Source organism: Rothia sp. HMSC058E10 (genome assembly GCF_001809415.1).
Lineage (GTDB): Bacteria > Actinomycetota > Actinomycetes > Actinomycetales > Micrococcaceae > Rothia > Rothia dentocariosa.
In genome coordinates, this window is sequence record NZ_KV797630.1 from 25,327 (window position 1) to 79,459 (window position 54,133).

At 54.5% G+C, this 54,133-nt stretch carries 40 protein-coding genes, 1 pseudogene and 1 riboswitch; of the genes and pseudogenes, 17 read left to right on the plus strand and 24 right to left on the minus strand.

The features are described from left to right. Positions 1 to 255: 255 nt before the first annotated feature. Positions 256 to 876 carry an FMN-dependent NADH-azoreductase gene (locus tag HMPREF2609_RS05845; RefSeq protein WP_070535641.1) on the minus strand — a complete coding sequence of 207 codons (621 nt, stop codon included), beginning with the start codon at positions 874 to 876 and terminating at the stop codon, positions 256 to 258. Between the two features lie 748 nt (positions 877 to 1,624). Here HMPREF2609_RS05845 and HMPREF2609_RS05855 point away from each other — a divergent pair. Beyond that, on the plus strand, positions 1,625 to 2,062 hold the full coding sequence (locus tag HMPREF2609_RS05855; protein WP_246825593.1) for a nuclear transport factor 2 family protein: 438 nt from the start codon (positions 1,625 to 1,627) through the stop codon (positions 2,060 to 2,062). 28 nt (positions 2,063 to 2,090) lie between these two features. Here the strand turns inward: HMPREF2609_RS05855 and HMPREF2609_RS05860 are convergent, their stop codons facing one another. Beyond that, positions 2,091 to 2,618 carry a MarR family winged helix-turn-helix transcriptional regulator gene (locus HMPREF2609_RS05860; RefSeq protein WP_070535647.1) on the minus strand — a complete coding sequence of 176 codons (528 nt, stop codon included), beginning with the start codon at positions 2,616 to 2,618 and terminating at the stop codon, positions 2,091 to 2,093. Positions 2,619 to 2,721: 103 nt separating this feature from the next. Between HMPREF2609_RS05860 and HMPREF2609_RS05865 the strand changes: the two genes are divergently transcribed. Beyond that, on the plus strand, positions 2,722 to 3,603 hold the full coding sequence (locus HMPREF2609_RS05865) for an EamA family transporter (protein ID WP_070535650.1): 882 nt from the start codon (positions 2,722 to 2,724) through the stop codon (positions 3,601 to 3,603). A 173-nt stretch (positions 3,604 to 3,776) separates the two neighbouring features. On the opposite strand, the gene HMPREF2609_RS05870 is transcribed toward HMPREF2609_RS05865, so the two are convergent. From HMPREF2609_RS05870 to HMPREF2609_RS05880, 3 genes are all read right to left on the minus strand, one after another. Continuing rightward, a complete protein-coding gene (locus tag HMPREF2609_RS05870) occupies positions 3,777 to 4,181 on the minus strand; it encodes a hypothetical protein (RefSeq protein ID WP_070535653.1) in 405 nt (134 codons plus the stop codon). Between the two features lie 76 nt (positions 4,182 to 4,257). After that, on the minus strand, positions 4,258 to 4,860 hold the full coding sequence (locus HMPREF2609_RS05875) for a hypothetical protein (protein ID WP_246825594.1): 603 nt from the start codon (positions 4,858 to 4,860) through the stop codon (positions 4,258 to 4,260). Positions 4,861 to 4,981: 121 nt separating this feature from the next. Continuing rightward, positions 4,982 to 6,622: a Na+/H+ antiporter gene (locus HMPREF2609_RS05880; RefSeq protein ID WP_070535659.1), complete on the minus strand. Its 1,641-nt coding sequence runs from the start codon at positions 6,620 to 6,622 to the stop codon at positions 4,982 to 4,984. A 370-nt stretch (positions 6,623 to 6,992) separates the two neighbouring features. On the opposite strand from HMPREF2609_RS05880, the gene pdxS reads away from it, so the two are divergent. Next, positions 6,993 to 7,904: a pyridoxal 5'-phosphate synthase lyase subunit PdxS gene (gene pdxS / locus HMPREF2609_RS05885; RefSeq protein WP_070535662.1), complete on the plus strand. Its 912-nt coding sequence runs from the start codon at positions 6,993 to 6,995 to the stop codon at positions 7,902 to 7,904. 222 nt (positions 7,905 to 8,126) lie between these two features. Further along, positions 8,127 to 8,753: a pyridoxal 5'-phosphate synthase glutaminase subunit PdxT gene (gene pdxT, locus HMPREF2609_RS05890; RefSeq protein WP_070535851.1), complete on the plus strand. Its 627-nt coding sequence runs from the start codon at positions 8,127 to 8,129 to the stop codon at positions 8,751 to 8,753. A gap of 454 nt (positions 8,754 to 9,207) precedes the next feature. Here the strand turns inward: pdxT and HMPREF2609_RS05895 are convergent, their stop codons facing one another. The 3 genes from HMPREF2609_RS05895 to HMPREF2609_RS05905 form a co-directional block, all read right to left on the minus strand. Beyond that, positions 9,208 to 10,824: an ATP-binding cassette domain-containing protein gene (locus HMPREF2609_RS05895; protein ID WP_246825595.1), complete on the minus strand. Its 1,617-nt coding sequence runs from the start codon at positions 10,822 to 10,824 to the stop codon at positions 9,208 to 9,210. A 228-nt stretch (positions 10,825 to 11,052) separates the two neighbouring features. Then, on the minus strand, positions 11,053 to 12,366 hold the full coding sequence (locus tag HMPREF2609_RS05900) for a M18 family aminopeptidase (protein WP_048752433.1): 1,314 nt from the start codon (positions 12,364 to 12,366) through the stop codon (positions 11,053 to 11,055). 9 nt (positions 12,367 to 12,375) lie between these two features. After that, entirely contained in the window at positions 12,376 to 14,769 is a 2,394-nt protein-coding gene (locus HMPREF2609_RS05905; RefSeq protein ID WP_246825596.1) for a CPBP family glutamic-type intramembrane protease, read from the minus strand. 217 nt (positions 14,770 to 14,986) lie between these two features. On the opposite strand from HMPREF2609_RS05905, the gene HMPREF2609_RS10935 reads away from it, so the two are divergent. Then, positions 14,987 to 18,100 carry a hypothetical protein gene (locus tag HMPREF2609_RS10935; RefSeq protein WP_070535671.1) on the plus strand — a complete coding sequence of 1,038 codons (3,114 nt, stop codon included), beginning with the start codon at positions 14,987 to 14,989 and terminating at the stop codon, positions 18,098 to 18,100. Positions 18,101 to 18,190: 90 nt separating this feature from the next. Here HMPREF2609_RS10935 and HMPREF2609_RS05915 read toward each other — a convergent pair whose 3' ends face one another. Together HMPREF2609_RS05915 and HMPREF2609_RS05920 are read right to left on the minus strand one after the other, a co-directional pair. Continuing rightward, positions 18,191 to 19,501, minus strand: coding sequence for a glycosyltransferase 87 family protein (locus HMPREF2609_RS05915; protein ID WP_048752439.1), 1,311 nt, complete (start codon positions 19,499 to 19,501; stop codon positions 18,191 to 18,193). Between the two features lie 258 nt (positions 19,502 to 19,759). Continuing rightward, a complete protein-coding gene (locus tag HMPREF2609_RS05920) occupies positions 19,760 to 20,392 on the minus strand; it encodes a hypothetical protein (RefSeq protein ID WP_070535674.1) in 633 nt (210 codons plus the stop codon). Positions 20,393 to 20,525: 133 nt separating this feature from the next. Here HMPREF2609_RS05920 and HMPREF2609_RS05925 point away from each other — a divergent pair, with 133 nt between their 5' ends. Then, positions 20,526 to 23,480, plus strand: coding sequence for a multicopper oxidase domain-containing protein (locus HMPREF2609_RS05925; RefSeq protein WP_371326040.1), 2,955 nt, complete (start codon positions 20,526 to 20,528; stop codon positions 23,478 to 23,480). Positions 23,481 to 23,544: 64 nt separating this feature from the next. Here the strand turns inward: HMPREF2609_RS05925 and HMPREF2609_RS05930 are convergent, their stop codons facing one another. Next, positions 23,545 to 24,357, minus strand: a complete 813-nt coding sequence (locus HMPREF2609_RS05930; protein ID WP_070535676.1) for a hypothetical protein — start codon at positions 24,355 to 24,357, stop codon at positions 23,545 to 23,547. Continuing rightward, a complete protein-coding gene (locus HMPREF2609_RS11140) occupies positions 24,347 to 25,414 on the minus strand; it encodes a hypothetical protein (RefSeq protein ID WP_246825597.1) in 1,068 nt (355 codons plus the stop codon). The genes HMPREF2609_RS05930 and HMPREF2609_RS11140 overlap by 11 nt, the downstream gene beginning before the upstream one ends. A 25-nt stretch (positions 25,415 to 25,439) precedes the next feature. Here HMPREF2609_RS11140 and HMPREF2609_RS05940 point away from each other — a divergent pair, with 25 nt between their 5' ends. The 3 genes from HMPREF2609_RS05940 to HMPREF2609_RS10785 all read left to right on the plus strand — a co-directional run bounded on the left by HMPREF2609_RS05940 (position 25,440) and on the right by HMPREF2609_RS10785 (position 27,502). Then, positions 25,440 to 26,198 carry a hypothetical protein gene (locus HMPREF2609_RS05940; protein ID WP_210391456.1) on the plus strand — a complete coding sequence of 253 codons (759 nt, stop codon included), beginning with the start codon at positions 25,440 to 25,442 and terminating at the stop codon, positions 26,196 to 26,198. Next, positions 26,195 to 26,842, plus strand: coding sequence for a hypothetical protein (locus tag HMPREF2609_RS05945; RefSeq protein WP_070535682.1), 648 nt, complete (start codon positions 26,195 to 26,197; stop codon positions 26,840 to 26,842). Before HMPREF2609_RS05940 ends, HMPREF2609_RS05945 begins: the two co-directional genes overlap by 4 nt. Positions 26,843 to 27,229: 387 nt before the next feature. After that, positions 27,230 to 27,502, plus strand: a complete 273-nt coding sequence (locus HMPREF2609_RS10785) for a hypothetical protein (RefSeq protein WP_141745265.1) — start codon at positions 27,230 to 27,232, stop codon at positions 27,500 to 27,502. A gap of 154 nt (positions 27,503 to 27,656) precedes the next feature. On the opposite strand, the pseudogene HMPREF2609_RS05955 reads toward HMPREF2609_RS10785, so the two are convergent. Beyond that, positions 27,657 to 28,223: pseudogene (locus tag HMPREF2609_RS05955) on the minus strand (ABC transporter permease); the annotation flags it as partial. 72 nt (positions 28,224 to 28,295) lie between these two features. Then, positions 28,296 to 29,054 carry an ABC transporter ATP-binding protein gene (locus HMPREF2609_RS05960; protein WP_048779475.1) on the minus strand — a complete coding sequence of 253 codons (759 nt, stop codon included), beginning with the start codon at positions 29,052 to 29,054 and terminating at the stop codon, positions 28,296 to 28,298. 136 nt (positions 29,055 to 29,190) lie between these two features. Here HMPREF2609_RS05960 and HMPREF2609_RS05965 point away from each other — a divergent pair, with 136 nt between their 5' ends. Next, positions 29,191 to 29,934, plus strand: a complete 744-nt coding sequence (locus HMPREF2609_RS05965) for a peptidoglycan-binding protein (RefSeq protein WP_070535690.1) — start codon at positions 29,191 to 29,193, stop codon at positions 29,932 to 29,934. Positions 29,935 to 30,079: 145 nt separating this feature from the next. Further along, positions 30,080 to 30,820: a lytic transglycosylase domain-containing protein gene (locus HMPREF2609_RS05970; RefSeq protein WP_070535692.1), complete on the plus strand. Its 741-nt coding sequence runs from the start codon at positions 30,080 to 30,082 to the stop codon at positions 30,818 to 30,820. A gap of 131 nt (positions 30,821 to 30,951) precedes the next feature. Here the strand turns inward: HMPREF2609_RS05970 and HMPREF2609_RS05975 are convergent, their stop codons facing one another. Together HMPREF2609_RS05975 and HMPREF2609_RS05980 are read right to left on the minus strand one after the other, a co-directional pair. Further along, complete coding sequence (locus HMPREF2609_RS05975) at positions 30,952 to 32,178, minus strand: hypothetical protein (protein WP_246825598.1); 1,227 nt, start codon at positions 32,176 to 32,178, stop codon at positions 30,952 to 30,954. Between the two features lie 29 nt (positions 32,179 to 32,207). Further along, on the minus strand, positions 32,208 to 32,990 hold the full coding sequence (locus tag HMPREF2609_RS05980; protein ID WP_070535696.1) for a YiiX/YebB-like N1pC/P60 family cysteine hydrolase: 783 nt from the start codon (positions 32,988 to 32,990) through the stop codon (positions 32,208 to 32,210). 469 nt (positions 32,991 to 33,459) lie between these two features. Between HMPREF2609_RS05980 and HMPREF2609_RS05985 the strand changes: the two genes are divergently transcribed. Then, positions 33,460 to 33,687 (plus strand): hypothetical protein, encoded by a 228-nt coding sequence (locus HMPREF2609_RS05985; RefSeq protein ID WP_070535699.1) that lies wholly within the window; start codon positions 33,460 to 33,462, stop codon positions 33,685 to 33,687. A gap of 40 nt (positions 33,688 to 33,727) precedes the next feature. Then, a complete protein-coding gene (locus HMPREF2609_RS05990) occupies positions 33,728 to 34,234 on the plus strand; it encodes an LURP-one-related/scramblase family protein (RefSeq protein WP_070535702.1) in 507 nt (168 codons plus the stop codon). A gap of 128 nt (positions 34,235 to 34,362) precedes the next feature. On the opposite strand, the gene HMPREF2609_RS05995 is transcribed toward HMPREF2609_RS05990, so the two are convergent. The 6 genes from HMPREF2609_RS05995 to HMPREF2609_RS06015 form a co-directional block, all read right to left on the minus strand. Continuing rightward, positions 34,363 to 36,576 (minus strand): peptidase domain-containing ABC transporter, encoded by a 2,214-nt coding sequence (locus HMPREF2609_RS05995; protein ID WP_070535705.1) that lies wholly within the window; start codon positions 36,574 to 36,576, stop codon positions 34,363 to 34,365. A gap of 1 nt (position 36,577) precedes the next feature. Next, positions 36,578 to 39,619, minus strand: a complete 3,042-nt coding sequence (gene lanM / locus HMPREF2609_RS06000) for a type 2 lanthipeptide synthetase LanM (protein WP_070535707.1) — start codon at positions 39,617 to 39,619, stop codon at positions 36,578 to 36,580. A gap of 41 nt (positions 39,620 to 39,660) precedes the next feature. Further along, a complete protein-coding gene (locus HMPREF2609_RS06005; protein ID WP_013398297.1) occupies positions 39,661 to 39,861 on the minus strand; it encodes a hypothetical protein in 201 nt (66 codons plus the stop codon). Between the two features lie 1,010 nt (positions 39,862 to 40,871). After that, positions 40,872 to 43,037: a peptidase domain-containing ABC transporter gene (locus HMPREF2609_RS06010; protein ID WP_070535709.1), complete on the minus strand. Its 2,166-nt coding sequence runs from the start codon at positions 43,035 to 43,037 to the stop codon at positions 40,872 to 40,874. A gap of 336 nt (positions 43,038 to 43,373) precedes the next feature. Further along, positions 43,374 to 43,526, minus strand: coding sequence for a hypothetical protein (locus HMPREF2609_RS10940; protein ID WP_168162155.1), 153 nt, complete (start codon positions 43,524 to 43,526; stop codon positions 43,374 to 43,376). Positions 43,527 to 45,455: 1,929 nt separating this feature from the next. Further along, positions 45,456 to 46,652, minus strand: a complete 1,197-nt coding sequence (locus HMPREF2609_RS06015) for a cytochrome P450 (RefSeq protein ID WP_070535711.1) — start codon at positions 46,650 to 46,652, stop codon at positions 45,456 to 45,458. Positions 46,653 to 47,018: 366 nt separating this feature from the next. On the opposite strand from HMPREF2609_RS06015, the gene HMPREF2609_RS06020 reads away from it, so the two are divergent. Both HMPREF2609_RS06020 and HMPREF2609_RS06025 read left to right on the plus strand, forming a co-directional pair. After that, complete coding sequence (locus HMPREF2609_RS06020) at positions 47,019 to 47,147, plus strand: cell division protein FtsL (protein ID WP_155983685.1); 129 nt, start codon at positions 47,019 to 47,021, stop codon at positions 47,145 to 47,147. Positions 47,148 to 47,277: 130 nt separating this feature from the next. Continuing rightward, a complete protein-coding gene (locus tag HMPREF2609_RS06025; RefSeq protein WP_070535714.1) occupies positions 47,278 to 47,403 on the plus strand; it encodes an antitoxin PHD in 126 nt (41 codons plus the stop codon). Between the two features lie 96 nt (positions 47,404 to 47,499). On the opposite strand, the gene HMPREF2609_RS06030 is transcribed toward HMPREF2609_RS06025, so the two are convergent. Together HMPREF2609_RS06030 and HMPREF2609_RS06035 are read right to left on the minus strand one after the other, a co-directional pair. Beyond that, positions 47,500 to 48,981 (minus strand): sugar porter family MFS transporter, encoded by a 1,482-nt coding sequence (locus tag HMPREF2609_RS06030; protein WP_070535717.1) that lies wholly within the window; start codon positions 48,979 to 48,981, stop codon positions 47,500 to 47,502. 108 nt (positions 48,982 to 49,089) lie between these two features. Then, positions 49,090 to 50,091 carry an aldo/keto reductase gene (locus HMPREF2609_RS06035; protein ID WP_070535720.1) on the minus strand — a complete coding sequence of 334 codons (1,002 nt, stop codon included), beginning with the start codon at positions 50,089 to 50,091 and terminating at the stop codon, positions 49,090 to 49,092. Between the two features lie 476 nt (positions 50,092 to 50,567). Then, positions 50,568 to 50,676: riboswitch (SAM riboswitch) on the plus strand. A 77-nt stretch (positions 50,677 to 50,753) separates the two neighbouring features. On the opposite strand from HMPREF2609_RS06035, the gene HMPREF2609_RS06040 reads away from it, so the two are divergent. Together HMPREF2609_RS06040 and metE are read left to right on the plus strand one after the other, a co-directional pair. After that, positions 50,754 to 51,665, plus strand: coding sequence for a methylenetetrahydrofolate reductase (locus tag HMPREF2609_RS06040; RefSeq protein ID WP_070535723.1), 912 nt, complete (start codon positions 50,754 to 50,756; stop codon positions 51,663 to 51,665). Positions 51,666 to 51,707: 42 nt separating this feature from the next. Then, a complete protein-coding gene (gene metE, locus HMPREF2609_RS06045) occupies positions 51,708 to 54,029 on the plus strand; it encodes a 5-methyltetrahydropteroyltriglutamate--homocysteine S-methyltransferase (protein WP_070449884.1) in 2,322 nt (773 codons plus the stop codon). Positions 54,030 to 54,133 lie beyond the last annotated feature (104 nt).

The window sequence follows — 54,133 nt, forward strand, 5'->3', positions numbered from 1 at the left end:
CTCAAGCGATCCTTATCAGCTACATTCTGACTGATGGATCGGCTCAAGCCGTTTCTGACGTCGTAGAAGCTATCTCAGTATTCCTTAGGCGTCTGAGGTAGTTTGCTACTCATAGAGAGGGGTTGGTAGTTGACGCTACCGACCCCTCTTGCCTATAAATAGGCAATCATTTCGTAGATATGCACCTAGCTTAGCACACCGCCTCAGTACCATCGGGCTTCTTAATGTTCCTTATACCCAGCGGTTCTTGGGTTCTTAGGCAAGGAACTCGGGCAGTTTTTGTTCAAGCTCGGCGCAGGCACGCTCAACAGCGACGTCTGGGCCAATATTTGGATCCATGGTGCCTTCGGCACGCACAATATCGGTCGAATCGAACCCGAGCATCCCAAATGCGGTCTGCAGGAAGGGGTACGACTGCTCCAACGGTGCCAGCGGACCGGTGCTGTACACGGAGCCGCTTGACTGCACGAGCAGAGCCTTATGCCCGCCCATGAGACCCTGCGGACCATTCTCGCTAAACTGGAAAGTCTGCCCGCCCATAATAATGTTATCCACGTAGTCTTTCAGGCGCGAAGTCACCGTGAAATTGTGCATGGGCATAGCGATAATCAGCCGATCAGCCGCTTTAAACTGTTCAATGAGTTCAGCACGGCGCGCAAGAATCTGCTGTTCCCGCTTACTCAGGGACGATTTGTCATCATATACCGACCCGTAAAGCGGCAGGGTTTCGGCAGTAAGTTCGGGAATATCCTCATTGTAGAGGTTCAGCACGGTTGCATCCGGCAGTTTCTTGGTCAGGCAATCAACGAGGCGGTTGGTGCAATACGCAGTTTTATTCTGGGGATCCGGGTGGGCGTTAATAATAAGGGTCTGCATGGGGTCTCCTGGTGATTGAATAAGATATTGCAGAATTTACAAAATCCGGAATGGATATTTCTATCGTAGATTGGGTGTAACGCTGGTATCAACGCTGAGTACAGGCAAAGTTATGGAATAACGCTTTATGACGCAATATTTCTTCTAGGAATATCCCTAGTGCGCGTGAAAAGAATTTAAAAATAGAAGAATCACATTTTTATGCATTCTCCAGAATCACACGAACTTTCCTTGTAAAGCATGCGGTAAAGTTATTAGTGCCCTCTTCCCGGAATGAGTCACCGGCACAGTTTGCAAATATACATTCCGTGATGACTCTCGGGGTAGAGAGGGGGTGAGTAGGAATGCTGTTCTACGAGATAGTAGAAACGGCTCAAGCGATCCTCATCAACTACATTCTGATTGATGGATCGGCTCAAGCCGTTTCACATATTGTAGGCTTTATCTCAGCTTGGATTAAGAGCCTGAGGTAATACCCTACTCACAGAGAGGGGCTGGTAGTTGGCGCTACCGGCTCCTCTTGCCTATAACAGGCATCCAGTTTGCAAATATGGTTCCAGCTTAGCACACCGCCCCTTACCCTCGAAGGCTGTTCTTCTGTAAGGAACCCGCGTAAATTCTCACTGATAAAGCGTCATATACCTGTATATACCGGTAAACCCTTGACTTCAGAGAGGCCAACCACACAGAATCGCATGTACCTTTCGGGTAATGTTGAGACGAGGAGCAAGAAATGTATAGGCGCATAGTGGCAAATAAAATACGCGCTACTTTCCGAGAAATTAACGCCGGAAACTACCAAGCGATGATTGATTCGTTGGCGGATTCTTTTCAATACCGATTTCATGGCAGCCACGCTCTTGGCGGCACCCGCACGAGTAAAAAGACCATGATCCTGTGGTGGGAACGTGTGAATCGTCTGTTGCCGGGCGCCCATTTTGACGTTCAGGATATTCTGGTCTCGGGTTACCCGTGGCGCACGCGTGTAGCAGTGCTGGCGCGGGTGAGTGGCGATCTACCCGGTGGGGAGCGTTACCAGAATACGGTGTTTCAGTTTTTCACGCTCGTCTGGGGTAAGGTTACGTCGATAGAGACCTGCGAGGATGTGCAGATCTTGGAACGTGCCCTGAGCATCGTAGCGGATAACGGGCAGGAGGAGGCTCTGGCGGAACCGCTGGAGGATTAGAGCACGCAGGTTCGCTACACCTTTTCCTTCAGCTCTTTTTCGCATCCTCCAGCACTCGCATCAGTTCGGCGAGGCCCGCATCCAGCTGACGGCGTGTCTCAGCGGGCAGCTTTTCCAGAATACGCCGCTCATTTTCCACGTGTTCGAAGACGACTTTTTCCACCAGTTCGCGCCCGGCGCCCGTTAGCTTCACGAGCATACTGCGGGCATCGTCCGGATTAGGGATGCGCTCAACCCACCCCCGCTTCTGCACCTTCTGCAAGCGGGTTGTCATAGTGCCCGAAGTAACCATGAGCGAGGCAAAAAGCTCGGTCGGGGTCAGAATATAGGGCGCACCCGCGCGGCGTAACGTCGCCAACACATCAAAGGCGCCATTACTAAGATCATAGGCAGCAAAAACCTCGTCAAGACGCGGCGCGAGCAGAATGGAGCATCGCCTAAGACGGCCAATCAGGGCCATATTTTCAGAAGCCAATTCAGGGAGTTCACGTTTCCACTGATCAATAATGACGTCCACGGCATCGGGGTGGGTACTGCGGGAACGGGCGCTCGACATATTCCTCCTAAAATCGACTCACGACTATTTTATCTTGCTTTCAAGACAAAAAGCGATTAGGATTTATCTTGAACTCAAGGCATCTATCCGACTGCGAAGAACTATGAAAAACCGTCTTCCTCTGCTGATCATCACGGCGTTCGTCCCCATGGTTTGGGGATCAACCTACCTCATCACCTCCGAATTTCTGCCGCCCAACCGTCCCTTCACCGCCGCACTGATCCGCGTGCTGCCAGCAGGGTTGCTGCTACTGCTCATCACCCGAGAGTTCCCGCGCAAGAACGAGTTGGGCCGAATTATTCTTCTCGGCACCCTCAATATCGGTCTATTCCAGGCGATGCTATTCGTCTCTGCATACCGCCTGCCCGGCGGACTGGCGGCGATTCTCAGCTCAACACAAACTATTTTCGTCCTCGTCCTCACCCGAACGGTTGCCAAGAAAGCGACTCCCGCATCGGCGTGGCTTGCCGCACTTATGGGAATTATCGGCATTATTCTGTTGGTCGCATCCCCCAGCACCACCTTCGATGTGATCGGCATTCTTGCGGCGCTCACCGGGGCTGTCGCCATGGCGTGCGGTATTTTCTTCACCGCCTCAGGAACATCGTCTCTCTCGACTCTCGCCATGACGGGATGGCAGCTGCTCGTGGGCGGAATATTCCTGCTGCCCATCGCCCTACTGACCGAGGAACCGCTGCCACCGCTCACCCCCGCGAACATCGGCGGATACGCCTTCCTCTGCCTAGTGGGCACAGCGCTCGCCTACTGCGTGTATTTTCATGGACTCTCGAAGCTGCCGCCCGCGGTCATTGCGTCCCTGGGACCGCTCAGCCCGGTCACCGCATTCATCCTTGGCTGGATTTTCTTGGGACAAAACATGACACCGCTGTCGATGCTCGGCTTCGTGCTGGTACTGGCCTCAATAGTGGGGGTGCAGCGCGCCATGATGGGCGCTCGAAAAGCGACTCTTTCCCACACAAAATAGTTTTCTTGCCGCCCCACACACGACATAGAAAAAGCTCTTGATGCGCATAAAGCACCAAGAGCCTAAGGTAATTGTTCTACCCGTAGAGAGGGGTCGGCAGTTGGAGCTACCGATTCCTCTTGCCTTTACTCATAAAGATGGAATCAGCTTAGCATACCGCCCCAGCGCGCCGATTAGCTGTCAGTCGGCTTAGAGGGCTCAGCGTTATTCCCGGCTGTTGTCTCTTTGGTTCCAGTCGCTTGTGAGTTCCCCTGTTCCCGGGCTTTTTCACGCTCCGCTGCCTCACGCTTGGCCTTCGCCTGCTCGTAGAGCTTCGCCGAGGATTTGTTGATACCTGTACCCTGCCCTAGGGAAGGATCGTTCGGACGTTCCGCTAAGATCAGGGTTGCACACACTACGAGGGTGACCACAAAAACCGCGCCCGCCACACCTAAGGCCAACACGAGGTTAGGGTGGTTGCGGGTGCCGCCGGTTGCAAAAATAAATACGGCGAAGAAAGCCGCTACAGCCAGAGCAGCGGCAACCAGCAGGGGACCTTTCACCTGCGCTTTAAATCCGCGGGGGCGTTCTTCAGCCACTCGTTCCTCCTCTTGTGTGTGTCTAACCAGTGTACGCGCCGTTGCAATACACCTCTAAAACCTGAGCGATTGTGAACTAGGGTTTTGTTCGGTCAGCGCCCGCTTTCTCGCTCGGTCCCAGAGAACCCACCAGCAGAAAAACGCCGATAATCAGCGCCCCGCCGCCGGGAACTCCCAGGGTCGCTTTCGCCCCGATCTCCCCTACAAACGGCAGAATTAAAGCAACTGCAAGAAGCACGCCCCCTTCCAGAACCCAGTCACGCCACACAGCCACCGCACTACGGTAGCGCATACCCAAAAGAAGCTTAATCAGCCCCGGCAGACCCGAACCGGCGCATACCACCAGAATAATAAGAGCAAGGGTATCCGGTATTATCACGAGCAAAGCCCCGGATGCCGCCTGCACGAGCGCCGTCGAGCTGAGCGATGCGCTTGTCGCGGGTCCGTAGTGCATCCTGCGGGCCGTGAGCGCATGTGAGGTGCCGAGTGCGAGCATCCAGAGGCCCAAAAGTATTTTGGTGAAGACATTATCAGGGGTCTGCACAAAAACGGTGATAATCCCAAAGATAAGGTATATCAGCGCGTGCAGCATTAACGATGCGCGCCCTTGCGCGGTACCAACAGCGCGCGGAACTTTTCCGCTCGGGGGCGGGGTCGATGCCGAGGGTTTCGTGCTCACGTGTACCAGAATACCGTGCAGCACCCTAAAATTCCGCATAAACCCCCGGGAGCATCCTTAATATTCCATATACGGAATATAGAATACACCCGGGGTTTAGCACTTCTGGAGCCGTTCGGGGCTACTCCAGCTCAACCGGGCCGAGCACGCGAGCCTCCTCAATATCCAGGATTTCCTGAATCGCGTGGAGCACATTCGTGTCGATTGTGCGCTCATTACGCAGGCGCTTGAGCACGCTGCGTTGCTTCTCCAAATGCCGCAGACGCAGCTCTTTCTCAAGGTCGCTCGCTTCAATAATGCGGCGGGCTTCTTCCGGCGCGTTCGCACCGTGTTTACGAACGGCGTGCAGGTTGCGGTACATACTCGCGTTGTACATCTGTTCATCGGCAATGCGGTCGATAATCCACTGTGGTGCACCAATTTCCTGGCCAATCTCAGCCACAGAGTCGAAGGACTCGGCAATTATCGTGCGCACTGCTTCATTGATCTCATCTTCTTCGGTGGTATCAACCGGAATTTTCGCCCACCTAATAACGAGCGGCAGGAGCATCCCCTGAACCACCATCGACAGCAGAACCACGCCCGCAACAATAAAGATAATAAAGTCACGCGCGGGAACATCAGTCGGCACGGAGAGAGCCACCGCGAGGGAAACACCGCCGCGCAGTCCCGCAAAGGTACTCACTACACGGCCACGGAAAGTTGTGCGCAGCTGCTTCTGCTTTTCTGAACGGTCAAGGGCACGAATAATACCAATCGTGACGTGCAGGAAAATAAAACGCGCCGCAATGGAAACAAGCCATGCCACCACAATCACGGCGAACGTCAAAGCCCACGCATAGTTGTATTCACGAAGAACATCATCCACAGGCGCAGTGGCGCTGGGCAGCTGAACACCCACGAGCACGAAGAGCGCACCGTTCATGACATAGGAGACAAACGACCAGATGGGCAGACCGTAGAAACGGTTTTGGGGTTTGATGGTATCCGGTCCGCGATAGGTCAGGTAGAAAGCGGCGACCACCACAGCCACCACTCCGGAACCTTTCATGCCCTCAAAAGGCTCGATCTCTTCAGACAGGAAGAAAGCAATAAACGGCACGGTAAACATGAACACACTGAAGTTCATGGGGTTGCCGATGTGCGCACGCAGCTTATTCACACCCCATCCGACGGCCAGGCCAACGAGAGTTCCAATCAGGAACGAGAAGAAGAACATTCCGGATGCGGTCCCCAGGGCAAGTTCATGACCACCCGCAACCTGCAGGGCGAGTGCGAAAAGAACTAGGGTGGTGCCGTCGTTAATGAGCGCTTCCGCTTTAAGGGTGGTGATGGAAGATTTGGGGAGTTTGCCGTTGAGCGTTGCCACAGCCACGGCATCGGTGGGGGCGAGCGCCACGCCGATAATCAGCGCCACATGCCACAGGTAGACGCCCATAAATGTGTGAAGCACCCAGGCGATAACGAACGCCGTGAAAATTACGAGCACCGTGCCCGAGAGCAGAATGCCGCGCAGACGGGCGCGTACCTCACGCCAAGAGGTATTTCGGGTCTCCCAGAACAGCATCACGGGCAGGAAGATTTCGAGAATCACGTGCGGGGGCAGCCCGGCCTCGCGCACTTCGTGCATGGCGTGAACGGGGATGAGCGCCAGCACAAGCCCCATGAAAATGAGCATAATAGCGGGGGTTATTCGTATTTTATGGGCAAGAATATTACCCAGAAGAATTGCCAGCGATAGGGCAATGATGACTTCAAGCACGGTGATGTTCCTTGATGTGTGTTGGAGATTGAAGAGGAATAAACAGCGCCAGAATAACACCTGTGAAGGTGCGCATATTCCAACATATCACGGGTAAAAATACGGGGCTTTAATACTGAGCTGTACTCTCTTCGCGGTACTGTGGTTCTAAATGCAAAAGACGCGCGAATGTAAGATACCCCGTGCAGGGGTGCACACCGAGTGGTCTAGTATTATCCGTTCTATAGGAGTCGGCTTATGAGGTTGTATAACGCCGCGAACCTCACGAAATATGACGATTCGTGTCATGCAGACACAAAGATGCGCGCGCATCCGCAGAAATTCCGTCGCAAAGTGAGCGTACATGCATCGAACGTGAGAAAATGGGGGCATGACTGAACAGACTAATTCCCCAGTAACCGGCTCCCCGCTCGTGAAGCGCGGGCTTGCCGACATGCTCAAGGGCGGCGTCATTATGGACGTCGTCACCCCCGAACAGGCCAAGATCGCCGAAGATGCTGGCGCCGTCGCCGTCATGGCGCTTGAGCGCGTACCCGCCGATATTCGTGCGCAGGGCGGCGTGGCCCGTATGTCCGACCCCGACATGATTGAGGGCATCATTAACGCCGTCTCGATTCCCGTGATGGCGAAGGCGCGCATCGGGCATTTTGTTGAGGCTCAGATTCTTGAAAGCCTCAAGGTGGATTACATTGATGAGTCAGAGGTGCTCTCCCCCGCCGATTACGTGAACCACATTGACAAGCACCAGTTCACGGTGCCGTTCGTATGCGGCGCCACCAACCTGGGCGAGGCGCTGCGCCGTATCGCCGAGGGTGCCGCTATGATCCGCTCGAAGGGTGAGGCCGGCACCGGTGACGTCTCGGAGGCAACCAAGCATATCCGCACCATTAAGCGCCAGATCGCCGAGCTGCAGGGCCTGTACAGCACCATGCCCGACGAGCTGTACGTGAAGGCGAAAGAACTTGCCGCCCCCTACGACCTGGTGCTCGAAGTTGCGAAGACCGGTAAGCTGCCCGTGGTCATGTTTACCGCCGGTGGCGTGGCAACCCCCGCCGACGCCGCCATGATGATGCAGCTGGGCGCGGACGGCGTATTCGTCGGCTCCGGCATCTTCAAATCCGGCAACCCCGAGGCACGTGCCAAGGCCATCGTGAAGGCAACCGCGTTCTACAACGACCCCGAAAAACTGGCGGATGCATCGCGCGGTTTGGGCGAGGCCATGGTCGGCATCAACGTTGCCGATCTGCCCGCGCCGCATCGTCTGGCGGAGCGCGGCTGGTAAGTACAGGCCGCCACGTGGCGGATGCGCGCTCGCCGATCGATTATATTCGGTTCAGGTGAGGGCGCCCGGCCAAGGCATGCAGGGGGTGAAGCTCGGTGCGGGCTTCGCCCCCGACTCTGTTCAGATGCGTTATCCGCTCGGGTGAGTTTGGTGCTCTCAAACGCAGCCCGCAACTCAACGTTCTACACTGTGCGCAACCTCGTGTTGCAGAAAGATAGGCTCATGAGCGAGACTGAGGTTCTTCCCCCGGCTGCCCTGCCCGGTGCGGGCAAAACTGTGGGTGTTTTGGCGCTGCAGGGCGGTGTCGCCGAACACGCACGCATGCTCGAATCCCTGGGTGCGCAGGTGGTGCTCGTCAAAAGTGCCGAACAGCTGGCGAACCTGGATGCGCTGGTTCTGCCCGGTGGCGAATCTTCCACAATTGACAGGCTGACCCGTATTTTTGGGCTGCGTCAGCCGTTGATTGAGGCGATTTCGGGGGGCTTGCCGACCCTGGGAACCTGTGCCGGGCTGATTATGCTCTCGACTGTGATTGACGATCCGGCTCCGGGGCAGCAGTCGCTCGGTGTTTTGGATGTTTCGGTTGGGCGTAACGCCTTCGGCTCGCAGGTTGATTCGGCGCAGGTTCATCTGCCGTGGCTTACGCCCTCGGGCGAGGAAGTCGTGATCGATACGGCGTTTATTCGCGCGCCAATTGTGACCCGCGCCGGTGAAGGCGTGCAGGTGGTGGCGCATCATGAGGGCAAGATTGTAGGTGTGCGCGCCGGGAACATTATCGGCATTTCTTTCCACCCGGAAGTCACGGGCGATACCACCGTGCACGAGGAGCTGCTCTCGCTGATTCGGTAGGCTCCCTCCTGCCTCTCCCCTGGTATAAAAAAAGAGCCTTTATGTGAATAAAGAGTATTTTTCACCGCTTTATTTACATAAAGGCTCTTTTTTACGGGGAGGGGGAACAATAGTTATCGGAACCTATCGGGGGGTTATCGGGATTTTTAAGATAAGTCCCGATAGGTTGAGATAAGCGGCAAAACTCAGAATGTAGCTGATGAGGATCGACTCAAGCCGTTTCTACTATCTCGTAGAACAGCATTCCTACTGCGCTTGCGCGCCTTCCGCACGCAGATTTGGTGCCTCGCGCGCTCGGAATCTGCGGTGCTCCAGCCGTCTCCACCCTAAGAGTCATCACGGGGGTATATTTCATAGGATGTTCCGTGTGCTCTTACCCCGGTGAAAAGGGTTAATTCAACTTTACCGAATGTTTTACAGGTAAAACGCTCTCATTCCTAGGGTTCGCGCCGCATTAGAGTTCGATCACGGTATCGTCCTGCCGGGCAGGCGCATCCTCATCGTGGGTACTCACCAGCACGATTGCGGTATGGGCCGCTCGCTCAATCAGTTCCCAGACACGGGCACGGGTAGGCGCATCCAATCCGGCGGTCGGTTCATCGAGAACCATGGCGGTCGCGGGGCTCAGGGCTTTCTGCTCATTCAAGGTTTCGGCCGCCGCCAAAATACGCGCCAAGGCGATGCGCCTGCCCTCTCCCCCGGATACACTGCCGCTCTCACCCGCGACGGTGTCATGACATCGAGCACCATCGGAGGTAAATTCGCTTAGCCCCACCGCCTGCAGGTACCGGTCGCATATATGCACCGGAATGTCGCGCCCAAACGCCACATTCTCATGCGCGGTACCAACCAGCAGCCCAGCTTCCTGCGGCAGGTAGACGAACCGAAGAGTGCCTTGCGGCGCGCTCATCGACAGGCGAGCGGGGGTAGTTGTCGCACGTACCCCAAGAAGCCGTTCTAAAAGCAAACTTTTTCCCGCGCCGGATGCGCCACGCACCCAACATGGGCGACCCGGCTTCACCGTACACACACCATAGGATGTTTCACTCAGGTTGCGTGCATCCAGGCGGAGGGAAAGTTCACCTGTGGTTATGACATAGTCGACGAGATACCCCGAATTCTCAGTAGCAGGAGTGGCTATTTTATGGTGCGCCTGCCGGTAACGCTCCGCCGAAACCGCGATGGTCGATACGCCAAAGCCGACGGCTTGGAGCGGGCCAATTGCCGCCGCGCACACTCCGATGAGTGCCACCGCAGTACCCGTAATCTGCGCCGGAGAACCGTCACCAAATAATACGGTTTTGAGCACTATCGCGAGCAGACATAGAGCCAGCATCGCGCCCTGCCAGGTGTGTAACAACATGGTGTAACGGTAACTTTTGAGAGCTTTTGCTTCTACAGGCAGGCGGCCTTGGGCGTATCGGTCACGCAGAAAGGGAGCTGCCCCAAGGATTCTGCTTTCACGCCACAGGCGGAGCGTGTTTTCCAGGGTGCCGAAACTGCGTATTGAGCCGTCAAAGAATTCGCCTTGAAACTTCTGATGACGCGCAATCAGCGGCATGCTTCCAGCCAGATATAGGGCTACAAACCCGCAAAATATGCCTAGCTCCGGCACGCCACCCATCACCAGAATTGAGACAGCACCGGCGATACAACCAACTCCGGCGGGCAGAATTGAGAGGTACAAGGTGGCGAGGGTTTCGCGAATGGATGCGGCCTGCGCATCGACGGCATACGCAATTTCGGAGGCGCCTAGCATAGCGCGTGCGCGCGGGTCGGCGCCGATGCTGGTGGCGAGTGCATCCGCCATATGGCGCGATTGCATTTTCTGCTCGATGAACCCGTAGGCAGGGTAGAAAAGATACCGAAAGCTCTGCCCGATTAGCCACAAAATACTGTAAAGAACCACGAGGACGGCAAGGTTTTGACGCCAGGCTTCTAGGTTTTCAAGGGTGCGCTGAACACCATAACCCAGCAGAATGGGGCAGGCGATCAGAGCGAGCGCAGAGATAATGACGGCGGCCAGTACGCTAAGGTTTTTCGGGAATGATACTCGCCGGGCTAAAGTCATAACGCGAGCACAAAATATAAAATATGGTTTGAGGTATTTCACCGAGTTCTCTTTCTCTCCCGCTGCTCGATGCGGCGGGAGAATGTATTGTCGGTATGTGTGCACCTAGGCACGGTATAACGGTATATATCGTACACTTTCCTGCATATTCGTAGGGTTAAAACGTACGATATGCAGGAAAATGTACGACTTATGGGCGATAGAGGCGGGACAGAAAGGACACGGCGTCTACAGCCGGTAGAAGCCTTCCACCGCGCGGGTCAGGTATGCCATATCGTGAACGTGGCACATTTCGCGCATCGAATGCATCGACAGTAGGCCGATCCCCACGTCGATGGTGCGCATCCCCAGCCGGGTGGCGGTGATAGGTCCGATCGTGGAACCGCAGGGCATATTGTTATTCGACACGAACTCTTGATAGGGAACGCCCGCCGCCTTACACGCTGCCGCGAAAATACCGGCACCCACCGCATCGGTTGCATACCGCTGATTCGCGTTGATCTTCAGCAGCGGGCCAGCACCGGGAAGCGGGCGCACCGTCGGGTCATGATGCCCCTGGTAGTTCGGGTTCACCAGATGCCCGGCATCCGCCGAAAGGCACACCGAATCGGCGAGTGAGCGGCGGTATTCGTCCTGGCTTTCCCCGCGAGCCTGCGAGAGCCGCACCAGCACATCCTCCAGGAACGGACCGGCGGCGCCGCTGCGGGTTTCAGAACCGATCTCTTCGTGGTCGAATCCCGCAAGCATCACGGTGTGCGCCGAGTCTTCGTCAGCATTCTCGGCCACATAGCGTTCTAAGGCGCACAATCCGGCATGAACCGACGAGAGATTATCCAACCTGCCCGAGGCGAAAAACTCTCCGTCTCGCCCGAAACGGCGGGGTTCCTGCGCATCCGCAAAGAGCACATCGTAACCGACGATCTGTTCCGGATCGACCGGACCGCCCTCGTCGATGGTCTGCTGCGCCAAATAGGCGAGCACATCGTTCTCGGTATCATCCACGCCCCAAATGGGGTACATATTGAACTGTTTATCGAGGGTCAGCTCATTACGTTTATGGTCCAGATGAGGGGCCAGCTGCGGCACACGCGCCAACGGCCCAGTCACCACATAGCGATCCTGAAGGGTGCCGTCTTCCCGAAGTACCGTCAGGCGCCCGGCAGCGCGCAGCTCACGATCCAAAAAGGAATTAAGCAGTGCGCCACCGTAATTTTCGACGCCCATCTGATGCCATCCTGCCGCCGTCACCGACGAACTCGGCTTGAGCTTAAGCGACGGCGAATCCGTATGCGCACCCAGCACCCGGTAACCGCTCGCCTTCTGTGCCCGCCGACCGCCAGCCCAAGCAATGATCGCGCCGTCACGCATCACGAAATGCCTGCCGACGGCAGCCTCATTCTGCCACGGCTCGGTTTCGTTCAGCTCGGTAAACCCCGCCGCCTGCAGGCGCCGCGCCACGGTTCGCGCCGCCAGATATGAGACGGGCGAATCGCAGACGAACTGGGCGAGGTCTTCGATATTTTTGACGGCATCAACGGTCATACTATGCGCCTACTTCTTGGGTTTGGGAATGACGGGGAACGCTGAGGTCCACGGTGAAGCGTCGGTTGATCCCTGCTTATGCGATTGTGCGGCTTCCGGCGAGATTTTCGGAATCGGAGCGGTAGCCCAGGGAACCTCTGAGGTGTTCTGGGATGCCTCCTGCTGAGCCCGCGAGGTTTGCGAGGCTACAGCCGAGCCGTCCGCAGCCGCATTCTTCGCGACAGATGTGCCCTGCCCGCTTTCCTTCTGCCGGGCAGCTTCTTTCTGCTGAGCAAGGGCCTGAGCCTTGGCACGCTCATAGGCTGACAAGGCATTTTGCACGGGAATGCTCATTGTGGAGGTATCCGGCGCGTAGTTCTTCGAGGAAGGGTTCTTCGTATCGTCTGCCTGCGCAGTGGATGCGCTAGCGGCTTCCTTCTGCGGCGCGGCTGCATTCGATACAGACCCCTGTGCCCCGGAGGCACGCACCGAAGAATCGGCCCGATTCGAGCCCTGCTGAGCCTTTTGCACGGAGGCGCGTGCCGCTTTCTGCGCCGCATCCAGATCTATGCCTGACGGAGCCTTTTCCGCTGCTGCGGGGGCAACCACGGCAGGCTTGAGTTCATCGGCGATAGTCCTCGCCTGTGCAGACTGCGCGGGTTTATCGGCAGCAGGCGCTTCTTTCCCGGTCGCGCGGGCGGCGGTATTCGCGGCCGTCGGACGCTCAGCCTGGGCTGATTCGTTAGTGTGTACCGGCTTTTGGGGCTGAGCCGATTTATGAGCCTGTGCCGGTTGAGCAGTTTGCGCCGGTTTCTGGGACTGGGCTGACTCATGAGTCGGCACAGATTTCTTGGCTGGCGCAGGCTTACCGATCGGTGCAGGCTTATTAGCCGACGCCGATCCGTGAGCCGGTGCCAGACGCTCGGGCTGTGCGGGGGCAGAAGCCTCGGCCGACGTACCATTCTGCTCGCTCTTACGAACGCCTTCCACAGGCTTCGCGGCGGGTGCCTGTGCAGCCGGTTTCTCCGCGATATTCCACTCGGGTGCACGATGTTCCTCAGCTGCTTGCGGGTTGGCGGGGGCAGACGAAGACGCCGATTTTACCGAAGCATTATCCTGTGCGGGCTTGGCGTTCCCCGCCACAGGGGCAGCAGGTTGTACAGGTTGTGATTGTACCGGCGCCTGCGATCCTTGCGTTGCAGAAGCAGAGGTATCAGCAGCAGGTGAAGCAGCAGCATTTTTCACGGACATACCGGGCTGTGTGGCCGCGTGCGCAGCACCCGAAGCCGGTGCTGCGGCTGGCGCATCCTGCCCCTGGTTCAGAGCGGCTTTCCTCTTTTGCCGGTAGGTGTACATGTACACGAGCCCGGCGAAGGCAAGCTGCAGAATAAGGGCCTGCACAAAGTCAAGCGCCTGAGCCTCACGATTCGCGTCAAAGGGGTCAGCCAGACCCAGCAGCCCAAAGATAAAAATCGAAACATTATTCGCAATATGCAGGCCGATACCGGCTTCAAGACCGCCAGTGTACCAGCACAAGAACCCGGCGATCAGAGCCATTGTAAGCACCGAAAGCAGACCCCACAGTCCGTAACCATGCAGCACCATGAAGATAGGCGCTGGAATAATAATTGCCCAAGCGGGGTTCTTCAGCCACCGGCCCACGGTCTGCATGAGATAACCGCGGAAGAGCAGTTCCTCGGCGTAGCACTGGAACGGAACTATCAACAGAATAAGCACAATGTACAGCCAGAACATGCCGGAATTCAGCGGATGCACGCTGTTCTGCGTGGTCAAAGAACCAGCCAGAACCAAGTTCCCCACATTGTAAAGACCGAAAATGAGGAACCCAAAGCCTAGGAAAACACTCAAATAGGACCACCGCATGCGGCCCGCAATGGAGTGAATTAGACCTAAGGGTTTGAAGTTAGTAATCAGGCGCGCAATGAAAATCGCCGGAATCACCGGAATGATGGTAATAAGAAGCGCAACAAAAACAAGCGGGGTCTTAAAAACGTTCGCGTAAATACGCTGCAGATCGGTCAGGTAATCGTAAGGGACGCGCAGCATCACGGCGAATGCCAGCAGCGCAAAGCTCACCATCAGCAGGAGCACAAAATAGATGCCGGCAATCAGCAAACCCTCAAGAACCGGGGTGAACCAACGGGCACGCGGGTTCACATGCGATAACCGGTGATAGGGCAGCTCGCTGGCGCGTTCCAGAAGTTCCTTACGGGTAAGGCGGTTACTCCTGTAATACTCAGCGGAGGCGAAGGTAGACTCAGCGCCGTACCCGTAACTTTCTGCCTGATGCGGGCTCAGCATCGTGGGCATATTTTGGGTATTAGTGACTGCGCCAGGTGGTTGGTTTGTTGGAATGAACTCAGAACCGTGATGTCCGGGTTCCTGCTGGTGATTAGTGCTCATAGTATCCATAATAGAGGGGACCCTCCCCCGAATGTCACACCGGGACCATCTGTGCGGGTTGCCTTACGGTGTAATAATTTACCTGCCTATGAACTTTTCGGGCTTATATTTTATGGGAAATATGCCATAATTTGAGGGTTACCGTAGTTTAAAATTTGAGGCTACTCGTGCCTACGCTTCCGGGTGTTTTTGGCGCCAGTAGTGAAGGAAGGTTCAGATGGCTCTCGTCTTCAATCCGCCCCCAAATTGGCCCAAACCGCCTGCCGGGTGGTCTCCTACCCCGACGTGGCGGCCCGATCCCGCATGGGGTCCTGTTCCCGAAGGTTGGCAGCTGTGGATTGAGGAGCCCGAGCCTGAGAATGAGCAGGCACCCTCGACGGCGGAGTCTTCATCTGCCGCATCGGGCTCTTCTGAGGGTTCTTCCAGCGCGAAGCCCTCGCCATCGTCAAGCTCTGAGCAGAGCGGTGAGTCTGCGCAGGGTTCTGCCCCGAAGCAGCGTACCGCGCCGACCATTTCCGAACAGTTTGCCGAGCAGAAAACTTCCCATCAGCAGACCCCTGAGCAGAAGACTCAGGCGGAGTCTGCCCATGTTCAGGATGCGGCGTCCAGGAGTTCCGAGCCGCGCGAAGCCGCGGGTGAGCGTGCGGGCGCATCCGGTCCCGGTGCAGCGGCAGACTCTTCAGCCGATTCGCAGGTGCGTTCCGAGCAGAGCGTTTCTGAGACCCCCGTGAACCGTCAGAGCGGCGCCGCCGAGGCTCCAAAGCCTCAGGTTTCGGAGCCTACCCGCGAGACCGCTCGCGATACCCACAATGCCCCGTCCGCGCCGGAGGCAAGCGCACAGCAGCCGGGAGTCGCGCAGGGTTCGGGTGTTTCTTACGATGCGCGAGAGCCCCTCAGCGACGCACAGGATTCTCAGGGGTCCGCAAGTTCTGCCACTGCAGCAGGTGCCGAACGGCCCGAGGCTGCACGACAGGAGTCTGTATCTTCAGAATCCACACAGCAGCAGGTTCCTTCACGCGAGTCGCGCCCCGAGCAGTCTTCGGGTCAGTCTCAGGGTGAGCCTACGGATGCGCGCCCCCAGTCCCAGTCCGATGCGCGCGATTCGGCTGATTCGCGTGGTACCGAGGCTCAGGCATCTTCCCGACCGGCTACTCCCCCGCGCGGCACTTCCCAGGTTCCTCCCACGCAGCAGCGTTTTGAGGGGCAGCCTCAGGCTCCCGTGAATCAGCAGCAGGGATTTGCATCGCAGAATTCCCAGCAGAATTTTGGTGCTCAGTCTCAGCAGGGCGCACAGTCACAGCAGGGCTTTGGCGGTCAGGCTCAGCAGAATCGGGCGCCTCAAGCCCAGGGTTCTCAGAACCAGCAGCAGCCTCGCGGGTTCGATGCGCAGGCTCCTCAGCCTTGGCAGAATCAGCCCGGGCAGCAGTTCAGCCAGTCCCGTGAGCAGAATCAGGCTCAGCCGCAGCAGCCCGCACAGTCTCAGCAGGGTCAACAGCCGCAGTCTTTTGAGGCCCAGCGTCAGCAAGAATTTGCCCAGCGTCAGCAGCAGGATTCTACACAGCGCCAGCAGAGCTTCAACCAGCAACAGCAGGGCTCTGATCAGCGTCAAGGTTTTGCGCAGCAGAACCAGGGATCCGAGCAGCAGGGATTTGCCGGGCAGAACGCTCAGGAGCGAAGCGCTCAAGCGCAGGATCCGCGAACCCAGAGTACCCAAAGCCAGGGCGCTCAGAACCGAGATACCCAGGGTCAGAGTGCCCCGAACCAGAGTTCGCAGGCGCAGCAGTCCCAGAGTCGAGAGCAGCAGAGCCAGCAGGGGTTCGCTCAGTCGCAGTCTCAGCAGCAGCAATCCGGCCAGGTGCGGCCCGGACAATCCCAGTCAGGATATTCTCAGTCCGGTCAGCCTCAGCAGGGGCAGGGTCAGTCCGGTCAGTCGTACCAGGGACAACAGCCTCAGCAGGGGCAGGATCGGTCACGCTCGGGCTTTGGTGCGGGTGCCGCCGCTGGTGCTGTCGCAGGCGCCGCAGCGGGCGCGGGTGCAGCGGCCTCCTCCGGGGCGGCGGGCGCATCCGGCGCTTCGGCTCAGCAGCAGGGTTCTCAGAGCCAGGGCGTGCAGGGTCAGAGCGCGCAGAGTCAGAATGCCCAACAGGATCAGAGCTCTCAGTCGGGACAGAATCAGCAGCACTCGGTGCAGAACGCTTCCAACCAGCAGGGTAACCAGTTCCAGGGGCAGGGTCAGCCCAACCAATTCCAGGGCTCGCAGTCGCAGCAGAACCAGCCTCAGCAGGGTCAGTACCAGGCCGGTCAATCGCAGCAGTTCCAGCAGCAGAACGGTGCTCAGAATAATAACGTTCAGAACAGCGGTTTTGCTCAGGGTTCGTACAATCAGAACCAGTCGAACCAGAATCAGCAATACTCCGAGTCAAACACCTCAGATGCGCTCAACGGGTTCACTGCGGCGGCAGCATCCGGGTTCAGCGATTCACCGTATGCAAACGGTCAGACTCCCTTCAACCAGCCCGAGAAGCCGAAGCGCCCGTTCTTTGCGACTCCCGCTGGGTGGAGCGTCATCGCCGGTGCTGTGGCGCTGTTGATTATTATCATTCTGGTGCTGATTTTCACCCTGCCGCGCGGATCTTCCAATGCAGCAGCATCGGAAAGCCCCGCCGAGTCATCATCGGCAGCCTCGGCATCGTCAGAGAGCTCGGCAAGCTCATCATCGCCCGCTGAGCTGAAGAATGTTGAGGCGAAATTGCCCAGCGGCGATTTCAAGGAGTACAAGGGCAAGGATAAGCAGACCATCGATATCGAGAAGCCCAAGGGCAACGATTCGAAGGCTATCGTCTACTACGAGTTCACCCCCTCCAAAGAATCCAACTCGCGCCACTCCCTGGAGGGGCGCACGGGGGACGATAAAACTTCCAGCTTCGCTCTGTACACCTCCGCGCTGACCAAAGATAAAATCTCGGGCACCCTGTGGATGGACTTGAATACTTCCAGCCCCACCCGCAAGGTGAATGTCGATAGTGAGGGCGAGTGGCTCATTCGCGTCTACGATGCTTCCTCCGCACCGAAGATTTCTAAGGGCGAGAAGATCAGCGCCGCGTTTAATTCCTACGCCGTGATCTACTCGGGTGGCTCGGGCACCTTGGAGGCTAGCTACGATCATAGGCCGGTGATGGACCTGCGTGTAAAGAATGCGGCACGCTCGAACGATGTTATCTTGGAATCCAGCACCTCGGAGTTCCAGGGCACCGCGAAGTTTGACGCATCCGAAGATGTTTACTTGGCGATTGATTCATTCCAGGGCACCTGGAACGTCGGTATTCGCTAGGTAGCCGGTAACTTCTTGGTCTAAACCGAGATAGAGAAGACCCCCGCATCGTGATCGACGATGCGGGGGTCTTCTGCACGGTTCACAAGGCTATGCCGAGTTCGGGGCGTTTGCCGACTCTGCTGCAGGTTTGACCGAAGCGCTGCGTGCTTTCGGGGTGAGGGCCGCCCACCCCCACAACAGAACGGTCACGATAAAGAGGCACACGATCGGTGTGCCGCCCAGCGCAACACCCGGCGCCGCCAAGAATTCGAGCCCATTCATATTCCACTGGGTCATGCCGCCGAGCACGCGCGGGGAAATGTAGAGCCCCACAACGCCCACCCAGGTCAGGATGCGCGCCACAGTCACCGCGGCGGGCGGCAGGTATGTGAAGAAGTCGCCGAATGCATCCACAATAAGCACGAGGACCAGAAGCGGCAGAAGCACATTATGATGCGACCAGCTGATTGGCGAGAGGCTGACCATGAGGAACCCGGTCACCGCAACCTGGGCGAGAACCTTGTTGCGGCGTTCGAGCTGATAGAGAATCGCGGCGGTGAGCGCGACGGAGAGTGCCGCCAGCAGATAGAAACCGAGCTTGGCGGCGGTTCCGTTCAGCCCATAGTGCATAAGCCAGCCCTGAATCGAGATATTATCGACGAAGTTAATATCGCCCACGCGCGAAGGATCTGAAACTGCGTGGAACCAGTACTGCGGAGCCTCCTTCGGCAGCAGAACAAAGCCGAGGGCAATGGTGGCGAGGAAGGTTGCGCCGAGGGTGATAATGCCCTTCCAATCGCGGCGCACCAGCAGAATAAGCCCGAACACGAGCGGGGTCAGCTTCAAGCCACCAGCGATACCGATGAGTACTCCGCGCGGCACACGGGTTGCCGGGCGCAGAAAATCGGCAAGAATCAGCACCATAATGATGGGGTTAATCTGCATAAGGTCGAAGGTACGCCGCCAGGGCCCGCAGAGCATTACCACTATGGTGAGTGCGGCGATCGTGCCGTAACGCCCGAGCCTATCTTGAAGCGGTAAGGGTCGGCCATGTGCATTGGCGTAGGAGTACATGATGCTGGAGAGCCACCAGGCGGCGGCTGTCGTAATAAGCACCATAATCGCCATACCCACCTTGAGTGGTACGAAGGCAAACGGCAGGAAGACCAGCGCCGCAAAGGGTGGGTAGGTGAACGGCAAATCCAGCACGCCGATGCTCACCATGGCGCGCCCATAAAGTTCTTTGTCGAAACCTTCATTATCGAAAATGGTCATGGCACCCATGCGGTAGATCGAAAAATCCAGACCGCCGTAGGTGTTCACGAAGGCTTCAAAAATATAGCCGCCCACCACCATGAGGATGAGCGCCACTACTGCAAGTTTGCCCAGAACCGGAGTCTGGGCGCGGGATTCAGTCATGGCGTATTAGTACCTGTCTTACTGAGCTGAAGTTCTCGCCCTTTAGTGTAGCGTGGATATTCTGTTCGCCGAAAGATTATATTCCCCTTCGGGCATATACCCAGATGAGAGCCTGTCTTTCTGGGGTGACATATGCTTACGTTAAATACATTGATTGGGGCGCGGGATGCACGAACCAATCGCTGACATGCAGCGAATGCGGTTCCTCACCCTATGCGAACAAGCCATCCACGATATATTCCAAATACAAAATATATACTAGTCAGAATTCTTTTCCGAAGATTTTTTGGGCTCAGGTTTTGTGTTGTCGTGATTCTTACCCTGAGAACTCTGTCCGGAAGACTCGGCGCCTTCACGCGGCTTCACCTTCGCCACCAAGTGAGTACCGCGTTGAGCTCGGGCGCGCCGCAGTCCATGACCTGCCGACTTTGCTGCCACCGAAGATTTCGCCGCGGGTTTTTCATCGGTTTTTACGGAGGCGGTATCATCGCTGCCCTCGGCAGGCGCATCCTGATCGGAAGATTCGGGGTCTTCGCTATCGCCCTGAACCTTCGCCTTCTTGGGCATCTCGGCGATGCGCACCGCAACCTCTAAGGCAAGCACCGCAAACGACGCATAGTAGACGATAATCGAGGGGTACAGATAAGGATTTTTCTGATTTACCCCCACCATCGTGACGGCGAAAACTGCCAACTCAAGCACCACCACCACAAGCTGTTTGGCAGACCCTCCCGGATTCCTCATCATCAGGTACAACGCCATCAGCGTAAAGAGAACAGGGAAGAAGATCTGCCCCGCCACCGCCATTCCATCTTGGTCGTAAGCGTAAATAGCGAGCGCTTGCATCACAGCGGAAACAGCGGCGAGGGGGGCGAGAGTCAGATACTTCATAGGGCTATTCTAGCGTTTACCACTCGCCGGCACCTTACTGTATGACGGCTCACGCAAAGCCAAAATTCGCATGAATCGGGCAATATAATGGAACTATATGCACTGTGACTAAAAGCGATCGAAAGACAACACCGTGAGCGAGAATCCCCATAACCCCACTCCCTCGGGTTCTGACTCAGAAGGATCAACCGGCCGCGATACCGGTCGTGGCGGCGCATCCTCAAAGCCGAGCGCGGCGCAAAATTCTGCACAGTCCGGGGCCGATGTTTCGGGTTCCGGCAACGATGGACTCACGATTGGGATGCGCCCCACCGAACTCCCCGGCGCCTCGCTAACGCCCGAGGAGATTGCTAAGCGCGCCTCCGGTCGGGGTAGTTGGCACCGCCGCGCATCGAAGCCGGTATCGTACTGGATGTTTGGCGTTATTATCGCGATTCTGGTGCATCGCTTTATCCCCAAGGGCGGTTGGCTGATTGTGCATATGGTGACTCTGGGGCTGATTACGAATTCGATTCTGATCTGGAGTCAGCACTTCACCGAAGCGCTCATGAAGATTAAGATTCCTGACTCGGCTCGCGGTATTCAGGTCACACGTATTTTTGCGCTTAACGGCGGCATTGTGCTGCTGATGGCGGGCATGATTCTGCAGGATCTTATGCCGCAGTTCTATCCCCTGACGGTTGTCGGCGCGCTGGCGGTGGGCGCTATGGTCGCTTGGCATGGCTATGCGCTTCTTCGCCAGGTCAAACAGGCGCTTCCCTCGCGGTTTGGCGCTACGATTCGTTTCTATATCGCCGCTGCGTTCCTGCTGCCCGTCGGTGCCGTGCTGGGCGCGATGACGGCCCTGCCTGGTTTGCGGGGCACGCTGCATTCGCAGTTTATGCTCGCGCATGAGGCCGTGAATGTTCTCGGGTTCGTGGGTATTACGGTGGTTGGCACCCTGATTACCTTCTGGCCTACGATGCTGCGCACCAAGATGGTCGAAAACGCCCTGGGAACTAGCGTGCGCGCCCTCATACTGATGTGCGTGGGCGTTGGGGTTACCACGCTCGCTTCACTCTTCGGGATGCGCCCCCTCGCGGGCGCGGGCCTGCTCGTGTATCTGCTGGGGCTGCTGATCGTGGCGTGGGTGATGGTGCGAACCCTTCGCACGAAGCGCCCCACAGAGTTCCCGCCAATGTCGGTGGGTGCAGGTTTTATCTGGCTTATTATCGGCGTGGTGTGGACTGCTGGCTTAGTGTTCACTACCCCGTTTGAGGAGCTTCGCATGAGCGAGGTTACCCCTATTTTCGTGGCGGGTTTCCTACTTCAGGTGCTTCTAGGGGCTATGAGTTACCTGCTCCCCCAGCGTATGGGCGGCGGGCCCGCCGTGGTGCGCGCATCCAATAAGGAGTTCAGTAGGCTTGCCGCCGGGCGCGTGACGGTTGTGAACTTGAGCCTCATTATTTTCATGCTGCCGAATGCGCTTACGGGCTCTTGGGTGAAGGTCGCGGTCTCTGCCGTGGGTGCGCTCGGTCTGGCTTCGTTCCTGCCGTTTATGGTGCGCGGCGTTAAGGCTTCGGTCAATACCCGTAAAGAGATGATGGCGGCGCGGGCGCGCGGTGAGAAGCCTGCCCCTGTCACGGAGGTCAAACAGGAACCTGTGAATCATACCCGGCAGACCCTTTTCGGTGCGCTTGCGGTGATTCTGGCGCTGACCTTGGGTATTGCGGCCGATCCCAGCTCGGTAGGATTCAACTTTATAGGCGGTTCTACGGCGACCGGCACGGGGCAGACCACAACGCTGAAGGTCAAGGCAACCTCAAACTACCGGTTTACGCCCGATACCGCGCAGGTTCCGGTGGGTAACCGCCTGGTGATTGAGGTGACGAACGACGATCAGGGCATGACCCACGACCTCACCTTCGCTAACGGCGCGAAAACCGGAACGCTGAACCCCGGCGAGACGAAGAGCGTGGATGTTGGCGTGGTGACCTCCGACCTTGAGGGCTGGTGCTCGGTGGCCGGGCACCGCCAGCAGGGTATGGTATTTCACGTGAAAACTACCGGCAATAACCTGCAGGCGAACGGACATCACGGGGGCGCATCCGGCGGTAATAACGGGTCAAATGGCTCGGGCACAAATACGAACCTGCTGACCGCGCAAAACGCGAATATTGATATGCACGCATCCCCCGGCAAAGATCATGAGCGCCGTGACCCGGTGCTGCGTCCCGTGCCTGCGGGCGAGAAACGTGACGGTAAGACCGTGCACAAGATGACCATGGATGTGCAGGAGCTCGACCGCGAAATTGCACCCGGGCTTGACGTAAAGGCGTGGACATTCAACGGTTCGTATATGGGCCCGGTGCTGCACGGTAAACTGGGCGACGTCTTCGAGATTACCCTGGAGAACAACGGTTCGATGGGGCATTCGCTCGACTTCCACGCGGGCATGGTTTCGCCCGATAACACGATGAAAACCATTGCCCCGGGCGAGAAACTGACCTACCGTTTTGAGGCTACCGGCTCTGGTATTTGGCTGTACCACTGCTCGACCGCACCCATGAGTCTGCATATGGCGGCGGGCATGTATGGTGCCGTCATTATCGACCCGCCGGATCTGGAACCGGTAGATCGCGAGTATGTGATGGTTCAGAATGAAACATACCTGACCGATACGGGGCAGACCGCGGCTGACGGCAATAAGCTCGCCGAAGTTTCATCTGACGGCATTGCGGCGGGTACCCCCTCGCTCACCATGTTCAACGGGCATGCCACCCAGTATGTGAATCAGCCTTTGGAGGTGAAAACCGGTGAGCGCGTGCGCATCTGGCTGCTGGCTGCGGGACCGTCGAAGGGCATGAGTTTCCACGTGGTCGGCTCACAATTTGACACCGTTTATAAGGAAGGCGGCTACCTGCTTCGGGACGGCAGAGACCCGTATGGGGAAACCGGCGGTCACTCGCAGGCACTCGATTTGGATCCAGCGCAGGGCGGGTTCGTTGAGATGCAGTTCCGCGAACCCGGCACGTACACGTTCGTGAATCACCAGTTTGCCGAGATGGAACGCGGCGCGATGGGCAAGATTAAGGTGACAGACAAGTAGCCTCTCCCCTGCCGCCGCCCCCTATAACAGGGGGTGGCGGCGTGCCCCCGTTCGTATGTGACTTCTACGTGAGGACGAAGTTTGTGGCCCAGGTGAAATCCCCTGACGCGCTCTGCCTACTCCGAAACTCCGGCCCGAAATCAGGCCCACCAGCAGGCCTATACCCTTCCCCGTACCCGTCTAGGGCTAACCCCGAAACCACAGGCACCTCTAAAAGACGCTGCACCCAATACTTATCCTGCATAAACCGCACCAAAACCTGAGCATCCTGAGTATTATTCGGATCAGCCCAATACCCATAATCCAGCCGGAACGCCACCTGAGAACCCACGTACCGGCACGGTTCTACATGCGGTTTAAACCGGTGCACCACCCCTGTGGTGTCGGTGAGCTCGAAAAGCCCGTTTTCATCTCCTAATAGGGTGAAATAACTAGAGTCAATCTGCCAGTAGTGCAGTGTAAGTTTCCGTCCCCGGTTCGTGACCCGGACGAGTTTCTCGGGCAGGATTTCCCGGTACGAGACCCTGCACACCCACAAACCCCACACAGCACCAGGAGTAAAGACTATAAGTAGCCCTGCGCTAACCCAGTCTCCCGTGTCTAGAGGTACCCCGCTGATTCTTAGCTGGATCGTGGCGTACAGAAGAAGCGCCAGCATAATAAGCGCTACCCATAAGAGCATTTTCATGAACCACGACGCTTGTAACCGCACCGACGCCAACACCCGCACCACAGCCCGAGGATCAGAGGCTTCTTCTACTATCTGCTGGGTTTTCTGCTCACGATCACGCTGGCGCCCTTCAAATACTGCTGAGAGCCAAAACGTCCCCACCACAAAGACTAGGCAGAAGAGACCAAAGATAAGTTCACTGCTCATCAGCAGCTACCGTCCCTGAAGTGCCGGTCTGAAGACTAGCCCCGGGAGCTTCGGATTCCCCACGAGCATTTTTAATGTTGCCGCCGTAGGTTTTCGCCCCGGCAGTGAACCCAGACTTAATGCTATTCACCCCAACCTTATGAATCATCTTCTGAGCCTTCTCCTCCGGACTCATCTTTTGGTCTAAACCGATAGATATGGCATCAGCACCATTACTAGTAATCCAGTCATTAGCGTAATTACGAGTCCAGGGGTTATTTAATTTGCTGACTGTTTTTCCTGTTTCTTTTGCTAAATCTGATGAAGCAGTCATCCCTTGGTTCGCACCACCACCAACTGCACCAAATACAAAACCACCAGTAAATCCCATGCCAAAAGCCGATAGTTGGTCTGTACCATTCCAATTATCAGTTGTTGCGGCATATTTCACCGAAGAAGATGTACCATCTTTTACGCCTTCTTGGAGCCCGCTGCCTATTACCTTAGCACCAAGTTCATCAACGCCGCCTTCGAAGGTTTTACCGTAGAGTTTGTTACCAACCCAATTACTCGCCCCATTAATAAACTTACTATTCCTGAACGCAGAGACAAGCTTGGTGTTTCCTATACGGGCAATACCAGCGTTGATTTTATCCGATGCTTTCACACCCATTTGTACAACACGAGAGATTTTACCCGCTTTCTCTGCCGTTGCTAGGCCCTTTGCCACAGTAGCGCCCTTCGCAAAAATACCGCCGACTACACCACCGGCACCACCGGCAAGACCGCCAATCAGAGCATCTCGACCAACAGCGCCCCAATCAACATCCTTACCTTCCATCTTCTGGGTAATCACCGACATGCCGCCGCTCATCAGAGCACCCGATGCAGCGCCCAGCAGCACCATACCCAACGGTCCCGTCGCCACAGCAGCAGCCGTCAGAGCAAGACCCACAACGAGCATGGCACCAGCAGCAACATAATCCCGAAAATCTTTCCAGAAATACTCGCAAGAACAATACGATAAGTTCTGGAAAGGTGTTCGCAACGTCGGAGAATGGGTATTAGCCGGTACCATGATAGTTGCTGGTGCGTTGCTGTCTGTGGCTTCGTTTGCTGGTCCAATAGGTATTTTAGCTGGTGGTTTGGGCGGTGCTCTTTTAGGGGCAGGGTCTGAGATGTTCATGCAGAAGCTTGAAGGAAGGGAAAACCTGGATTGGTCTGCGATTGGGCGTGAAGCCTTAATAGGTGGCGTTTCAGGTCTTGCTGGTGGTATCGCAGCGACCGGTATGAAAGCTATTGGTAAGGTGGAACGAGGCGTTAAAGCTGCCAACGTAGCAAGTAAAGGTAAAAAAGCAGCAGAAGCTGCGAGTAAGGGGGTAATTGCTGAGCAAAAGGCACAAAAGTTAAGTCCTATGAGGAAAGCACTTTCAAGTCAGTATTCACAAGATGTTGCTAAGGGCACTGTGTCTAACGGGGTAAGTACTGCCGAAACTTACCGTTATAACTCAATGGCAAGTGGAAACTTTGATCCCGTTGCGTATCTTGGTGCTGGTTCTGCGGGCGTTGGGACTGGTTTTATGGTGTCAACATTTACTGGCGGCTTGAATCGTGGTATTACTGGCGTTGCTCCGAATATGGGTAGGGGTTCGCAAGCATTAGTTAAAGGGACTATTAATGCTGCTGGTGCTTATGGTACCGCTAATGCGAATCTTGGGTTAAGTGAGGCTCTGAAGCCCAAGGAAGCTCGTAAATCTGGTGAAGATATGTTGAAAGCATCAGGTCGCAGTAGCACGTCAGCCGAAACTAAAAGTGTAGCAAAAGATACCGCAGGTTATTTATTGAAGGGTCTAAAGAAATGATATTAAATATAGCTTTAGTCCTTGCTGTTACTCAAATGCTATCTTGTGTATTAATTATTAAGGGGCATAGAAATTGGAATTACTTATGCTATAAATTTCCATACCGTGGAACTAAAGACGGTTTTTTCGGTTTTATATCAAAGGTAGTTTTAGTGTTGTGTGGTATAATGACTTTGATAAGTATCTTGCTCGTTAAATATGATCCGAATTTTAAAAATGCTCCAGTTTGGTTTTTACTTTTGGTAAGCGGTGGTTGGTATATTAGTTTGGCGCTATATTTGGATCGCAAGAACTTCTACTTACAGACAACAACCGAAGGTATATCTTGGGGTAATTTATTGTCAATTTCTTATGATGCATCATACGAAGACATTACAAAGTTTTCATACGAGACACGAGGAGACTTTGATACAGACCTTACGTGGCTTGTAGTGAAAACTAATCATGGAAAAACCTTGCGTTTTGACCCTTTACTAACAGGTGCTGGTCTGTTGATTCCACAACTGGCATTTCGGGTTGAGAATGGTTATTGGGCAAAAAATGCAGATCCAGAAGACCAACAACTGCTTCAGAACTTTATTGATAAGCCTGAGAAGGCTCGTGAACTTCTTATGAGTTGTTCCCCTTGTGTTATAGAACGGTGATATAGGTATTTAGCTATGGAATTGACAGATTTAATACGAGCCCTTATACCGGTTCTTCCTGTTGTCATCATATCATTGGCAGCTTCAGTAATAACTCGATTTATTAGCACAAAACCTCCCGTTTTTGAGCTAAAGAAAGAGGTGATATTTCGGCTCCATTGGATATACAAAATTTCTGTAGTAGTCATTGATATTACCTGTTTGCTGGTTGCTATATTCTTGATATGGGGATCGATAACATCAGGTCCTAGGGTTCTTGTTGCTCCCATGTTTTGGGTTATCATAGCTGTTTTCTCTATTCTGTTCTTATATATTCACAAATCTTTCAGTGATATGTATGTGCGCATAGATTCCCAAGGAATTACCGTGAGAAAATTTTATAGGCGCATGAAGAATTTACCCTATACAGATATTTCTGAGTACATCTTTAAACCACACAGCGATAAGCTCATCATTAAAGACTTTCGGGGCGGAAAAACTCTTATCCGCCCCTTAAAAACCTCTTCGCAGTTATCCCTTTTCCACTTGGCTTTCCGCATGACTGAAGGGCGCTGGGCTCAACCGCATAGCACCGATGACCGGCGAAAACTTGAGGAATCTATCGAAACCAATAGCGGAGTACAGTACCTTCTCGACCACCCGCACGACAAACTGTCATAACCGGCAAACAGCACCCGCACTAGCAGGCAGTCGGGGCGGCGGGATTATATCTGTCGACTCCCTGCCCCCCTTACTGTCTTCCCATACTTTTGTCATGGTTGTGGTCCTTTTCAAAGCACAACCATGACAAAAGTACGGGCTCAGCGTAGACTAGCTAGCTGCCGAGTCCTTCCACCGGCGACATCCGAGCCGACCGTGCCGCCGGCAGAGCGGATGCAACCAATGCTGATGCAAGACCCACCAGCAGTATCAGTGCCAGACCCAGATACGGCAGATCCGGCACGAACTCCACCTTTTGGTCTGTTGCAGCAAGCACCACCTTCGCGCTCACGCTACCAATAAAGACGCCCCCGAGGATACCCAACGCCACCGCGCCGAGGGTGATTAGTACCGCCTCCGCCGAAATCATGCGGCGCAGCTGCTTGCGGGAGAGCCCCAATGCACGCAGCATCGCATTCTCGCGGCGGCGTTCATTGACCGAGAGAGTCATCGTATTTGCCACGCCAATCACCGAGATCACTACGGCGAGGGCGAGAAGACCTAGGGTGATCCCCAGCATAACCGTCAGAACCTGATCGAGCTGACCGCGCTGTTGTAGACCGCCGGTGAATTCGTTGCCGTCATTAGCCTTATTAAGCTGATCCTGTAGCGTGGAATTCTCAGTAGCGGTCAGCGGGGATTTAGCGTGTACCAGCACCATAGTCTCCGCCCCGGCTGATTGGTGGATGTCTTAGTTCGTTTAGACATAGTAGACATGCGGCTATTTCCCCTCCTGATTAGACGTGCGAGTGCTTTACCCTTCCAGCTGCCCTATCGCCTGCAGCACAGCATCATGCGTAGGATTCAGCATCTCCCCAGCAATCGCACCATCCTTTAAAAACACCACACGATCAGCATACGAAGCAGCATGCGCATCATGGGTGACCATCAGAATCGTCTGTTTCTGCTCAGTGGCGGCATCCCGCAATAGCCTGAGCACCTCAGCACCCGAATTTGAGTCGAGGTTACCGGTGGGCTCATCAGCAAACACCACCTCCGGGCGCGACAACAGCGCACGTACAATAGCAACACGCTGCTGCTGACCGCCTGAAAGCTGTTCGGGGCGATGACCCAACCGGTCTGACAGACCGAGGGTTTTAACCAGGTATTCACGCCAGGTCGGATCCGGCTTCTTGCCCGCCAACCCCAGCGGTAAATCAATATTCTGCCCGGCGGTCAGGGTAGGCACCAGGTTAAACGCCTGGAAGATAAACCCCACGTGCTCACGCCGGAACTCGGTCAGCTGGTTATCCTTCTGCCCGTACAGTTCGGTGGTACCAATACGGATGCTGGTCTCTGGAGTATGGTCGGGAGTATCCAGTGTGGCGAGGGTTTGCATCAGTGTTGATTTACCCGAACCTGAAGGTCCCATAATTGCGGTGAACTTACCCCGCTCAAAATCAATAGTGACATTATTCAGGGCGTGTACAGTTGCCTCACCCCGACCGTAGGTTTTGAACAGGTTTTTGGTGGATACCGCTGGAGTTTCAGCGGTGGTTTCTGCAGTAGTCATATTCTTAATTGTTACAGTCACCCACCGCAAAACCCTGTATTTATACCGGAAGGGAAAACCCCTACATATTTATAGTTTCCACGGATACCATTAAAGAAAAACCCTCAGTGCTTACACCGATGGCGAGGTTGACTCCGTGGCAAAATTTCGTAAATACGCTCTCATAGCACTAGCGATTGTAGCGTTCTTGACCCTGATGTTCCTGCTTTATAAAGGTACGCAGAGGAACGAGGCTACGCCCGGCAGAACGGCGACACCTAGCGTATCCACAAGTTCCGCGCCGGTATCGAGCGCCCCGGTACAGACCCCGCAGGTTTCTGAGCAGAGCGCGCAGGCGGCACCCGCGCCGGAACAGCCGCAGCAGTCGCAGGGGGCGCAGGATTCGCCCTCGGAATCTGCTTCGCCCTCCGCAACGAATACTGCCAAACCGTCGCCGAGCACTTCATCTGACGCTGGGCAGGAACAGCATAAAGCCGATGCTACAAGCGCCGCCCCCAGCGCCAGTGGGTCTGCCAGCGCATCCCCGGGGAAAGAACCTACATGCCCGGAGGACGTCTCCTACCAGCAGGTGGCAGACGGCGAAGTTAACTGCACGTTCGACTATTCCAAGGTACGCCTGAAGACCATGCAGGAGGCGGAGCAGTACGCGCGTAAATGGCTCTACCCCGAACCCGGCACCTATATTCAGGTGCGGGATTACCGCGAAGCTAAGGTCAAGATTCCGGGTATGGATAAGCCACAGAGCGTATTTGTTGTTCGCGCGGTTGCGCGTTCTTCGGGGGATCAAGGCGGTAGCGGAGCCGTCACCTGGAGCGTTATCTGGCCCAACGGCTACTATCTCACCAGCGATGACCTCCCCGACGGTATTGAGGCTCGGTAGGTTCTGCCTGTCGGTTCTTGCCTGGCTCTTCGTTCCTGTGCGGATACTAGCGCTTAGATCAAGGGACGATATGGAGACGGGAATTTTACTTTCCGGTCCGTGAAAACCGCGCCAGTCGGGCTTGCTGGGGTGCTAGGCTAGAGGAATGGCGAAGAAGAGCTCACTCAAGACCGCATCCGGCAAGAATATCTTCACGAAAGTGACCGCCGGGGCGCTGGCGCATTGGCAGATTATTGCCTCTGCGCTGCTCCTGGGTACGGGTGTGGTGGGGCTCGCCGCCACCTACGACGACTACTGCGGTATGACCGATTTGACCTATGCGCCGGAAGAGGTGCACGAGGATCTCCGCAAGGCCGGGCAGACAGCGAATATCCGCCCGGGTGTGATCGCGGCGCAGCTTGAAACTGAGAGCCACTGGCGCATTAATGCGGCTTCGAGCGCGGGTGCCCGAGGCGTAGCTCAGTTCACCGATGAGGCTTGGAAGGATTGGGGTAACGGCGGCGATATCCTCGATCCGCACAATTCGATTGATGCGCAGGGCCGCTACCTGGAATCGCTCAAGAAACGGCTGGGCAAATACGCCCATAATGACGACGAGGTGCTTGATCTGGCGCTTGCCGGGTACAACGCTGGCCCCGGCGCGGTCGAAAAGTACAAGGGCATTCCGCCCTTCCCCGAAACACAGAACTATGTGCAGAAGATCCGCGATCTTTCCGAAACAAAATATAAGCTGACCTGCACTCCGGACCACAGGTTTAAACAGTCGCAGATTGTGCGCATTGAAGCTCAGGCTTCCACGCAAGACTCTACCGCGCCGGATGCTCTCGCCGCAGGCTCCATGCATGCCGTAGTGCCGTCTTCGCGCGCCGGGTCTAAGGAATGCTAAAACCGCAAGAGTTTTATTCATAGATTTTGCGGAAGAATTCCGCCGCCCAGCAGGCTTAGGCTAAAGTACCTGCGGCGCGCGAAGGCAGGTTTTCTGGGACTCACAGACCCTATGGATAAGCCTTCTTATTTTTATAGCTTGAGAAGCTCTTCCTCGTTTGTGACCACCATGGCATACGTAAATTGATGCTTCGACAGGATAGCCTTCATGTCGGGGAGTTCTTTTTCTTTAATCAGCTTATTCTCATGCAGGCTGTATATGCGCAGAGTATCCTTATTGTCCGTTGAGTTTATGTTGTAGAGATATTTATCAGACCAATAAAAGAGACCCTGATCTTTCGACCTCTTATAGTCTTTAAGGGTGAAATGGCGGGTATTTTTTCCGGTTTCTACATCTGTAGAAATAATAGTCCCATCGCCCGACTGCCACCATATTTCGCGACCGATTGCATGGTAATGCCCCTCCTTCGACTGCCACATGTCATTGTTCACACGCACTGCATGGTCGCCGCTTATAGGAACTTCATGTGCCTGACTGGTATCTGTATCAAATACCTCAAGAACGGAACCCGTAACATCTTTTGAGCTGCTCCTCTGTGGGTCGCTTCCGGGAGGATAGGTATCCCGTATGATAACGACTTTATTCCCAACACACGTGATGCCATCGATTCCTTCATTGGGAAGAGAAAACGTATGCTCGGTTACAGGATCATCGGAAAAGTTAGGGTATAGGCGAATCAGTTTAGTCGGTTCGTTTTTATCTTTTGTATCGCCTTGGTTCTCTTTCTGCTTCTGCCCAAGAGAATTGTGTGATTCATTATTGACAGTCCATACACTGCCATTAGCGCACCGTGCAGGGTTCTTAATACTACGATTCGAGGTGTGAACTTCGGTATTCTGCCCATCATGGGTGACTATTTTATAAATATAGGAGGTTTTATCTTCGGTATAGCCAATATTTTTGGTTGCGATAAATCCACCATTATCCAGTCCCCATACCTCCTCGTTATAAACAGACTCGTAGTTCCTGTCGTAACCTTGCAGTGAGTCTCCTAAAATATAGTCCTTCTTTTTATCCCCGAAATAAAGCTTGTTGTTATAGTAGTCAATTTCTGAGGTCTGAGATCCTTCGTTTGACAGCTTAGTCCACGAGTTGGTGTGCGGATCGTAGAAGCCCACACCCCCTCCCGGGTCCTTGCTTTCTCGGTAGTCACCAGCAACGGAGACCGCTAGGGCGCTATTCTTCAACGATTCTTCCGGACTCTTAGATTCTTGCGCCTTCGGCGTGCCACACGTCGTAAGACATAATGTGAGCAGCACTCCAAGGACGGTAAACCTTACACCCGGATAAGCTGCCATTATCTTTTCCCTAGTCCGCATATGAAGGCCTACTCCCTAGTTTCGTACTCATGAGTCATTGGAGAATCGGCGATATCTTTCGGGTATACGCCTGGTCCACCATCGGCATCAAGGTCTATGTTGGAGTCTGCGCTCTTATACGAAGCCCACACTAACTGCGAGCAGTTATAGTTGTCTGAGTTTACCGACTTATTGGTGAAAAACACCCAGTTGTATCCTTTACCAACCTGTTGCTCGGCAAAAGCAGCAGCTTTATCTTTCTCAGAACTGTCGTCGTCATCGCCCACATAATACTTATAAGCAGGAGCTGGCGCATCTTCAGACCCAGAGTCTACACGACGTACATTAGGTGTAGTAGCCTCTACGTATTCATTTTGAGAAACATAAATACCATTATGACCATGTTCAACGCCTATTGTGCTATTGGAAGAGTAAAAAACATCTCCCCTGTGCCGTGCTCGCCCCATAGAAACTTTGTGGCCGCCTCCATCGGAACTACTGCTCACAATCTGAGGTACCAAAGCACCACCACTATCACCCGAGCTGTCACCAGTCTGAACATGCTCTCGTGACTCTTGAGCCACCTGTGATACCGCAGCATCGTAGCTGATATTTCGTTCTTGCGCCGCCTTTTCAAGGCCCTGCTTGATCAAGGCACGGTCACGTTCCTGGGAGGAATCCAAACCGGCGCTAGAGACAATCTCGTCAAAATCTTGAGATTCTGTAGTTCCTGCGTACACGGGAGGTGTGACCCCCGATAGAACTAGAACGACAGCAGACGAAAAAATTAAAGCATTATTACCGTGTTTCATTTCTTTCCCTTCACATACTAGAGCAACCAAGCACTGAAAACAAAAGGAATTTAATAATGTATTTATCACCTACATACTATATTTAAATATAAGTGAACTATATTCAACTTTTACTATGCTTCTTACGCTAACATCTTCTACGAGCAACGTAAATTACCTATGAGATAACATTTTGATAAAGTTTTTCAGGGTAAACATTAAAAATAAATATCACAGAGGGTTACCTATTAGAGATAGCCCCCTCAGACGACCCCTACCTAGCACGCATATAAAGACAATCAGCCACTGAATACACGTACAAACAGTCTTTATAAACAGTCGATAAATGAACATATTTTATGCACAGCAATGAACGTAAATGATGCATAAAGTTCTTGCTCTCTATAAATTTGAACAGTATAATGTTTTAGTGAGCGTATTCTCTCAACATGTCATAACCCCTAGTCGGCAACCTGTGAGAAGAGCAAACATGGCGCATAATGATCACCCGGATAAACAGTCAAAACGTAAAGAGATTCCGTCTTCGCTCTGGGTCTTTGCCCTAGCAACTTTTGTTTTAACGCTATCCCGTATTGGTGACGGTCGTATATTACCGCTCGATCTCACGACTTCTTTTATTATCGGCGCGGTTCTTATCGTCTGCGGGTTCTGGATGATGTACCGTGAACACAAGAAATCTTCCGCACAGAAAAAATAAATTCCAGGACCACTAATTTTTCTACGAAAAGACACAACCCATGACTACTTTCTACGCCAAATCAAAGATGGCATACCCCGAATACCGCTACGATATCCTAGACTCCAACCGCCGCCACACCATTTACGAAACCGACGGCAGGCTTCGTCTCGGCAGGAATAGCGTCGTCTTCACTAAGGCAGATACCGAGGAAAAAGTCATCACGGTCAGCCGTGTACCAGACGCCAAACACCACTACACCGCAGACTTCGCTGACGGAAGCAGCGCCTCTCTAGAAAGGCTAGAGTGGAAACCTTTCCACCCAAGCATCAGCATTAAAACAGCCGATGCAGAATTCCTCCTGGAAGGAAGCAGCGGATCCGGCAAATTCACGATAACCCAGGAAGATAAGATCATCGCCAAAATTACTCGCCCGGGTTTTGTTCTGAAATACAACTACGCCCTCGAAATTCTCGATGATAATCTCCAAGAGCTTGTTCTGGCTGCTTTCATGGTGCTCTCCCACTACATCGGCGGCAGGCGCGGCTTTGTAGTAGTCACAGGATAGTCCAGCACGCCCCTTGCAGGACGTTCACACAAGAGGAGATGATGGGCAATCGCTTCCAGTTCTACCAGTGCCGTTGAAACACTCGCGCAGAACGCCCACGTGCACCGCGCATCCAACAGAGTCGTGAGCTACGAGGTGAACATTCCCAAACCGAAGCCGTGGCGAGAAACCTTCGTGGGGGGCCACTGCGCCCAAATGTACCCCGCCTGGCTGCTCTGCTCTTCCTGAGAATAAAGCTCCCGGTAACGTCCCTCAACCATCATCAGGTCATCGTGGCGTCCGCTCTGAATAATGCGCCCATCCTCCATGACCACGATATTCTCAGCATTGCGCACCGTTGAAAGCCTATGCGCCACCACAACCTTCGTACACTGATACTGCGCAATCAGCTCCGTCACCTGCCGCTCAGTCGCGGTATCGAGCGCGCTGGTCGCTTCATCCAACACCAAAATGCGCGGGTACCGCAGCAGAGCCGTGACAATCGCGATGCGCTGGCGTTGACCGCCCGAGAAGTTCTCGCCGCCGCTCGCCATGATCGTATCGAAGCCCATCGGCAAATCCTTCACAAAATCCAGGATGCCCATCGCGAGAATACTCTCCTCGATTTCTTCACGGCTGCGCCCGTCATCCAGCCCCGCCGTGAGGTTATCGTAGAGACTTCCCGACCTGGTTTGCAGCTGCTGCGGCACATACCCAATATGGGAACGCAGCTCGTCCAAAGAATAATCTTTAACATCGATTCCGCCCACACGAATCGTGCCAGAAACCGGGCTGTACAACGAACACAACAGCTTAGCCAAGGTACTCTTGCCCGAACCTGACGAACCCACGAGAGCAACATCGTGGCCCTCCGGCACGCGCAGCGAGATATCCGTCAGCACAGGCTTATTACCGCCCGGATACGTAAAATTCACGTTCTCAAGGTCAAGGTCACCATCAGCAATATCGGTGACAGATCCCGTGCTCTTCTCCGGTTCATAGCGCTGAATATCCACGATACGCGCAACCGCGCGATCCACCGCGATAATGCTCATAATGCCGAACATCGTCGAAGCGACCGACGAAAACAGCAGCGCAGAAATACCCTCGGTCGCAATAGCCTGACCGAGCGTGAGCGTTCCATCATTCACCAGCGGTATCGACGCCAACAACAGAATCAGAGGACCGCCCAACTGCACCACGGATGCGGCAGACCCGAGCACACCCTGCTGCAGCACCATACGGCGGCGCATCGATGCCAACGACTGCATATAGGCTTCGCGCCAGGTGTTATAGGTGGGCGTTGAGGAACCCGTCATCTTCATGGCTGCAATGGTGTTGATAGCGTCAAGCTCAACCACCTGCGCTTCGGAGGCGTGCGCATACTCGGCGTCGAGCGCCTGGGAGGTGGGGCGCGCCGTGACGAACCAGATCAGCATCAGCACAGCAAGAACCACGAAGGTGATTATCAAAACCTGGCTCGATTGCTGGGCAATAAAGATGAGAATTACGATCATCGTGCCGATGTTGATTACGAACTCGGTCAGGCTTGTAGACAGGAAGTTGCGCAGCGTGTTCACGCTTGAAAGGCGGTAGAGAATATCGCCCGGGGAACGCAGCGCGAAATAGGTCAGCGGCAGCCTCAACAGCCTGTCGAACATATTGCCCAAGAGCTTATATCCGATGGACGAGACGATACTCGCCAGCGTTGCGGCGCGCGCAATGGAAACCAGGTAGTAGCCAATAACACCGACTACCACGCCGACCGTTGTTTCCACGACGGTGTTTCTTGCACCCCTGAGCTGCGCATCCACCACGGTTTGGATCACCATGGGCACGGCGAAGGTAACGCTATAGGTGATGATGAGAAGCAGCAGGAACAACGCGTACTGGCCGAACATTTTCTTCGTGAAGAAGGTGCCCAGCTGCCAATCTTGAAAGACACTGCGGGATTTCTTTTTGAAATCGCTCCGCGGGGACGGCACCAGAATACTGCCGGAGAACGACTCTTCAGCCTCCTGAAGGTCCATCACCCTCATTCCCGTGGAGGGGTCCATAATATGCACGCGATCCTTACGGATGCGCACCAACACCACGTAATGGGAATTGTTCCAGTGCAGAATGACCGGCTTGCCAATATCTCGAAGATGTTCGAGAGAGGGCGCCCTGAAGGCTTTGACCTCCATACCTTCCTCGACGAGAAGGTCGCGCACTTGGCGCATCGAGAGGCCCTCACGACCGGGTTCGGCAATCAGGCGAAGGTCTGAAATAGTCTGATAGCGCCCGTAGTGCTGCAGGACGGACGCCCCCACGCCCAGCCCGCATTCGGTCTTCGCCGCCTGAAGAACAGCTGGAAAACCCATACTATCGAACCTCGAACGGCTCGGGGATAAGAGGGCTGTACGGGCGAGTATTCTCTGCCCGGCGAGCCAGCCAAGACAGCACGCCGGAGGTACCGACCATAAACGAGGGAGTCAGCGAGTAGCGCACGGATTTATCGTCGAGGACTGCCCGAATATCCGATGCGCTGTAACCGTTCTCGATGGCATCCCGGATAGCCTCTGCACACGGTACGTCGGGGATTCGGTCGGCTATCCAGGCGAGCACATCCAGGGTGCCGAAGTCGCCGTGGCATAGGGTGAGGTTGCTTCGGGTGCCGGTGCGGAACGCATGCTGTACCGCGCGGTCGAGGTCGGTGCGGCTGGCGAGTTCGGGCATCCACAGGTGCAGTGCCGCGAACGCGAGGGCAATACCCGCGCTGCCGGAGCACCAAGTGCCGCTGGCATGCTCTTCGCCGCTGTCATGCTCGGTGAGCTGGGCCCGCCATTCGTCCCCGGTGTTGAAGTCGTTGAGGCGGCGCAGAAGAATTTCGACGGCTTCGCGAGCGCGTTCGGGTGAGGGCATCTGGCGGTTCCAGCGGGCCAGCGCGAAGATTGATCCACTGATTCCGTAGGCGAATCCGCTGCGGTGCCACCAGTTTTCTTCTGCCATACCGGCGATAATGTCTTGGGCATGCCTGTCTAATACCGCCAGCAGAGCCGCGCGATCGGTGGCGAGGTTATAACCCAGGAGCAGGGCGGCAGCCCCTACCTGATGATCCAGGTATCCGGGCATAGGATGCTCAACCTGCGCCAGGCGCGCGGCGGTGCGGTCGCCAACCTTGACGGCTGCCTCAGCAAAACGGGTATCCTGAAGGTTTTCTGCGGCAGCGGCGAGTACGAAGGCGATGCCTGTTTCGCCGCAGGATATGCCGTCGCAGGTTTCGGGGGGAATGCTGAAAAGCCTGTCAGCGAAGACGTCTTGCGCGATGGGGTCTAGTACCCGGCGGGCCGTCTGCGTGTATTCCGGTTTTTCGAGCATCCGCGCGGCCTGGGTGAGGGCGAGTGCAGCCCCGGTTGAGCCGGTGTAGAGGTCTATGCCGAGGACTTCGGTGTTCCATACGCTAAGGTGCTGCTGCCATAGTCCAGGGGTGGGCGCCAGCCAGGTCCAGGCGTCTTCCTCTCTGCCGCCCGGGTGGTTCGTCGCTGTTAGCCGGTCGGCAATACTCTCGCAGAGTTCTCGTTCATGCTGCACACTCTGCCTGTTTGACAGTAGCTCTGCCGATGCGTCCGCGAGTATGCGATCCGGCGGGTAGGGTGATACGAAGGCTGACCAGATCTGTTGAATCTGCTCTTCAAGGTTTGCTTCGTCGAGGGCGGCAATATGTTCCAGGGTTTCATCGAGCGCGCTGCTGTCGATGGTCAGTCCTATGGCATGCCCGTCGAAAGATATGATCTCGGAGCCATCCGTGCGATGTATGAAGAAGGGAATGTCGAACCGCCAGAGGGCTTCTACTTCGGCCCCGATCATCTCAAGGGGGCGGTTATTGCTCAGCGTTGCGGCACGCAGCGCGATTGTGGCGAAAACTTCTTCGGAGGCTAGTGCTTCGGGGCTGCTGAGCATTTTGAGAATTCGGGTGTAGAACCTGGTGGATTGCAGCAGAGCACGCAGCGTCAGCCCGGAGCAATTTGTGCGAACTATTTCGGTCATGATTTCGCGGTGCTCGCAGACCCACCGGTACATCTGCGTGAATCCGCGTTCGAAGGCGCGGGCGCGGGCTGCCTCAGAGATACGCCGCTCCTCCGGGGTGCTGGCGTTAGCTTCTTCGGCGCGATCTGTGTCTTCCGTAGTCGGGTTCTCTGGGCTGGGTTCACGGTTGATACGAGCCACGGCATCGTCACGGAAGGGATTTGCGACGGTTACCTCGTGGAAGGGGTTCGTCCCCTGTTCGCCGTGCAGGAAGCCTACGTCGCGGAACCCTAGCGAGATATCGCGGCGTGTGCGGCGGGTGGGCAGAAATGCGCTGCATGCTATTCCGCGCAGCCAGCGCAGGTAAACGCTGCCTTCGGGAGGACTCTGAATATCCTCCGTCAAAATATGTACGGGGTGGAGGATCGTTTCAAGGTCAATCGGAACGGGTTCCGTGCGCAGGGGTATCAGATTCTTAGCGTGCAGGTCTTTAGCCTGCAGGGTGTAGAGCAAAGCCGCCAGCCGTCCGCAGGCTCCAAGGAAATCTTCGGCATAAAAGTCTGCGTCTTCACGTTTAATAAACTCCATGAAGCCATAGCCGTCACCCCGAATCACGCGAGCAGCACGCATCGAAGGCGCCCCCTGCGCGGCGAGGTCTTGAACGATTTTCCAGAAGACCCATTCACCTTCAACATTGCGGGATTTGTAGACCACCATGCCCTGGGTGAATTCGAGAAGGCAACCGGCGCGTCCACCACCGTAACGGGTTCTGGGCAGACCGAAGGATTCGAGTTTGAGGGGTTCGCCATCTTTGACGTTAAGAAGCTCGCGAATATCATCTTCATGAGCGCTCACACGCTCAAAAATTTCGGCAATCATCGCATGAAACTGCTCAATAGTCCTGCCGTGAACGCCGGGCAGAAGCGGGTAGCTTGCATAAAAATCATCACTAAATTCTTCGCCCCAACGCCGGCAGTAGTCTTCATACCGCTCTTCGGGGGTATCGCCATGCAAAAGACCCTGCGAAGAGATCTTTTTGATGTGCGCAACCAGCGGTCTGAGGTAGAAATTAGTCAAACGCGCGGTCAGGTTCTCCAAAAACTGACTAACCAGGAGGGGAAGCCGCGACGGTGCGGCGTAGCCCGATGCGGCAACAGCACGTTCAACATTGTCACGCTCACCCTCGGCGAGCTGGGCGATGAGCGCGTGAAACATGGAGGGCTCGGCCGTCGGCCCCAGTGCTTTGAGCACCGGAGCCGACAACCGTACGATAGACTCGGAGTCGGGAGTATTGGATGCGGTACCCAAACGTTCTAACAACGAAGTGCTAGATACGTATGTTTCTAGGCGTCGGAATTGCTCATCATCCAGTTCAGGAAGAAGTTCCCTGATTAACACCTGGTATCTCCTTATCTATCGTATTTACTTATTCCCCGGACTTAGGAAGAGCTGCCGCCCCAGAAGCCAAAGCCGAAGTTGTAGTTGCCGCAGCCGTTACCGCAGTAGTTGCCGCCGCCGCCGTTGCCGCCACCGCTGTAGCCGCCGCCAGCGCTGTAGCCGCCGCCACCGTGACCGCTGCCGTTAACCTGGTCCAGGTCGAGGTCCGAGATCTCTTCCAGGAGCGTGATATCCTTAGCCATGGTTATCCTCCTTAAATATTCCTGATCCGTTCAGGAATAGTATTATCGGTGTTTAGTTTGATGCTGAAGACATCAAACTATTCTCTGACTGGGTTCCAGGTGTTTGCTTTTCCACAGTATTCACCTGGAACCCACTACCCTTCCTTACGACGCACTAACGCCTCAAGGAAAGGAAGTTTGTAAAATTTGTTACTTATTTTCTGTAGCACTACAAACATAGCTATTAGACACAGACTTCCAGAGCTATGTCATCTGAATTATGTGGGGATGCCGCGTGTGCTACAGGTGCCAAGCAACAAAAGCCTCACATCTCCATTGACTATGAACTTTCGTCGCGGGCTGCGACATATAGGGGTGGTGAGATATATCTTCTATTCTCATCATGCGGCAAGGTCATGGAACAAAAGTCCTTATCAGAGTCGGTTTTCTCTCTATTGAAATCGGTGACTCTACAGTAACAACTTGATAAACGTGTTTCAAGATGTACTCTAGGGGTCAAAAATTTATCGTGCACTCTTTAAAATGGTAAATAATATTGATATCAAGTATTTTAAACCTTATTCAAAACAATAATCATTACGAGTTTGAGCTGTAATTTCAAGGGATCGGGTTGGTTTACTCAGAAAATAAAGCGCTTGGAAAGTATTTTATTATTTACAGTAACTTTTGTTTTTATATTAGAAAAATAATTTTGAAAAAGTTTTTGTAACGGTTTGGTATCATTTTTAAGATAACAAAACCATTAAAAATTCCCGAGAAATCTGAGTATTGTTGCTTAGAAATTTAAACTTTATGGGTGAAATATTATGCTGGTTTACAGAGAACTTGCCGCGCTGGTTTTTGAAGAAGCACCAAACAATTTGGATGCTGTCGCCCAGGCAGCACGCCTGTGCGACAGCATCCACGTTTTTCGGTTACGATACGGCTCAGATTATTTACTCGTGCAAGCCGCCACGCATATCCATAACGACTTTCCCAAACGCGGGTGGGGTTCGACTATAAGAGATCGTCTATGCGGCTATTGGTGAGGTGTACTCCTCGTGGCTGCTTTTCTCTTCTTGATAGTACAAATCCCGGTACCGACCTTCCACCGAGATCAACTCCTCATGGGAGCCAACCTGCATCACGCATCCGTGTTCCATCACCACGATCTGCTGGGCATTGCGAATTGTCGAAAGCCTATGCGCCACCACAACCTTCGTGCACTGATACTGCGCGATAAGTTCCGTCACCTGCCGTTCGGTTGTGGTATCTAGAGCACTGGTCGCTTCATCCAACACCAATATCCGTGGATACCGCAGCAGAGCCGTAGCAATCGCGATGCGTTGACGTTGACCACCCGAGAAGTTCTCGCCCCCGTTGGCCATAATCGTGTCGAACCCCAGTGGTAAATCCTTCACAAAATCCAAGATGCCCATAGCGTAGATATTGGCTTCGATCTCCTCACGGCTACGCCCATCATCTAGACCTGCAGTGAGGTTATCGTACAGGCTGCCCGTCCTAGTTTGCAGCTGCTGCGGCACATACCCAATATGGGAACGCAGAGCGTCCAGCGAGTAATCACGAATATCGATTCCGCCCACACGAATAGCACCCGAAACTGGGCTGTACAGCGAGCACAACAACATAGCAAGCGTGCTCTTACCAGACCCGGAGGAACCGACGATCGCGATGTCCTGCTCCTCCGGCACCGTTAGAGACACCTCCGAGAGGACCGGAGCCATACCACCCGGATACGTGAAACTGACATCCTCTAGTTCAATATCGCTATCAATCACGTCCGTGACGGTTCCCTCATCCTGTTCGGGTTCGTATCGTTGAATATCTGCAATACGTGTAATTGCACGATCTACAGCGGCAATATCCATAACGCCAAATATCATGGCGGATACCGATGAAAACAGTAGAGCAGAAATACTCTCAGTAGCGATAGCTTGCCCCAGGGTCAATGTTCTATTGTTGATGAGCGGTATTGAAGCCAACAGGAGAATCAAGGGACCACCCAGCTGCACAACGGCTGCGGCAGAACCCAACACACCTTGCTGCAGCACCATGCGACGGCGCATCGACGCCAACGACCGTAGATACGTCTCACGCCACTTACCAAAGGTCGAGGTCGCCGAACCGGTCATCTTCATTGTCGCTACGGTGTTAATGGCATCCAGCTCAATCACCTGAGTCTCTGAGGCCTGCGCATATTCATTGTCAAGAGCCTGGGAGGTGGGTCGCGCCGTCAAAATCCACACAATAATCAATATGGCAAGAACTACACAGGTCATGGACAAAACCACGCCGGACTGTTGAGCGATAAAAGTGAGAATGACGAAGATTGTGCCAATGTTAATGACAAACTCGGTCATCTTTGAGGCAAGGAAATCCCGAAGCATGTTGATACTCGCCAGCCGGTAGAGAATATCGCCGGGAGAACGAAGAGCGAAGTAGGTCAGAGGCAGTTTAATAAGCCTACCGAATAGGTTTCCTGAGAGTTTGAGACCCACATTAGAGACGATACTCGCGAGAGTTGCAGCACGTGCGATAGAAACCAGGTAGTAACCCGAAATCCCTACAATTACGCTAGTGGTTATTCCAACCACTATATTTTCCTCGCCATTAAGCTGGGCATCCACCACGTGCTGAATCACCACAGGCACAGCAAAGGTCGCACCATAGGTGAGGGCGAATAAGCCAATGAAAAGAGCATACTGACCAAACAACTGTTTCGTCAGAAAAGTACCTATCTGCCAGTCTTTGAAAACGTTCCGGGATTTTCTCTCGAAACCCTCCCGTGGAGTTGGTATCAACACGCTGCCAGAGAAGGATCTTTCTGCTTCTTCCAAGCTTATAATTCGATTCCCGAGCGCAGGATCCATAATCTGCACACGATCTCTGCGGATACGCACTAGCACCACATAGTGGGAATTATCCCAGTGTAGAATAACGGGTTTCCCAATATTCCGCAGTTGTTCCAAAGATCCTGCCTTATAGGCGCCAACCTCCATACCTTCGGATTTCAAAAGATTACGTACTTGGGCTAAATTGAGGCCTTCACGCCCAGGCTCCACGAGCATCCTCAAATCAGAAATAGTTTGATAGCGACCATATTTCTGAAGTATAGAAGCACTAACACCCAACCCACATTCTGTTTGGGTAGCCTGAATCACAACTGGGAATACCATACACATACCTCAATTTGCTTAGAACTAATATATTTATATTAATACACATAATAATTAATCGAATATTCCTAGCACACACCATAAATATAGACCAGCAAGTACTTTTATAATAAAATGAAACAAATATGATTATAACGTACATATTTCGAATATGTATAGATTGATATATAGACGAAGTAGCGATCCCTTCCAGACAATCAACTCAAGAAACAACACATAATTTGTTATGTTACCATCTGCAAGGAATCGCTACCTCATAAATTAGAGACAATAACCCTATTACCCTATAGTAACTTTATTTATTGTAACTAATTATTAATGAATTGATGTCAAGAATTAAAAACAGGTTGAGTACCACAGCCAGAAAGGAACACCAGTAATAGGTCCAGCTTTGGAGCACTTAGCAGGATCAGATTTTTTCCCTGCACCGTTAACCTCAACAATCTCCTGTTCAGTGAGCTCTTCCAGAAGAACATTATCCTTGAGCATAAGTTTTCCTCCTAATTTTTCAAAATTTTAAGGCTATATGTCCCCTATAGAAGTATCATCAGTTCTTGCAAACTGGATACATATAGACAACATTCATAAAAACGCCCTACTAACCTATCAGCTATTAATTAGAAGCTTCACCAACTCCAAACTTTGCTGATGGGTTAAACCTAACAACCCTAGAAGGATGAATTCAAGAGGGATTTTAATTAATTTAAACTATTCTAAATGAATATATTCCATAAGTCTACTTCATATATAAAGTGTATTGCATGATGTTTGAAATCGTCATTTAAGCCGATATATCAGGATGAAATCGAAAATTGTGGGCATGCATTCAAAAATTAATAACAGTGTTTGAATGACTGAAAAACAAACAGTGTGTACATAGTGGAGAGCCCCGAAAAATATTTTTAAAAAATTTGTCCCGCATCGTGTCGCATCCACTATTTTAATAACGAAATTATTAAATTATCTTAGATGCATCATATAAATTTATTGAGAATAATGTAAAATTCAATAAACTTTAACATCTATAGATAGATAATTCTTCATAAGTGGCACACATTTAGCTCACCTTGTTAGTTTTCTAGATGCCATGTTAAGCAGTTGTTTTCGTACGAATAGGGGCACCTTCACGCACAGTAATTACAGGCAAGAACAACAACGTTTCCCGGTTGTCGAGTCATAGACTATTTGAGAAAATCCTTCTACTCATGTACACAAATTCATTTCCCTATGGTCGTTGTTTGGAAGTGAAGGAGACGAGCTGCTTTTCCCAAAAAACCGGCTGACAGTTCTGTCGGCGTAACTTGGGCTCATTCTGCTATTTTGTACTCACTAGAGGCAGAAATTTGACCCTTATGATACTTTTTCGCATCACCTTTAAGCCTGCTCATTGAGATGGGTTTGGCAGCAACTTAGTGATTGGCCGACTTTACATCATGAGCTAGATGAATAACTTCATGCCGATAACCGCTGGTACACTTGTGCGGATTATGATCACCTCTTGAAAAGTTCCACGCTATACTAATCATACTCATACGGATTTCTATTTCCTTTCTGACCGTGAGTATTGAGTATCTGAAGGTAGGCATTCAGTGTTCACAAACACGGGGGGGGTACCCCGCCAATGAACCCCTCTTGAAATTCTCTATAATATGTTTTACGATTTTCTGTAAAACACGATATAAAGTCACCAAAGATTTGCAAGATAAAATCAGTTATTGTTACGTAAAGTTATTGGAGAAAGGTGGTAGTCATGAAGGACTTTACATTATATATGCTGTTGGGCGCAATTATGTTTATTTTCGCTATAGTAGCTTATTGCGTAAATTCCACTGAGGGATTTTGGTTTTTTCTAATAGTAGGTTGCGTTTTCGAAGTATATGGAATTTATAAACGTCTCAAAAAGTAAACGCTACTCTTACTGTGGTTTTAACAACGGTTGGACTTATAGTTTATGCGATTTTCATTGCCCACATCTATAACCACCATTCTATAGTGTGCGATACCACGCGCGAGGTACACCTGAAATTTTTAGCCACCTGCTACTCTCAGCGGCCAGATTAGTGTCGAGAGTAGTTATATGTACGATAAAGATACTCTCATGAGCAGTGACATGAAAAAGGGTAGTAGCGTTATTTTCCGCATAGCTTTAGATCACCTTACGGTCCCGGGCATATTAACGCTAATCATTGTCAGCAAGCTAGAATCGTTGTGACGCGGACTTTCCGTTAGCTTCCTGTTTCTGGTCGTTGCTGTAGACGCCCACTTCTTTCTGGTGCACCGCATTCTACCCTTATTACCTCAGTAGTCTTGGCGGCTACATCTATGATGGTCATAGCCTTGTGAGGTTCTTAGAGTTCAGTGGGCGTATTGCATCAACATACCCTATCCACCTACCTCTCAGATCCATGGCAACCACTTCTACCCAAACACCACCCGGACCGTCGAGTAGCCCGAGATCGGGTAGGTCGCGTTCTCGGTGGCGGGGGCATCCGACTCGTCACCAGGAACAATACTCTCGGTCGCCTTCAGCAGCTCTTCCATGAGCAGGCGCAGCTCCAATCGGGCCAGCGGTGCACCCGGGCAGACGTGAATACCATCGCCATACACCAGGTTGCGGGACTGGTCACGATGCGGGTTATAGGTGAGCGCATCCTCGAACGCGTCTTCGTCACGGTTGGCACTCGACCAGTTAATCGTCACCCGCGAATTAGCCGGAATAGTACGCCCACCCAACACGGTATCCTCGGTAGTCACGCGGCGGTTCGTCACCAGCGGGTCTTCAAGGCGCATAATCTCCTCAACCGCGGCGGCGATCTCCGCATGCCCCTCCCCCAGTGAGTCACGCAGCCGCGCTTGCTCCTGCGGGTTGCGCGCCAAAAAGTTCACGATAATCCCGGCGCACGCCGAAACGGTCGAAAGCTCCCCCACCGTCCAGTTACGAATCAGGCTCACAATCTCTTCATCAGTCATGGTGCGCGGCTCCTGACCGGGCAGCTGCACGGTGTCGGTCAACAGCTCGGCGGTCACATCCTGCGGGTTCCCGGCGGCAGCCTGCTCGCGGCGCGCATCCAGAAGCTCACGAATATAGGTGTCAAACTCAAGGGCGACCTTGCCGATCTGCTCGCGGTCGCGGCGCAGCGTAGCCTCGCGGTTCTTCTCAATCCACTCGATCAGCGGCTTCTCAAGGCTCGCAGGCCAGCCCATGAACGCATTTTGAATGCGCATCGCATAAGCCTGCGCGAACCCATCCATCACATTAACCTCGGTACCGCGCGGCAGATCGGCCACCAGGTTCTTGACGACCTCACGAATTTTCGGCTCAAACTCCCTCAGGCGCTCGGGCGTGAAGTATTTGTCGTTCACGGCACGGAACGTTGTGTGTTCGGGCGCATCCATACCGTTCGGCACGGCAATATGCCTCGTCGAGACGACATTCGAGTAAATTTCGGGATGATCGAGCACATGCTGCACATCAGCGTTCTTGAACACGGAGTAGCCCATGAACTCGTCGTGCGCTACGGGACAGCGGCGGCGCATCTCGTCATAAGCGGCCACCTGGTTCTTCTGAACCTTCTCGCTGCGCAAATCCCAATCATTTTTTACGTTGTCTGTCACGACTTTCTGCCTTCTAGAAGTCACAGGTATGCGGGCGCCGTCAAGTATGCGCGACCGTGCGCTATCCGTGGATTCGGCAGCGGGAATATCGCGCGACGGCACCACAACCGAAGGATAGTTATAACATCTTTGACACTATCACTTATCCCTCGCCCTCGCAGGATAGGGATGCCTTTGCTGGGTGGGGCTGCAAAGCCTAGAGCTATCGCCGGTTTACTCCCGTAAGACGATCATATACCGCACGTTTGCAGATTTAACATATGCGTACAGTAAAGTTAGAAATGCCCTTTCTGCAGGGTAATCCCACAGCCACTTTGCGAAGAATATCCTGTGGAGATTCCCAGGGCGGAAAGGCGGTGGGATACGATGTCTTTCTACGACTACGTAGAAACGGCCCAAGCGCTCTTGGTAAGTTTTGCCCTTACCGATGGAGCTGCTCAGGCCGTCTCGTACATCATGAGCTTTGCTTCAAGCCTCATTAAGCTTCTGAAGTAGTGCTCTACCTACCAGGAAGGCTCAGTAGTTACCGCTGCTGAGTCTTCCGCTGTACGCAGGTAACTTTGCGAAGATATGTTAAGACTAACACAAGCATTCTCTATCAATAACATCACCTTGAGTAGGACATATGACTGGTCTAGACCCCGTAGAAGAATACGAAGAGCTACTTGATATTGAGACTCTGCGTAAAGCCCGTGCCAAAGATGATGGTTATCGCATCTCTCTTGAAGACTTCCTAAAACAGAATCCGTAAACCGCATCCAGCGGTCTTATTTATCCGTGAGCAGGTGGTTTTCGGTACAAGCAGATCGGAAAATCCTACCTGCTCGCGAGCTAAGAGGGGTGCCGTCTACCGAGTAGCCGCAAACGGATAGGCGGCGCCTGAGATAACGCCCGCCTCCACGTCTTCCAGGGTTTTGCCGCGGGTCTCGGGCAGGTTACGCCACATGAGCACGGCGATTAGCACGTTCACCACCATGAACCCGAAGAATGAGCCGGTCAGCCCCAGCGCACCCAGAATGACCGGGAATACGAGGGACAGCATGCCGTTCATCATCCAGCCGCAAAATGCGGAAAGACCCATGCCTACCGCCCGCACCCGAAGCGGGAACAGCTCGCTCATCAGCACCCACGTCGAAACGTTCAGGCAGGTCTGCATCGACCCCACAAACCCGACCACAAGCGCCAGAATAATATAAGGACGCGCAGGGCTACCCTCCGGCAGGAGCATAGACGCTACCCCGATCAGCAGGTGGAAAAACGCGGTCAGCGAATACCCAGCGATCACCATCGTGCGGCGGTTCACGCGTTCCATCATGCGCAGCGAAAAGATTGAGCCGACCACGGCGATAGCGCCCGGCGCGATATTCGCAATGAGCGCCGAGCCCTCGTCAAACCCAGCTTCTTTGAGCACCTTAATGCCGTAGTACATGATGGAGTTAATACCGGTGAGCTGCTGCCCGGCACCCACCAAAATACCGACCAGCAAAATCCGCACAAACCATTTTTCACGCAGGATTTTACCCGTGCTACCCCTAGTCTCCGTGCCGATTTGGATGCGCGTTTCCTCAAGTGAACGCGCAATGTCCGCAATTTCGGCATCAGCACGTTCGGCGGGGCGGATGCGCCGCATAATAGCGCGCGCATCCTCGGTGCGCCCCTGCGCGATAAGCCAGCGTGGGGATTCGGGCATGCGCAGCATACCGATGAAAAGCGCGAGCGCAGGCAGGGCGCAGACGGCGAACATCCACCGCCATACGCTATCGTGTTCGCCCCAGAGGTTGCCGATGATGGCATTCACGATGAATGCGGCTAGCTGCCCTCCGACGACCATGAGTTCGTTACGCCCGGAGAGTGAGCCGCGAATTTCGTAGGGTGCAAGTTCGGCGAGGAATACGGGTACGACTGCGGATGCGCCTCCCACAGCGAGCCCGAGCATCGTACGACCCATCAACAGTACAGCAATGCTGGGAGTGAAGACGCATGCGAGCGCGCCCGCGATGAAGAGGATTGAGAGTCCGATGATGGTTCTGCGTCGTCCGATGGCATCTGAGATGCGCCCGGTGACCATGGCTCCGAGGGCGGCAGCGAAGGCGAGGGAGCCTGTGACCCAGCCTTGAATGGTGTTGTCCATGCCGAGTTCGCGACTCATGGGGTCGAGGGCGCCGTTGATAACGCCGGTATCGTACCCGAAGAGGAGCCCACCGAAGGTTGCCACCAGCGCGATAACCCCTAGACGGCGGGTGTGCGCGCCCTGCCCGAGCGGGGGTAGTGCACTGGCGCGGTTCGGCGGCTCGGTGGTGATGCTCATGCGGGTATTTTTATCTTTCATGCGGGTCTTGTACGGCACAGGTTGAGAGACCGCACAGTCTTTAAACGCTTGCTGGCTTGGGTATATTCCGGATTAGTTATATTTCCAGCTGGCTATATTCACGGCTGCTCAGAAAAGCGCGATGCTTTCGGGCGCCGGGAAAATCTCGTTGAGCCGCACCAGTTCGTCATCGTTGAAACGCACGCTTGCGGCCTGCGCGTTTGCGTGTACTTGTTCGGGGGCGGTTGCCCCGGCGATCACGCTGGCGACGGGATTCTGCTGTTTGAGCCAAGAGATGGAGGCTTGAACCTCAGAGATCCCCAGATCGGCACAAAATTCGTGGTAGGCATCGAGTTGTTCCCAATCGGCTTGCGCGAGTACCTGCGCTTTGGAGTGCGACAGACGTGACCCTGCAGGGATGCTGTCGCGGCGGTATTTTCCGGTCAAAAGCCCGTTGGCGAGCGGGAAATACGGGAGAACCCCGAGCCCGAAGTGGCGGGCGGCGGGAAGAATTTCGAGTTCGGCACGGCGGTCCAGCAGGTTGTAGTGGTTTTCGGCGGCGATAAACCGCTCAGTGCCGAGTTCGCGGGCGAGGTGCTCGGCGTGGGCAAGCTGCCACCCCGCAAAGTTGGAGTGCCCCAGGTAACGCACCTTTCCGCTGGTCACGAGCGTGTCGAGCGCAGACAGGGTCTCTTCCAGCGGGGTGTTCGGGTCGGGGCTGTGGTAGAAATACAGGTCAATGTACTCGGTTCCCAGGCGGCGCAGTGAACCTTCGACGGCACGCATGATGTATCGGCGTGAGCCGCGTGCATCCCAGTCGTTGCCGTTGAGGGTACCAGTAGGGAGCCCGAATTTGGTGACGATGATCAGGTCATCGCGGTTGAGGTTGAGTTTGCGCATCGCGGTACCGAACATGGTTTCTGAAAGCCCGGGTTCGGCACCGTACAGGTCGGCAATATCGAAGAAGCCGATGCCCGCCTCGACTGCGGCGGCGATAACGGCATTGGTGCCTTCCTGAGTTTGAGTGGGGGTGCCGGGGCGTCCCAGGTTGTTGCAGCCGATTCCGACGGAGGGCACGACCAGCCCGGAGTTACCCAGGCGTGCATATGCGGGAGATTCGATGCGTTCCATACATTTACTCTACCGTGTTTGACAGTATGTGGTCGCAACATGACGTTCACGGCGCTCTGCAACTCCCTAGAGTAAGACCGGAAGCAGATAAAGAAGGGCCCCGACATATGCGCATATCCTGTGAACCTGCAGACTCACGGGTAGAGGCGGTCGGGGGACTCTTGCACATAGTTTACACGACATGTTTTCTCAGAACAATACCCGGTTTTTTCCTTGTAGAATGCCTTCTCCCGCGAGCAGATAGTTTTGTGATGAGCAGATAACATTCCGCTATCTGCTCGTCGAAATATTATCTGCTCGCGGCTGAACTTGCGGCCAAATCAGGTGGAGGTTTCAATTCGCCGATCCGCACCTCCGCGAGCCCGTATGACGTATTGTTTCGCCGCATCCCACAATATTAAGCGGTTATGACCGCTCGACGACATGTGTTGACATATTCTTGCTGACACCGCGCATCCTGCCTAGAATAGGAACGTTATCTATCCAGAGCGACCGAGAGATCTGGCTCTTAGACGTCGCAGCAACCTCGCCAGCCTCCACCCATTGGGTGGACGGACAAGGTGCTCCCGCCAGAACCGATAGAAGTGAATTCCCTTCGCGTCTTGCTAAGATTCGGCGTACCTTCGGGCACGCTTCTATCGGGTGAACACGGAGGAATGAAAATGACGACAGTTCACCCGGCTCTTTCTTACGAGCTGTATCCGCCACGGTCGCACGCAAGCTGCGATTCCCTGCTCAAAACCATTACCGAGCTTGAGCAAACCAACCCGGATTACGTTTCCGTCACCTATTCGGGCGATGCGCAGCGCCGCCAAAAGACGTTGGCTCTGCTCGATCACCTGGTACATGAAACATCGCTGAACCCGCTGGCACATCTAATCTGCGTGGGGCATTCCGTGGCCGATTTGGAACGCTCGGTTCGTCTGATTCTGGGGCTTGGAGTACGCGGGTTCTTGGCGCTGCGCGGCGATATTCCACCCGAAAACACGCGCTCGCTTGAGCTGCCTTTTGCCCGTTACCTGGTGGAGCTGATTCGCAGGGTGGAACGTGAGGATTTCGCGCATCTTGCCGCGGGGAAGGTATCGATTGGGGTTGCGGCATACCCGCATAAGCACCCCGAGTCTTCCTCGCTTCTTCAAGACATTGAGATTCTGCTTTCAAAGCAGCGTGCCGGGGCGGATTTCGCCATCACCCAGGTTTTCTTTGAGACCGAGCGCTATTCGGGGTTGGTGGATGCTGCGCGCCTTGCCGGGGTGGAGATGCCCATTATCCCCGGTATTATGCCCGTTACCTCGCTGACTCGGCTGACGAAGCTGTGCGAGCTTGCCGGGCTTGAAGTACCGCGCAAGCTGGCGCATCGCCTGGAAACCGCGAGTGAGCCGCGCGAGATGCACCGCATCGGCGTGGAACATGCACTCGACCAATGTCGCAAGGTGCTTGATGCTGGCGCCCCCGGCCTGCATTTCTTCACATTTAACGAGCATGAGGCTGTGCTGGACGTCCTCGAAGAACTCGACGTTCCGCGCTACTCGAACCGTTTCAAACTCCCCCTAAGCGATCTTCAATACCTCTAAACTCCCCTTTTATTTGACACCCTCCCACAGTAAGGAACTAGGATGACCCGCACCCCATTCCCCGCAGCAACCATCGTCGGTTACCCCCGCGTGGGCCGTTTCCGTGAGCTGAAGAAGGCACAGGAAGCGTTCTGGAAAGGCAAAATCACGCAGGATGAACTGCACCAGGCGGCCGCAGATGTGCAGCGCACCTACTATGACCGTGTGATCGAGCGCGGTCTTAGCGTAACCGATTCGTCTATCCCGGCGACTTTCTCGTACTACGATCAGGTGCTCGATGCCGTGCGCCTTTTCACCCTCGTGCCCAAGCGTCTTGCCGACGCCAAGGATGCGCGCGGCCTGCTCGATCTGCCCGGGTACTTTGCTCTAGCGCGCGGCACCGAGACGCTGCCTCCGCTGGAGATGACGAAATGGTTCGATACGAACTACCACTACTTGGTGCCCGAGATCGGTCCGGATACCGAGATCAAGCTGAATCTTGAGGCTATTGACGAGCAGCTTGAAGTCGCCAAGGAACATGGGGTGACGGTGCGCCCGCAGCTGGTCGGCCCGCTCACCCTGCTTCTCGGGGCAAAAGCCGAACAGGGTTCGCCCGAAGGGTTCACACCGCTGGATCGCCTGGACGATTTCGTGAAAGCCTACCAGCAGGTGCTCGCCGAGCTGGCGGCACGCGGCGTGCAGTGGGTGCAGCTCGACGAACCCGGCCTGACCGTGGACCGCGACATTCCCAACGCCAAAATCGCCGAATTGGCGCGTAAAACTTACACCGCGTTGGCAGCCGAAACGAACCGTCCCGCAATCCTGGTGACAAGCCCCTACGGCAATCTGCGCGAGAACCTGCCCGCGCTGTTAGACACCGGTATTGAGGCGCTGCATCTCGACCTGGTTTCCACCCTCTACGATGCCGAGGCGCTGACCGCCTTCAAAGACTCCGGCGTAACCCTGGTGGCGGGTGCCATTAACGGGCGCAATATTTGGCGTGCCGACCTGCGAGCGCTCCTGCACGCGCTCCAGAACATTAACGGCGGCGCGGTGGCGGTTGCGTCCTCAACCTCGCTGCAGCATGTGCCGCACGATCTCGACCTTGAAGACCCCGCCGATGTGCCCGTAGACGGTCTGGCTTTTGCCGACCAGAAAGTCGCCGAGGTCGTGACTCTTGCCCGCGGTCTTGCCGACGGTGAGTCTGCGGTTGAAGCAGAGTTGAAGACCGCCGACGAAGCGCTGGCACGTTTCACGGCGGACCCGCGTAAGCATAATGCCGCAATCCGCGAGCGTGCCGCATCCGTGAAACCGCAGGATTTTGAGCGTCCCGAACTGAAGATCCGCCGGGATGCCCAAGCCGATCTGAATCTGCCGAAGCTGCCGACCACAACCATTGGTTCGTTCCCGCAGACCGGCGATATTCGCCGCCACCGTGCAGAGGCGCGTGCCGGTAAAATCACGCAGCAGCAACTTGACGAGTTCCTGCGTGAAGAGATCGCCTCCGTTATTAAACTCCAGGAAGATTTGGGCCTGGATGTGCTCGTGCACGGTGAGGCCGAACGTAACGACATGGTGCAGTACTTCGCCGAAAACTTCGATGGTTTCGCCACGACTAAGCACGGCTGGGTGCAGTCCTATGGTTCACGCTGCACCCGCCCGTCGGTGCTGTTCGGCGATGTGAAACGCTCAGGTGAAGGGCTGCGCGGCGAGGCCGTGACCGTGCCCTGGATTTCCTACGCCCAGTCGCTCACCGATCGTCCCGTTAAGGGCATGCTGACCGGTCCGGTGACTATTCTGGCTTGGTCGTTCGTGCGTGATGACCAGCCGCGCGAGGAAACCGCGAATCAGGTTGCATTGGCGCTCGCCGACGAAATCGCCGATTTGGAAGAGGCGGGCATCCGCATTATTCAGGTGGATGAACCGGCACTGCGTGAGCTTCTGCCGCTGCGCCGTGACGAGCAGCCCGCGTACCTGAAGTGGTCGGTGAATGCGTTCCGCCTGGCGACGAGCGCGGTCGAGGATAAAACTCAGGTTCACACCCACCTGTGCTACTCGGAGTTCAACGAGATTATTGATTCGATTAATGCCCTGAATGCGGATGTGACCAGTATTGAGGCGGCGCGCTCGCATATGGAGCTGCTGGCGGATATTCCCGAAAGCTATGTTTCGGGGCTGGGCCCGGGCGTGTGGGATATTCACTCGCCGCGTGTGCCTTCGCAGTCCGAGGTTGAGGAGCTGATCCGTGCCGCGATTGGGTACGGAACCATCTCTGACCTGTGGGTTAACCCGGATTGCGGTTTGAAGACCCGCGACTACGAGGAGACGAAGAGGACGCTGGAGAACGTGGTGGCCGCAGCGAAGAAGGTTCGGGCGAGCCTGTAGTCTCTGGCGCGGAGCCTCTCCCCTACCCCTATAAAGTGCCTTAATTACAGGCTTAAACAATCACAATAATTCCGCGAGCAGGTAGGATTTTCCTACCTTATCGG

What these genes read in the sequence shown, in the direction of transcription:
- HMPREF2609_RS05845 (WP_070535641.1), bottom strand. Translation starts at nt 876, where the DNA reads ATGCAGACCCTTATTATTAACGCCCACCCGGATCCCCAGAATAAAACT.
- HMPREF2609_RS05860 (WP_070535647.1), bottom strand. Translation starts at nt 2,618, where the DNA reads ATGTCGAGCGCCCGTTCCCGCAGTACCCACCCCGATGCCGTGGACGTC.
- HMPREF2609_RS05865 (WP_070535650.1), top strand. Translation starts at nt 2,722, where the DNA reads ATGAAAAACCGTCTTCCTCTGCTGATCATCACGGCGTTCGTCCCCATG.
- pdxS (WP_070535662.1), top strand. Translation starts at nt 6,993, where the DNA reads ATGACTGAACAGACTAATTCCCCAGTAACCGGCTCCCCGCTCGTGAAG.
- pdxT (WP_070535851.1), top strand. Translation starts at nt 8,127, where the DNA reads ATGAGCGAGACTGAGGTTCTTCCCCCGGCTGCCCTGCCCGGTGCGGGC.
- HMPREF2609_RS05895 (WP_246825595.1), bottom strand. Translation starts at nt 10,824, where the DNA reads ATGACTTTAGCCCGGCGAGTATCATTCCCGAAAAACCTTAGCGTACTG.
- HMPREF2609_RS05900 (WP_048752433.1), bottom strand. Translation starts at nt 12,366, where the DNA reads ATGACCGTTGATGCCGTCAAAAATATCGAAGACCTCGCCCAGTTCGTC.
- HMPREF2609_RS05905 (WP_246825596.1), bottom strand. Translation starts at nt 14,769, where the DNA reads ATGAGCACTAATCACCAGCAGGAACCCGGACATCACGGTTCTGAGTTC.
- HMPREF2609_RS10935 (WP_070535671.1), top strand. Translation starts at nt 14,987, where the DNA reads ATGGCTCTCGTCTTCAATCCGCCCCCAAATTGGCCCAAACCGCCTGCC.
- HMPREF2609_RS05915 (WP_048752439.1), bottom strand. Translation starts at nt 19,501, where the DNA reads ATGACTGAATCCCGCGCCCAGACTCCGGTTCTGGGCAAACTTGCAGTA.
- HMPREF2609_RS05920 (WP_070535674.1), bottom strand. Translation starts at nt 20,392, where the DNA reads ATGAAGTATCTGACTCTCGCCCCCCTCGCCGCTGTTTCCGCTGTGATG.
- HMPREF2609_RS05930 (WP_070535676.1), bottom strand. Translation starts at nt 24,357, where the DNA reads ATGAGCAGTGAACTTATCTTTGGTCTCTTCTGCCTAGTCTTTGTGGTG.
- HMPREF2609_RS11140 (WP_246825597.1), bottom strand. Translation starts at nt 25,414, where the DNA reads ATGGTACCGGCTAATACCCATTCTCCGACGTTGCGAACACCTTTCCAG.
- HMPREF2609_RS05945 (WP_070535682.1), top strand. Translation starts at nt 26,195, where the DNA reads ATGATATTAAATATAGCTTTAGTCCTTGCTGTTACTCAAATGCTATCT.
- HMPREF2609_RS10785 (WP_141745265.1), top strand. Translation starts at nt 27,230, where the DNA reads ATGAAGAATTTACCCTATACAGATATTTCTGAGTACATCTTTAAACCA.
- HMPREF2609_RS05960 (WP_048779475.1), bottom strand. Translation starts at nt 29,054, where the DNA reads ATGACTACTGCAGAAACCACCGCTGAAACTCCAGCGGTATCCACCAAA.
- HMPREF2609_RS05970 (WP_070535692.1), top strand. Translation starts at nt 30,080, where the DNA reads ATGGCGAAGAAGAGCTCACTCAAGACCGCATCCGGCAAGAATATCTTC.
- HMPREF2609_RS05975 (WP_246825598.1), bottom strand. Translation starts at nt 32,178, where the DNA reads ATGGCAGCTTATCCGGGTGTAAGGTTTACCGTCCTTGGAGTGCTGCTC.
- HMPREF2609_RS05980 (WP_070535696.1), bottom strand. Translation starts at nt 32,990, where the DNA reads ATGAAACACGGTAATAATGCTTTAATTTTTTCGTCTGCTGTCGTTCTA.
- HMPREF2609_RS05985 (WP_070535699.1), top strand. Translation starts at nt 33,460, where the DNA reads ATGGCGCATAATGATCACCCGGATAAACAGTCAAAACGTAAAGAGATT.
- HMPREF2609_RS05990 (WP_070535702.1), top strand. Translation starts at nt 33,728, where the DNA reads ATGACTACTTTCTACGCCAAATCAAAGATGGCATACCCCGAATACCGC.
- HMPREF2609_RS05995 (WP_070535705.1), bottom strand. Translation starts at nt 36,576, where the DNA reads ATGGGTTTTCCAGCTGTTCTTCAGGCGGCGAAGACCGAATGCGGGCTG.
- HMPREF2609_RS06005 (WP_013398297.1), bottom strand. Translation starts at nt 39,861, where the DNA reads ATGGCTAAGGATATCACGCTCCTGGAAGAGATCTCGGACCTCGACCTG.
- HMPREF2609_RS06010 (WP_070535709.1), bottom strand. Translation starts at nt 43,037, where the DNA reads ATGGTATTCCCAGTTGTGATTCAGGCTACCCAAACAGAATGTGGGTTG.
- HMPREF2609_RS10940 (WP_168162155.1), bottom strand. Translation starts at nt 43,526, where the DNA reads ATGCTCAAGGATAATGTTCTTCTGGAAGAGCTCACTGAACAGGAGATT.
- HMPREF2609_RS06020 (WP_155983685.1), top strand. Translation starts at nt 47,019, where the DNA reads ATGTCTTTCTACGACTACGTAGAAACGGCCCAAGCGCTCTTGGTAAGT.
- HMPREF2609_RS06025 (WP_070535714.1), top strand. Translation starts at nt 47,278, where the DNA reads ATGACTGGTCTAGACCCCGTAGAAGAATACGAAGAGCTACTTGATATT.
- HMPREF2609_RS06030 (WP_070535717.1), bottom strand. Translation starts at nt 48,981, where the DNA reads ATGAAAGATAAAAATACCCGCATGAGCATCACCACCGAGCCGCCGAAC.
- HMPREF2609_RS06035 (WP_070535720.1), bottom strand. Translation starts at nt 50,091, where the DNA reads ATGGAACGCATCGAATCTCCCGCATATGCACGCCTGGGTAACTCCGGG.
- HMPREF2609_RS06040 (WP_070535723.1), top strand. Translation starts at nt 50,754, where the DNA reads ATGACGACAGTTCACCCGGCTCTTTCTTACGAGCTGTATCCGCCACGG.
- metE (WP_070449884.1), top strand. Translation starts at nt 51,708, where the DNA reads ATGACCCGCACCCCATTCCCCGCAGCAACCATCGTCGGTTACCCCCGC.